The sequence below is a fragment of the Amycolatopsis sp. NPDC003865 genome (assembly GCF_053605345.1).
The window spans coordinates 166588-222844 of the sequence record NZ_JBSGJA010000005.1 but is presented as its reverse complement, the minus strand read 5'-3'; the positions used below and the strand labels follow the sequence as shown (position 1 = coordinate 222844).

The window sequence follows — 56257 nt, the reverse complement described above, 5'->3', positions numbered from 1 at the left end:
CCGAACTCGTCCCGAAGGCACTGGACGCGAGCGGGCGGCTGACCGTCGAACCGGGCGAGGTCGTGCTCGCGCCGACGCTGGAGAAGATCGGCCTGTCCGAACACCTGGCCGGTCTCGTCGACGGCACCAGCGACTACGCGCGCCTCGGCATCGGCGTGGTGCTGTGCGGCCAGGTCAGCCCCGGGTTCGGCCGCGACACCGGTGCCGTGCTGACCCTGGAGATCGTCAACCACCTGCGGCACCCGGTGCTGTTGTATCCCGGCACCCGGATCTGCAACTTGATGCTGTTCGCTTCGACCGGGAGCGAGCGGCCGTACGGCGCCATGCCGCACAACTACTCGAACGACCACACGGTCGTCGCGTCCCGATTGGCGGATCATGTCCGGCAGCACTGAAACCCTCGGCGACCTGGGGGAACAGCTGATCCAAGAACGCGTCCTGCGACCGCGCTACGGCGGGGTCGAAGGCTTCGGCGACGACAGCGCCCTGCTCGGCACGGTGACGACGCCGAGCGAGCTGGTCGCCACCACCGACAGCTGCCCGGCGCCGGTGGTGAACCTCCTGCGCGAGCCGGACCTCTACCACGCGGGCTGGCTGCTGGCGACGATCAACCTGTCCGACCTCGCGGCGGCCGGCGCCGAACCGCTGGGACTCCTCGTCAGCTACACGCTGCCCAAGACGACCACCGTGCGCGAGTTCGAGCGGCTGCTCGACGGCGTGGACGACTGCTGTGCGGCGCACGGCACCAGGGTCGCGGGCGGGGACATCCGGGACGGCGCCGTCCAGCTGACCGCGACGGCGATCGGGCGGTGCGCTCCGGGCAGCAGGCTCCGGCGGTCCGGGGCGAAAGCCGGGGACCGCCTGCTGCTCGTCGGTTCCGCCGGGTACCTGTGGGCCGCGGCGTTGCTGGAGACCGGGCGGGCGACGCTCCCGGCGCCGGCCCGCGACGAGATCTGGGACCGCGCCTGCCGTCCGATGGCCCAGCTCGAGGCGGGGAAACTGCTGGCCGCCGCGGGGCACGCGCGGGCGGCGATGGACGTTTCCGACGGCCTGTTCGCCACGGTCCGCACGCTGTGCGAGGCCAACGGCCTCGGCGCGACCGTCGCCGACGAGTTCGTGCTCGACAAACCCGTGGCCGAGGTCGCCGCCCAGTGCGGCGTGCGGCCGTTCGACCTCGCCCAGACCTGGGGCGACTGGGGGTTGGTCGTCGCGGTGCCGGCGCAGGACGTCGGGCTGGTCGGGAAGAAGCTGGACGAAGAAGGCATCGCGGCCCAGGAGATCGGGACCCTCACCGCGGACACCCGGATCACGAAGGGAACCGCTCCGTGGGACGGGATCGCCCAGGAGCGGTTCTCGGCCAGTTCGTGGCACGGCGGCGAGCTGGCGGCGTTGCTCACCGAGGTGCTCGGCCGCTAGCTGTGCGCCCGCAGCGGAACGACGTTGCTCGGCAGGACCGACCGCTCGCGCGGGGCCTCGGTCGGGCTGATGGTCAGCGTCACCAGGCTCGCGTACTTCGGGTGGCGGTCGACGTACACCTGCGGGACCGCGCACGCCGCCGCCAGGACCGCCCGGTGGCGGTGCAGGTGCTCGAACGCCTCGCGGCCGAACAGCGACACCACGATGTCGCCGCCGCGGGGGCGCGACCACAGGATCGCCGGACGGCGGCCGCCGGGCAGGCGCAGCAACGGGAACGCCGCCCGCAGGCGGTGCTGCACCCGGATCGCGCTGATCCGGTCCCGCACCCGCCGGCGGCGCAGCAGGGCCAGGCCGAGCACGACGGCGAAGACCGCCGTCGTCCAGAGCGCGCCCGCCCACAGCGCGAACGTCACCAGGGCGTAGGGCAGCAGCGTCACCGCCAGGATCTCCCACCGCCAGTGGTAGAGCCGGGTGGGGAACGACGCTTGCCTGCTGGTCATTTCCGTGCTCCTTCCGGTGAACCGGCGGCGAAGGAGGCCGCCGAGGTGGCGCGAGAGACGTCCGGCGGCGATGCCGAGCACGAGGGCCGCGACGATCGCGAGCCCGGACGTCATGTCGGGATCCGGGTCTTCGGGGCGGGCTCGGGCCTGCGGTCGCGGTCGCGGCCGAGCTGCCAGGTCCAGCGCCACGCCGCCCAGATCGCGACGACGGAACCCAGCAGGATCAGCGCGAACGCCTGGCCGACGAGCCCGTCGAGCGGCGCGAGTCGCAGCAGCACCAGCAGCGCCCACAGCTGGGACGCGGTGAACGGGATGACGAGCCCGGCCGCGTAGACGCCCCGGCGCCAGCGGCTGCGGCGCGGTGGGGTGGTGTAGGGGTCCATGAGAGTGCCCTCCTCTGCCCGTGGATCCAGGAAACCTCCGGGTCGCCGCGGTCTCTGTGTCAGCTGACACAGAAGGCGGGATTCAGCTCGCCAGCCGCCGAAGTTCGCCCATGCGGTGGATCGTCACCTGTCTTCTGCCGGTGCTGATGACGCCTTGACGCCGCAGGTCGCGCGTCACCCGCGCCCAGGACTCGCGGGAGATCGCCGCGGTCATCGCCAGTTCCGCCTGCGTGGCCGGGACCGCGATCTCGATGTCCCCGCCGCGCGGCACGCCGTGCTGGACGGCCAGCTGCATCAGCTGCGCGGCCACCCGCCGGATCGCGGCGCCGCCGCCGAGTTCGAGCCACTGCCTGCCGACCGACCGCAGCCGCGTCGACAGCACCACCAGCAGCGCCCAGGAGATCCGCGACCGCGTCCGGCACAGCGAGGCGAACCGCTCGCCGGGGACTTCCAGCACCTCGACGTCGTCGAGCGCTTCGACGGTCGCCGAGCGCGGCTGCGCGTCGATCGCGGCCAGCTCGCCGATGACGTCCCCCGCGCCGCGCACCCCGGCGACGACCTCGCGCCCGTCCGGCGTCCCGTGCACGATCCGCACGTGCCCGCTCAGCAGCACCAGCACGACGCTGGACCGGTCGCCTTCCCGGCAGAGCGTGCCACCGCGCGGATAGGCGCGCCGCGTGGCGGACTCCGCCAGCACCCGGCGATCGGCGGGGCCGAGGTCGGCCCAGAATCCCGTCGGTTCCACATCCCCACCTCGTTTCCGGTCCCTACGCGGTCAGCCCTTCCTCCGGCACACCGGCTTCGGGCGTGTACAGCCAGCCGCGAAGCCGTTCTTCACCGAGCTTGATGTGGACGGACTGGGTGAACGCCGTGTGGTCGATGCCGGGGTAGCCGTGCCGCACGACCGAGCGGTGGATCTCCTGCGAGATGGCGAGCGCGAGCGGCGCGGTGGTTTCCCTCAGCCGCCGCTTCAGCTCGGGGGCGTCGACCAGCCGGCAGGCGATGTCGACGTCCTCCCCGTAGGGCCCGCGGTTGTCGCGGTGCACTTCACCGGCGTGCACGGCCACGCGGAGCCGGAAGGCGAGGTCCGGGAGGTTGCGGGCGTGCTTGTCGAGCAGATCGGCGAGCGCCGGGACGAAGGTGGCGAGCAGCAGCGTCTTGGGCACCTGGTCGAAGGGCCGGACGAGGCAGAGCGCACCGTCGCCCCGGTCGACGAAGGCGTCCCGGTGCTTGCGGCCGATCCCGGCGATCGTGAAGGACTCTTCGAGCAGCTGGTAGAGGACGTTCCGGAGCAGGGCTCGCACCGAGTTCGGGTGTTTGGTCGACCCCTCGATGTCGACCGCCACGATGGCCCGGTGCCGGGGTATGTCCGCTGGAGTACTCATTGGCCCGCTCCTGCCTTCAGGTATGAACTGAAGTTCAGTCAAGTTCACTGTAACGGGTGGAGTACCCTGGAACAACCTGGATGAACCGGTGTTACCCGTTTGCTGTGCGGAGGTTTGGCCCGACGTAACGTTTCAGTCCTCGTATCCGCGGGTTGCCGATCGCGGCTTTAGGTGCGAGGAGTACTATCAGGCCACTTTCCGCACTACTGAAATTTACTGAAGGGTGGCGGAGGTCGTGTCCTCAGTCGCGCCGCGTGCGCTCGCTCGCCGTCTGAAGGCGTTGCGCGAGGAGCAGTGGCCGGACGCCGGGCTCACCCAGGGGCAGCTGGCCCAGGCGCTTGGCAAGCTCAGTATCTCGCTGATCTCGTCGTGGGAGAACGCCGACAAGCCCGTCCGCCCGCCGGTCCGGCGGCTGGAGGCGTACGCGACGCTGTTCGCCACCCGCCGCTCGTTGCGCGGGGACAACCTGGAAGTCCTCCCGCTCGAAGAACTGACGGACGACGAGCAGGACCTGCGCAGCAAGCTGCTGCACGAGCTGCTGTGGCTGCGGGAAGGCAATGATCCCCTCGAGGAGGACGGGCCGGCCGACCTCTGGACCTTCGAGGAGGACCAGCGGATCACGATCGTTTGCGCCCAGCTCCCGGAGAAGTACCGCCGGAACCTCGACTACGCGGACCCGGAGAGCCCCGACTTCGTTTCGCTGTACACCTACGCCGACCCCGACGCGCTGATCGAGCTGTTCGGCCACATCCGGGCGCGCAACCCCGAGAACCCGGTCACCTTCCGCACCAGCGACGCGCTCGAGCCGGACGACTACACCAGCCACCTGGTCCTGCTCGGCGGGGTCGACTTCAACAGCGTGACGAAGGACGTGATCGAGCGGGTGGACCTGCCGGTGGAGCAGGTCGGCCGGGCCGACAACGCCGAGCACGGCGGCTTCCGGGTCCGGGAGAACGGCCGGTCGAAGCTGATCGAGCCGCGCCTCGACGCCGCTGAGCATCTGCTCGAAGACGTCGCGCACTTCTACCGGGGCGTATCTCCGTTCAACCGGAAGCGCACTGTGACCGTGTGCAATGGTATGTACGGTCGAGGAACGCTGGGTGCGGTGCGAGCGCTGACGGACGGCCGGTTCCGGGACCGGAACACCGCCTACGTGCGGGAGCGGTTCGGCGACGCGAGGTCCTTCAGCATCATCAGCCGGGTCCTGGTGCTCGACGGCAACGGCCTGACTCCCGACTGGACGATCGAAGAGAACCGGCTCCACGAGTGGCCCGAGGCGGCCGGGTGAACGCGCAACAGCACCGATCGCACCAGGACCTGCTGGCCCACTTCGCCTCGGCCGACGCCCCGAGAGGGTCGCTGGACGCGATCGTCGTCCCCAACGGCCGTCCGGCGGCCTACCTCAAAGAGGCCATCCAAGCGGCCCGTCTCCTGGACGCCCACCTGCTGCTCCTGTGCAGCATGCGAGCCGACGCCTCGAACGCGGCGCTGGCCGCCAAGCGGCAGGGGGTGCAGGCGACGGCCGTCGACGTCGACCTCCTGCCCGACGGGGTCGTGCCCCGGTTCGCCACCGACCAGCTCCTCCGGTTCGGGAAGTTCAACCGGCCCGTCGACACGAGCCTGAAGCGGAACCTCGGCCTGCTCGTGGCCAGCCTCGTCGGCTGGGAGCGGATCGCGTTCCTCGACGACGACATCGTGCTGCCGCGGCCGCGCGATCTCGAGGCGGCCGCGGGCCTGCTCGCGAACCACCCGGTCGTCGGGCTCGCGAACGTGGGGATGCCGGACAACTCGGTGGTCTGCCACGCGGTGCGGGACACCGGTGGCGTCCAGGACACGTTCATCGGAGGCGGCGCGCTCGTGGTCGGCAAGGCCGCGTTCTCCTCGTTCTTCCCGAACATCTACAACGAAGACTGGTTCTTCCTGCTGGACGGGTTGCGGCTGCGGCCGTCCGCGGTCGTCGGTACCGCGTGGCAGTACGACTACGACCCCTACAACGACCCCCGGCGGGCCCGGGGCGAGGAGCTGGGCGACACCCTCGCCGAAGGCGTGTTCGGCCTCCTCGACAACGGCCTGGGGCTGGCGCACGCCGAGGAAAAGTACTGGGCCGAGTTCCTGCCCGAGCGGCGCCGGATCATCAGCACGACCATCGAGCGAGTGCTCGCCTCCGACATCGAACCCGCGCAGCAAGCGCGGATGGTCGCGGCGCTCAAGGCCTCGATCGGGCGCAGCCACCTGATCACCCCGGAGCTGTGCGTCCGCTACCTGCGGGCGTGGCAGAACGACTGCGTGCGCTGGCGCAAGCACATCCGTGAACTCCGCCGCGAACACCGCGGCGGCCTGGGGATCGACGGCGCGATGGCCGCCCTCGGCATGGCGCCCTCGCGCCGGTCAGTACCGGCTTGAGACGCCGATCCTGGGCTCACCGCGCGGTTCCGGCGTGACCACCGTGAGGTCCTTGACCAGCACGTGGCAGCGCTCGGGCACCTGCAGGACAGTGCCGTCCGGCAGGGTCAGCTGCGCGTAGCAGATGACGGTGCCGTGGCCCCAGTCCCGGTAGCCGAGACGGTCGTACAGCCGGGCCGCGGCCGGGTTGTCCGTGCGGACCGCCAGCGCGACCCTCTCGTGGCCCAGGCCGGTCAGGTGCTGCTCCACCGCGCCGACGAGCGCCGCGCCGACGCCGCGGTTGCGCAGTTCGGGGTGCACCTGCAGGTGGGTGAGCAGCGCGACGCCCGGCAGGTGCCGGCGGATCGGTGGCTCTTCGGCCTCTTCCAGCCACAGGTAGACCGCGCCGGCCGGGCGGGCGCCCAGCCAGGCGAAGAACAGCACGCCCTGGCCGTTCCGCTGGCGGATCAGGCGATCGATGAGGAATCCGCCGTCGCCGAGGGCCGCGGCGAACGGAAACAGGTCTGCGGAGCGGGCCCGCCCTACGTTGGGCTCGGTCATCTGCAGAAGCCTCCGTCCTCCGGGTACTTCCCATAGTGCAGGAGGCGGCCCGGAGTTGACCAGGTCGCGCGGCACTCACCCTGCTTTCGTCGGTTTCCCCGTCAGGAGGCCGCCGTGAGGTCGTAGACCGTTACGCCGTCCACCGTGGACGACTGGTACGTCGAGGCCACCCATTCGGCGATCTCCTGCGCCGCGTCCGATCCGGTGGAGCCCCGCATCGTCATGCCCTCGCCGAGGAAGTAGTGGATCCGTCCGCTCGCGACGTACTGCTGGAACTGTGCCAGCGTCGGGTACGGGTCCGTTCCGTTGAAACCGCCGACCGCCATGACCGGGGCGCCACCGGCCAGCTGGTAGCCGGCCGCCGCGTTCGAGAGGACCGTCGCCGCCGTCCACGTGTACTTCGACGCGTCCTGCCGCAGCAACGCCGTCAGTGACGCGCCCGGCATCGTCGTGGACAGCAGCGAACCCGGGCCGCCGCCGAAGCCGCCGCCCGGCCCACCGCGAGAGCCGAAGCCCGACGAAGGACCGGCCGACGGGATCGCTCCTTCGTGCGTCGTCGCCGCTGTGGCCAGCGTGTACGCGCCGCTGCCGGCGAGCAGGACGACCAGTGCGAAGCCGGCCACCAGGGTGGCCGCCCAGCGCGTCAGGTGGGCCGCGAAGAACAGCGTCACCGCCGCCAGCAGCCCGCCGACCAGCGCCGCCGGGGCCGGCCACGGCTGCCACGACGAGCCGGACAGCAGCAGGTACGTCGTCACCGCGGTCAGCGCCACGCCACCGCTGAGCAGGCCGGACGCCACCGGACGGGAGCGCAGCAGCCACAGCTGGACCGCCGCCGTGCCGACCAGCGCCGCGATCGCCGGGGCCAGCGCGACCGTGTAGTACGGGTGGATGATCCCGCCCATGTAGCTGAACACCAGCGCCGTCACCAGCAGCCAGCCGCCCCACAGCAGCAGGGCCGCCCGCGAGCGGTCGGTGCGCGGGGCGCGGCGGGTGAACCACAGGCCCGCGCCGAAGGCGAGCACGGCCGCCGGGATCAGCCACGCGATCCCGCCCGCCATCTCGCTGCCGAACAGGCGCGTCAGGCCGGTCGAGCCCCAGCCTCTCCCGGCCCCGCCGCCGACGCTGCCGACCTCGTCGCCGGTGAGGCGGCCGAAGCCGTTGTAGCCGAAAACCAGTTCCCACAACGAGTTCGTCTGCGATCCGCCGATGTACGGCCGGTCCGCGGCCGGCCACAGCGCGACGACGACGAGGTACCAGCCCGCCGCGGCCACGGTCGCCGCGAACGCGCCGAGCAGGTGCAGCAGCCGCTTGCCGAGCGGCACCGGCGCCGCGACGAGGTACGCCGCCGCGAACGCGGGCAGCACGAGGAACGCCTGCAGCATCTTCGCCAGGAAGCCGAACCCGACCGCGACACCGGCCAGCGCGAGCCACATCGGGCTCGCCTTCTCCAGCGCGCGGACGACGCAGTACGCGCCGGCGACCAGGAGGAGCACGAGCAGCGCGTCGGGGTTGTTGAACCGGAACATCAGCGCGGCCGCGGGAGTCAGCGCGAGCACCAGGCCCGCGACGAGCCCGGCGGCGGGGCCGGAGGTCCGCTTCACCGTCGCGTGCAGCAGCCACACCGAGCCGACGCCCATCAGCGCCTGCGGAACGAGGATGCTCCACGCGTTGACGCCGAACAGCCGCGTCGACAGGCCCATCACCCAGAGCGCGGCCGGGGTCTTGTCCACGGTGATCGCGTTCGCCGCGTCGCTCGACCCGAAGAACAGCGCCTTCCAGCTCTGCGAACCGGCTTGCGCGGCGGCGGAGTAGAAGGCGTTGGCCCAGCCGGAGGCGCCGAGACCCCACAGGTACAGCGCGGCGGTGCCGAGCAGGAGCACGGCGAGCGCCGGCCGGTGCCAGGTACGGCGGGCTGGAACTGGAGGAGTCATAACAGGTTCGCGTGACGCGAGAGCGGTCATGAGATCAGCTTCCGGTCTCCAGCTGGGGGCGGCTTGTGCCGATGCTGTGCACCCGCTGTGCGGGCACGGCCACGGGCAGGCGCACCGCGAACTCCGTCCGGCCGGGGCGGCTGTGCACCTCGATCGTGCCGTGGTGGGCGAGGACGACGGCGCACGCGATCGCCAGCCCGAGCCCGGTGCTGCCCGCCGTGCGGGAGCGTGACGAGTCGCCGCGGGCGAAGCGTTCGAAGACGTCCGGGAGCAGGTCCGGCGCGATGCCGGGACCGTTGTCGGTCACGGTGATCACCGCGCTGCCGTCGGCCGAGCGGGCGAGCGACGTCGCGACCGTGGTGCCGGGCGGGGTGTGCGTGCGGGCGTTGGCCAGCAGGTTCGCCAGTACCTGGTGCAGCCGCTGGACGTCGCCGAGCGCGAGCACCGGGCCCGCGGGGAGCTCCAGCAGCCACCGGTGGTCGCGCCCGGCGACCTGGGCGTCGCCGACGGCGTCGGCGACCAGCCGGGTGAGGTCGACTTCGCGCACGTCGAGCGGGCGCCCCGCGTCGAGCCGGGCGAGCAGCAGGAGGTCTTCGACGAGCGCGCTCATCCGGACGGCTTCGGACTGGATCCGCCCCATCGAGTGCGCGACGTCGGGCGGCACCAGCGAGCTGCCGCGGGCGGCCAGTTCGGCGTACCCGCGGATCGCGGCCAGCGGCGTCCGCAGCTCGTGGCTGGCGTCGGCGACGAACTGGCGGACGCGCAGTTCGCTGTCGTGCCGCGCTTCGAGGGCCTGCGCGACGTGGCCGAGCATCAGGTTCAGCGCCGAGCCGACCTGGCCGACCTCGGTCCGCGGGTCGGTGTCGGCTTCGGGCACGCGGATCGACAGCGCCACCTGGCCGCGGTCGAGCGGCAGTTCGGTGACGCGGCCGGCGGTGGCGGCGACGCGGTCGAGCGGCCGCAGCGTGCGGCGGACCGCGAACGCGCCGAGGAAGGCGGCGCCGAGCACGCCGGCCGCGGCGACGCCGAAGAGGATGAGTGCGACGGTGAGCAGCGTTTCGTTGACCGGCTTCATCGGCAGGCCGGTGACGACGACCTCGGACGTGCCGGTGACCGGCAGGGCCATCAGCCGGTACTCGCCGAGGTCGTCGAAGGACACGGTGTGCGGCTTGCCGTCGGTGGGCACGGAGAGCAGCACGGCCTGCTGGGCGGCGGTGAGGTTCAGCCGGGAGCCGTGTTCGGAGATGCTGTCGTCGTGGACGAGCCGCCGGCCGTCGAAGGTGCCGCTCACCGTGCCGACGTTCTGCCCGAGCGGGTGCTGGCCCTGGTCGCTGGGCTGCGGGCCGCCGTTCTGAGGGCCGGCGTTGCTCGCGAAGACCAGGGAACGCGTCGCCGCGGCGGAGAGCTGCTGGTCGATCTGGCGGGTGAGGAAGAGGTCGAGCGCGAGCTCGCTGACGACGCCGACGATCAGGCACACCACGGTGAGCAGCACGACCATCGAGCCGGTCAGCTTCGCGCGCAGCGAAAGGCGCCCCCGGCGGGGGTGCGGTGCAACGGTTCGCGCGGCCATGGGTAAAGCGTCCGTCCGCGCCGTGTGTGCGGGTTGTGTGCTGCCTGTGAGGCGGCTGTGCGGTGACCGGCCTGTCGCGGAAGTCCGGTTCCTCCGGTCACAGGAACGGCTGACGGCGGGCACAGTCCGCACACAGCCGGCGGCCGCAGGGTGGAGCGCACACCTCGTTAAGGAGCAGCACCATGACCACACCGCAGGCACCGTCCACTCCGGACCAGACGTGGGGCGCGGCGCCCGCACCGGGCACCCCGCCACGGCCGGCTTGGTCGCCGGGCAAGAAGATCGCGGCGGGAGCCGTCGCGGTCGCCATCGTGGCCGGCGGGGGAGCGGCGATCTGGGCGGCATCGTCGTCGACGGCTTCCACCACGGGCCCGGGCGGAATGCCGGCCGGCCCGGCCGGCATGCAGGGCGGCTTGGGTTCGGCCCTGCACGGCGAGTACGTGTCATCGGACGGAAACGGCGGCTACGTCACGAAGATCACCCAGACCGGCGAAGTGACGGCGCTGAGCACGACGTCGCTGACGGCGAAGAGCGAGGACGGGTTCTCGAAGACGTACACGATCACGTCGGACCAGGCAACGGGCTTGGCAACGGGCGACACGGTGACGGTGCTGGCCACGGAATCGGGCGACACGGCGACGGCGACCTCGGTGACGGATGGCGCTCCCGGGGGCGGGCTGCCCGGTGGTGGGCAGGGAACCCCGCCGTCGGGCGCCCCCACCCGGACCGGCTGACCGGCGCGGCGGCCCCGGGGTCAGCGGCGGTCGTAGTCGACCGCCACCTCCGGGGTCGTCGCCCGGGCCCGGCACGTCAGGATCCGGTTCGCCGCGGCGTCGTCCTCCGTCAGCGCGTAGCGGACGTCCATCTCCACCTGGCCGTGCCGCAACGTCGCCCGGCACGTTCCGCACGCCCCGCCCGTGCACGAGTACGGCACCTCGAACCCCGCGCGCATCGCCGCGTCCAGCACCGTTTCGCCGGCTTCCGCGTCCACGCACGTCGTCGTGCCGCCCAGTGTCACCGCCACCTTCGCCGCGATGCCCGCCGGGTCGCGCAGGGGGGCCGCGCCGCGGAACAGTTCGAAGTGGACGTTCTCCTCCGGGACGTCCGCGTCGGCCAGGGTCCGGCGGACGAGGTCCATCAGGCCGCGCGGGCCGCACAGGAACCACTCGTCGACCTTCGCCGGGTGCAGGCGGTTCTGCAGCAGCGCTCGCAGCCGCGTCCCGTCGAGGCGGCCGCGCTGGTAGCGCTCGTGGGAAATCGCCAGCGCTTCGCCGAGCATGTCGAACTGGCGGGGCCGGTGCGCGTGCAGGTCCGGGTCGCGCTCGTCGGTCCGGTAGTGCACGACGTGCAGCCGCCCGCCGAACCCCTCGGCGAGCCCGCTCAGCTCCTTCGCGAACAGCGTCGTCGCGCCGGAAGTGTTCACGTACAACAACGTCGCGCGGCTGTGCGGCTCCGCGGACAGCGCGCTGACCACGATGGACAGCACCGGCGTGATGCCGCTGCCCGCGGCCAGTGCGACGTAGTGGGCGGTCCGGGACGGGTCCGGTGTGAGCGTGAACCCTCCCGAGGGCGGCAGCACGTCCAGGAAGTCGCCCACGGCCAGCGTCGTGGTCGCGAACCCGGAGAACGCGCCGCCCGGACGGCGTTTCACCGCGATCCGCAGCTCGCCCGCGCCCGCCGGGGCGCAGATCGAATACGTCCGGCGCACCGGCTGCCCGTCGAGGACCGCGCGGACCGCGACGTGCTGGCCCGGCGTGAACCGGAACTCCTCCGCCAGCTGCGGCGGGACGTAGAAGGTGATCGCGACGGCGTCCGCGGTCAGCGGGCGGATCTCGCGGACGCGCAGCCGGTGGAACCGGCTCGGCCCGAGCGGGGGCGGGGCCGGTGCGGGCACGGACACCTCCGGGACGCCGTCGAGACCGGCCGCCGCCCGGTACTCCGCCGCGGTCAGGTCCCGGCCGCCGGCGGTGCGGATCGGGACGTCGCGGGCCAGGTACGCCTCGCGGTTCTCCAGCCAGACCCGGCGGTACCGGTGGAACGGGACGGCCGGGTGCAGGTGGTGCACCAGGTGCAGGTTCTGGGCCAGCAGCACCGGGGTGAGCAGCCAGTCGGAGCCGACGCGCACGCGCGTGGTGCCGAACCGGCCCGCCTGTGTCACGGCCGGGAGGCCGTGGTGCGGCAGCCACCCGAACGACCACGCGAGCAGCCCCAGCCCGACCCGCTGCGGCACCAGGTAGACCAGCAGCAGCTCGACGCCGTGCCCGGCCGCGACCAGCGCCACCGCCGCCGACAGCGCCGCGGCGAGCACCACCAGCGTCTCGGCCAGCTCGTGGGTGGGCCGGGAGCGCAGCCGGGAGACGTAGCAGCGCGCGTACGCGAAGTCGAGGGTCAGCCAGCGCAGCGGCAGCTGCCAGCGCGGGCCGCGTGAGGTCCAGGCGTCCGGGTCGGCGGGCACCGACGAGTTCGTGTGGCGGTGGTGCTCGCCGTGGGCGAACCGCAGCGAGGGGAACGACGCGTACGCCGCGACGAACGGGACGGCCAGCCGGCCGAGCACCTCGTTGACCCAGGTCAGCTTGCCCGCCGAGTGGTGGGCCGACTCGTGCACCACCGTGTACATGGCGAACGTGACGACGGTGTTCAGCACCACGGTGACCACCGCGGGCACGAGCCCCGCGAGCAGCAGCCAGGTCGAGGTGATCCCCAGCGCCAGGCCGCCGGCGAAGAGCAGGAGCACCGGCACCGAGACGGCGGGCAGGCTGATCCGCGGCGCGGGCACGCCCCGGGCGGTCGTCTCACCGGTCGCCACGACAGCAGGGCCGTGCTGCTGGGTGAGGGCGACGGGCATCGAGCGGTCTCCTCGGTCGAGAAGCTCCTGGCCAGGCGGGAGTCACCGTAGACAACTCAGCGGGGTTTGTAAACGTTACAGCAGAGCTCGAAAAAAGGTGTCGGCCAGCGGGAGGCAACCCGCGGGTAAGCTCGCGCTGTGAACGCGGTCACCCACCCGGCGCCGGCGCGTACCCGGGAGAAGCTGCTGGCCGCGGTGGCCGATGTCATCGAGGCCGACGGCTGGGCCGCCGTCACGATGGGCAAGCTGGCCGCGCGGGTCGGCGTGAGCAGGCAGACGGTCTACAACGAACTGGGCTCCAAGGCCGAGCTCGCCAAGGCGCTGATGCTGCGCGAGACCGACCGCTTCGTCGAGCGCGTGGCCGACGACGTCGCCGCCCACCCGGACGACCCGGTCGACGGCGTGACGGCGGCGTTCCGGCACACGCTCGAAGCGGCGCGCGCGAACCCCCTGCTGGAGATCGCGCTCGGCGCCCAGCAGGGCGGCCGCGACGACTTCCTCCCGCTGCTCACCTCCCAGCCCGAGGCGGTGCTGGGCCGGGCGGTCGACGCCGTCGCCGCGGTCTTCGCGCGCAGCTACCCGGCCGTCCGGCTGACGGCGTCGGAGTGGGCGGTGGCGGTCGAGGCGTGGATGCGGCTGCTGCTGTCCCACCTGGTGCAGCCCAGCGGCTCGGCCGAGCACGCGGTCGGCCAGATGCGCTGGGTGATCGGCCGGATGCTCGCGCCGTGACGCCGCAGGTGGCCCCCGCCCCGGCGGCCACGGCGGCTGGCCTAGACTCGGACGTCCCGGTCTGCAGGTGACCAGGGGCCATTTCCGCAGGATTGTCCTACACAATCGTTACCGCTCGAGGAGAAGACCTTGAAGAGCACCGTCGAGCAGCTGAGCCCGACGCGAGTCAAGATCAATGTCGAGGTGCCGTTCGACGAGCTCAAGCCGAACTTCGACCGCGCCTACCGCAAGATCGCCCAGCAGGTGCGCATCCCGGGCTTCCGGCCCGGCAAGGCGCCCGCTCGCGTCCTGGAAAGCCGGATCGGGCGCGGCCCGGTGCTCGACGAGGTCGTCAACGAGGCCATCCCGGCCAAGTACATCGAGGCCGTTCGCGAGAACGAGGTCCGCACGCTCGGCAACCCCGAGTTCGACGTGACCAAGCTCGAGGACCGCGACGTCCTGGAGTTCACCGCCGAGGTCGACGTGCGCCCGGAGATCGAGCTGCCCGACCTGGACGGCTTCGCGGTCACCGTCGACGACGTCGAGCTGACCGACGCCGAGGTCGACGAGCAGCTCGACGAGCTGCGCGCCCGCTTCGGCACGCTGACCGGCGTCGAGCGCCCGGCCGAGACCGGCGACTTCGTCTCGATCGACCTGTCCGCCACCGTCGACGGCGAGGCCGTCGAGGAGGCGAGCACCACCGGGCTGTCCTACGAGATCGGCTCCGGCCAGCTCGTCGACGGCATCGACGAGGCCATCGTCGGCGCGAACGCCGGCGAGACGAAGACCTTCACCACGCAGCTCGTCGCCGGGGAGCACTCCGGCAAGGACGCCGAGGTGACGGTGACCGTCCAGTCGGTCAAGAAGCGCGAGCTGCCCGAGGCCGACGACGAGTTCGCCCAGATGGCCAGCGAGTTCGACACGATCGAAGAGCTGAAGAACGACCTGCGCGAGCGGCTCGGCCGCGTCAAGAAGATGCAGCAGGGCGTCCAGGCCCGCGACAAGGTGCTCGACGAGCTCCTCGAGCGCACCGAGGTGCCGATCCCGGAGAAGGTCCTCGACGCCGAGATCGAGAACCGCAAGCACGACGCGATCCACCCGTTCGACCACGACGAGGCCCAGTTCGCGCAGGCCCTCGAGGCCGAAGGCCGCACGCTCGAGGAGTTCGACGCCGAGACCCGCACCGAGTCGGAGAAGGCCGTCCGCACGCAGCTGCTGCTGGACACCATCGCCGACAAGGAAGAGGTCTCGGTCAACGACGGCGAGCTGACCGAGCGGATCATCTACCAGGCCCAGCGCTTCGGGATCAGCCCGGACGAGTACGTCCAGCGCGCCCAGCAGTCCGGCCAGCTGACCGCGATCTACGCCGACGTCCGGCGCGGCAAGGCGCTGGCCTCCGTGGTCCGGAAGGCGACCGTCACCGACGGCTCCGGCACCGAGGTGGACCTCACGGAGCTGTTCGGCTCCGACGAGCCGGCCGCCGACGAGGCAACCCAGGAGACGCAGGTCACCGACGAGACGGCGAAGACTCCGGCGGAGTGAAGCTGTGAGCGAACTTGGGCGGTGTCGGGCATTCCGCACCGCCCGAGTTCGTTAGGGTCGGATACAAGATCTCAAGCATCTGAAACGACAGCGGCGGCCGTCAGCACCGGGCCGCCGCCGGCGAAAAGGCAGGCAGACGTGACGCAGCACACGCCCGAGGCGCGGACCGGCACCGCAGGGCTCAACCTCACCGACTCGGTGTTCGAGCGGTTGCTCCAGGAGCGCATCGTCGTCCTCGGTTCCGAGGTCAACGACGAGGTCGCCAACCGGATCACCGCGCAGCTGTTGCTGCTCGACGCCGACGACGCCGAGTCCGACATCCGCTTCTACATCAACTCGCCGGGTGGTTCGGTCACCGCCGGGTTCGCGATCTACGACACCATGCAGCTCATCCGCCCGGACGTCGCGACCTACGCGATGGGCATGGCGGCCTCGATGGGGCAGTTCCTGCTCTCCTCGGGCACGCCGGGCAAGCGCTACGCGCTGCCGCACGCGCGCATCCTGATGCACCAGCCGTCGGCGGGTGTCGGCGGCACGGCGTCGGACATCGCGATCCAGGCCGACCTGTTCAACAAGTGGAAGCAGGAGCTGGCCCGGATCACCGCGGACCAGACCGGCCAGACGGTCGAGCAGATCATCAAGGACGGGGACCGCGACCGCTGGTTCACCGCGCAGGAGGCGAAGGACTACGGGTTCGTGGACCACGTCCTCACCGCCGACATCGCCCGTCCGGGCTCGAACTGAGCGCGAAGCACACAGGAGACTCGATCATGAGCAACTTCCGGCTCCCGGGTGACTTCCAGGCCCCGAGCACGCCCCAGTCGCGGTACATCCTGCCGTCGTACGTGGAGCGCACCAGCTACGGCGTCAAGGAGTCGAACCCGTACAACAAGCTGTACGAAGAGCGGGTCATCTTCCTCGGCGTGCAGGTGGACGACGCGTCGGCCAACGACGTGATGGCCCAGCTGCTGCACCTCGAGCACGAGGACCCGGACCGCGACATCCTGGTCTACATCAACTCGCCGGGTGGCTCCTTCACCTCGCTGATGGCGATCTACGACACCATGCAGTTCGTCCGCCCGGACATCCAGACGTACTGCCTCGGCCAGGCCGCCTCGGCCGCCGCGGTGCTGCTGTCGGCCGGCACGCCGGGCAAGCGCTACGCGCTGCCGAACTCGCGCGTGCTGATCCACCAGCCCGCCACCGAGGGCACCTACGGCCAGGTCTCCGACCTGGAGATCCAGGCGAACGAGATCCAGCGGGTGCGGCGCCAGATGGAGGTCATCCTGGCCAAACACACGAATAAGGACCCGGACCAGATCCGGGCCGACATCGAGCGCGACAAGATCCTGACGGCCGAGGAGGCCAAGGCGTACGGCATCATCGACGAGGTGCTGCCGTACCGGAAGGCGTCGGCTCTGTAGATCCGCCAGGCCGGTGTGTGTCGAGGAGACGACATACACCGGCACTCTGGTTTAGGGTCGTCCTCTGACGTGCTCCCGGCGCCTGTGGGTGTTCCCGCCCACGGCATCGGACGGGTACCGTCAGTGGCAATGCGTGAGGCTCCGCTCGGTCGTCCGTGACCGCCGGGTCGCACCGTCGCAACACACGTCAGGCGCGCTCAACCCGCGCCGGAGGGGACGAGGTCAACGGCCATGGCACGGATCGGTGACGGCGGAGACCTGCTGAAGTGTTCTTTCTGCGGGAAGAGCCAGAAGCAGGTGAAGAAGCTCATTGCCGGCCCCGGGGTCTACATCTGCGATGAGTGCATCGACCTCTGCAATGAGATCATCGAGGAGGAGCTGGCCGAGGCCGGCGACGTCAAGCTCGACGAGCTGCCCAAGCCCGCCGACATCCACGAGTTCCTCGAGCAGTACATCATCGGCCAGGACGACGCCAAGCGGACGCTCGCGGTAGCGGTCTACAACCACTACAAGCGGATCCAGGCGGACGACAAGGCCGGGCCGAAGGACTCCAAGGAGGAGTCGGTCGAGCTCGCCAAGTCGAACATCCTGATGCTCGGCCCCACCGGGTGCGGCAAGACCTACCTCGCGCAGACGCTGGCGAAGCTGCTGAACGTGCCGTTCGCGATCGCGGACGCCACGGCGCTGACCGAAGCCGGGTACGTCGGCGAGGACGTCGAGAACATCCTGCTCAAGCTCATCCAGGCGGCGGACTACGACGTCAAGCGGGCCGAGACCGGGATCATCTACATCGACGAGGTCGACAAGATCGCCCGCAAGAGCGAGAACCCGTCGATCACGCGGGACGTCTCCGGCGAGGGCGTGCAGCAGGCCCTGCTGAAGATCCTCGAGGGCACCACCGCCTCGGTGCCGCCGCAGGGCGGCCGCAAGCACCCGCACCAGGAGTTCATCCAGATCGACACGACGAACGTGCTGTTCATCGTGGCCGGCGCGTTCGCCGGGCTGGAGAAGATCATCAACGAGCGGGTCGGCAAGCGCGGCCTCGGCTTCGGCGCGGAGATCCGCACGAAGTCCGAGATCGAGGAGAGCGACGTCTTCTCCGACACCATGCCCGAGGACCTGATCAAGTTCGGGCTGATCCCGGAGTTCATCGGCCGCCTCCCGGTCGTGGCGACGGTGAACCACCTGGACAAGGACTCGCTGGTCAACATCCTGACCCAGCCGCGCAACGCCCTGGTGAAGCAGTACAAGAAGCTCTTCGAGATGGACAACGTCGAGCTCGAGTTCACCAAGACCGCGCTCGAGGCCATCGCCGACCAGGCGGTCCTGCGCGGGACCGGTGCCCGCGGGCTGCGTGCGATCATGGAAGAAGTGCTCCAGCCGGTGATGTACGACATCCCGAGCCGCGACGACGTGGCGAAGGTCGTGATCACCGAGCAGACCGTGCGGGAGAACGTGAACCCGACGATCGTCGCCCGGCAGCCGACGCGGCGCACGCGCAGCGAGCGCGGCGAGAAGTCGGCCTGAGGCCGGGCGTCTCCGGGCCGGCCGGCCCGGAGACCCGACAGGAAAGCTGAATGACTGCAGACTCTGTGCCGGTCACCGGCGGGGGCGGCGCCCCCGCCGGTGGCGTGCAGGCACCGCCGCCCCCGGAACCGGCGCCGGTGGCCGCCGGGCCGGTCCTCGGGTTCCGCGAGCTGAGCGAGCGCGTCGTCGCGTCCGTGGTCGAGCGGTACCCGTGGCTGAACCGGGTGCTGATGGGCGTGCTGGCCGTGTGCACGGGCTCGTGCGTCGTGGCCGTGGTGTCCCGGCTGTCGCCGTTGCCGCTGATCCCGGTGCCGCTGTTCCTGGTGGCCGGCTACGGCCTCTGGCGGGCCCGTGGCGTGACCGACCGGCGTGCGCTGGGCCACTGGGTGCTGCTGTTCGCCATCGCGGCCGTGGTCGGCTTCTGGCTGATGTCGGTCGTCGGCCGCTGGGTCGAATAACACCCGTTTGAACTCTCCGGGCGCTGGGTAAGCCAGTCCCGTGCTAGATGCCCTCCGATCGGTTCGGCATCCCGCGTTTTTCTACCTCGGTGACGCTGCGTACGTCGAAGGTGTCGTTCCGTTCCTGCTCGAAGGTCTCGACCGGGGTGAACCCGTGGCCGTCGCCGTGCCCGGGCGGAACCTGCTGCTGCTCGAGAAGGCGCTGGAAGACCGCGTCCACGAGGTCCGGCTGACCGACATGTGCCGGGTGGGCCGCAACCCCGGCGCGATCCTGCCTTCGGTGCTGCTGGCCTTCGCCGGCGAGCACGCGGGGCCGGTGCGGATCGTTGCGGAGCCGCTGTGGGGCGACCGGACCGGCGCCGAGTACCCGGCGTGCGTGCTGCACGAGGCGTTGCTCAACACCGCGCTGGTGGGCCGCGACCTGGCGGTGCTCTGCCCGTACGACATCGCGGCGCTGGCCCCGGAGGCCCTGGCCGACGCCGAGCGCACCCACCCGGAGGTGTGGGGCCCGGCGGGCCCGTTCACCAGCTCGCGCTTCGACCCCGACGGCGTCCGCGCGGACTACACGCGGCCGCTGGTCCCGCCGCCGGCCGCGGTCGAGCGGCGGTTCGACATCGGGCAGATGGCGTCGCTGCGCGGCTTCGCGGAGATCTGGGCCGCCCGCCACGGCCTGCGCCGCCCCCGGCGCGACGACTTCGCGCTGGCGATCGCGGAGCTGACGACGAACAGCGTCCTCTACGGCGGCGGCACGGGGGTGCTCCGGCTGTGGTCCGAGGAGCACCAGGTCGTCGGCGAGGTGACGGACGCGGGCACGATCACCGAGCCGCTGGCCGGCCGCATCCCCCCGGCGGCGACCACGCCGGGCGGCCGCGGCCTCCTGCTGGTGAACCGGCTGGCGGACCTGGTCCGCACGTACTGGGTCCCGGGCCGCACGACGACCCGGGTCCACTTCGGCTGCTGACTCAGTCCTTGCGGGGCACGTGCTTGCCCAGGAAGCTGATCACGCTCGGCACCACCGTCCGGTTGAACGGGTCGCCGTGCTTGCCGTGGGCCGTGTGGGCGACCGCCGGGCGGGCCGCCTCGATGTAGCGGCGGACGCCCGTGATGAACGGGTCCTCCGTGCCGCAGTAGATCGCGTTGGCGACGCTCTTCGTCTCGTCGATGTGGCGCAGCGGGTCCAGCGCCGTCCAGTCGTTCAGGCCGGTGAAGATGTGCCGCTTGGCCATCTCCTGCCAGGACAGGATCAGCGCCGGGGCCAGCGTCGCGACCGCGGCCGGCGGCTGGCGCCGCTCCACGCGGCGGCGCGTGTACACCAGCGCGCCGAACCCGCCCATCGAGACGCCCGTGCACGCGAACGGCTGGCCGGTGTCACCGCCGAACCCGCGGGCCTTCAGCCACTGCGGGACCTCCTCCAGCAGCATTGCCATCGGGTCGTCGCCCGGGTGCACCTCGTGCCAGTAGTTGTCGCCGCCGTCGACGGCCACCAGGCCGAACGCCGGGACCGCCTTGCGGGCGACGTCGCTGGCGAGCTGCTTGAGCGTGCCGGTCGGGGCCGCGTTGCGGGCGTTGCCGTGCAGGCCGTGCAGCATCAGCGACATCGGCAGCCCCTTCGGCGGGGTCTTCGACGGCAGGATGAACACCAGGTCGACCATCCGGCCGCGGGCCTGGGAGTACACGCGCTCGACGCGGGTGCTGCCCAGCTGGGTCGTCGGGTTCGACGACGTCACGCCCAGCGTGCGCTGCAGGGCCTGGCTGAACGGCAGCTTGCCGGTGGCGGTGCCGACGGCCAGGCCGGTCACGGCCAGCCCGGACGCGCCCGCGATCAGCATGGACCGGCGGGACAGCCACCGCCGGGCGTCCCGGACCGCGGCCGCCCCGACCGTCTCCGGGATCAAGGGCTCGCCGGGCGGCTTGGCCTCGGCGCGCTCCCCGTTTTCGTCGTTCACCTGTCTCCGTCCCCCGCTGCTGTTCTTGGGACGCCGCGCACCCGCTCCGCGTTCCCCTCACGTCCCTGTTCGCCGGGTTAGTCGTTCCCACCCTGCCCGGCGTTTCGGTTTCTCGCGCGCCAAGCCGCCTTCGCGGCCTCGGTCGAGCGTTCCGCCTGCTCCACAGTGTCCCCGAGACCCACCGCGAGGGTGATCCCCAGGGGTATCAAAATGTGGTCGATGCCCTGTTCAGCGGCTCCGAAGTGGCCCGAAGCCTCGAGGGTGACGAAGCCGTGCAGTGCGCTCCACAGCTGCGCGGCGGCCTGGTACTTGTCCGCGGGCCGGAACCGGCCGGCCTCGATGGCCCGCTCGGTCGCCCGGACGATGTGGTCGAACGCCTCCAGGCCCTCCTGGGCGGCTTCGCGGCCCTCCTCGGTGGTGAGGTCGGACAGGGTCGCCCGCTTGCCGCCCGGTGCGGCCTGGCCGAACGTCACCGCGAAGAGCTGCGGCTGCTCGGCGACCGCCTGCCGGTAGGTGCGGGCGAGGCTGAAGATGTCGGCCACCGGGTCGTCGGTCTCGCCGACCTCGGCCAGCCACGCGGACAGCCGGACGAACCCCGTGCGCGCGACCTCGTCGACCAGCGCGGCCATGCCCCCGAAGTGCGTGTACACGGCCATCGTCGAGACGCCGACCTCCGCCGCCAGCTTGCGGGCCTGCAGGGCTTCGGGGCCGCCGTCGTCGAGCAGCCGGATGGCGGCCGCGACGAGCCGCTCCTTGACGTCGTTCGCGCGCGGTTTCGGGCTCATGCTTGCCAGTGTCTCATAACCCTGTTATAAATTGAGCTATAACCGAGTTATAGCAACTCTGGAGGGGTCGGCATGGGCAACAAGTTCCTCGAAGGCAACTTCGCCCCGGTGAGCCGGGAGCACACGATCACCGAGCTGGCCGTCACCGGGCGCATCCCGGACTTCCTCGACGGCCGCTACCTGCGCAACGGGCCCAACCCGCTGTCCGAAGTCGACCCGGCGGCCTACCACTGGTTCATGGGCGACGGCATGGTCCACGGCGTGCGCCTGCGCGACGGCAAGGCCGAGTGGTACCGCAACCGGTGGGTGCGCAACCCGGCCGTCGCGGCGACGCTGGACGGCGAGGACCCGAGCCGCTTCTGCGGGCTGGACGCCCTCGGCGCCAACACCAACGTCATCGGCCACGCGGGCAAGACCCTCGCCCTGGTCGAGGCGGGCGCGCCGATCTACGAGCTGACCGACGAGCTCGACACCGTCGGCCGCTGCGACTTCGACGGCACGCTCCCGGGCGGCTACACCGCCCACCCCAAGCGCGACCCGCGCACCGGCGAGCTGCACGCCGTCTCGTACTTCTTCGGCATGGGCAACAAGGTCCAGTACTCCGTGATCGACGTGGATGGCCGCGCACGGCGCACGGTCGACGTCGAGGTCACCGGGTCGCCGATGATGCACGACTTCTCCCTGACCGAGAAGCACGTCGTGTTCTACGACCTGCCGGTGACGTTCAACGCCGAAATGGCCGTGGCCGCCAGCGTGCCGAGCGCGCTGCGGACGCCGGCGAAGCTGGTCGTCTCGGCCATGGTCGGCAAGGTCCGCGTGCCGGACCCGGTGACGGCCATGATGACCCGCAAGATCGGCGCGAACGGCGGCCTGCCCTACCGCTGGGACCCGAAGTACCCGGCGCGGATCGGCGTGATGCCCCGCGAGGGCGGCAACGGTGACGTCCGCTGGTTCGAGGTCGAGCCGTGCTACGTCTTCCACCCGCTCAACGCCTACGACGACGGCGACGCCATCGTGCTCGACGTCGTCCGCCACCCGAGGATGTTCGACCGCGAGCTGCACGGCCCGGACGAGGGCGGCCCGACGCTCGACCGCTGGACGGTCGACCTGACCGCGGGCAAGGTCATCGAGGAGCGCCTCGACGACCGCGGCCAGGAGTTCCCGCGCGTGGACGAACGGCTCGTCGGCCGCCGCCACCGCTACGGCTACGCGATGTCGGCCGACGGCGGCGCGGAGCCGGGCGGATCACTGTTCAAGCACGACTTCGTGACCGGCTCGCGCCAGGAACGCGCGTTCGGTGCGGGACGGCAGCCGGGCGAGTTCGTCTTCGTACCGTCCCATGAAGACGCGGCCGAGGACGACGGCGTCCTGATGGGCTTCGTGTTCGACCCGGCGACGCAGCGCAGCGACCTGACACTGCTGGACGCGGAGACCCTGGAGACGGTCGCGGCGGTCCACCTGCCGGACCGCGTGCCCAACGGCTTCCACGGCAACTGGGTCGAAGCCTAGGTCAGGACCCGGTGGTCGCCGGTGTAGAGGTTCATCGAGTCGCCGCGGAGGAAGCCGATCAGGGTCATCCCGTTCTCCTCCGCCAGCTCGACCGCCAGCGACGACGGCGCGGACACCGCGGCCAGCAGCCCGATCCCCGCCATCGCGGCCTTCTGCACCAGTTCGAACGACGCGCGCCCGGACACGAGCAGACCGTGCCCGGGCGCCGGCACGCGACCCTCGAGCACTGCCCAGCCGAGCACCTTGTCCACCGCGTTGTGCCGGCCGACGTCTTCGCGAACCACCGCGAGCTCGCCGTCCGGGGTGAACAGCGCCGCCGCGTGCAGGCCGCCGGTGCTGGCGAACACCTTCTGGCGGGCGCGCAGCGCGTCGGGCAGCGCCGACAGCGTCTCGCTCTTCACGGCGAATCCGGCCGCGGCGGGGGAGAAGCGGGTGCGCAGCTTCACGGCGTCCAGTGCGGCTTTGCCGCAGACCCCGCACGACGAGGTCGTGTAGAAGTTGCGCTCGACCCCGGTGTCCGGCGGCGGCACGCCGTCGGCCAGCGCGATGTCCAGGACGTTGTAGGTGTTGCGGCCCTGGTCGTCGACGCCGTCGCAGTAGCGGGCGACCGCGATGTCCTCCCGGCCGCCGATCACGCCTTCGGACAACAGGAAGCCGTGGGCCAGCTCGACGTCGTGCCCCGGCGTGCGCATCGTGACGGCCAGCGCCTTGCCGCCGACGCGCAGCTCCAGGGGTTCTTCGGCGGCCAGCGCGTCGGGGCGGCGCCGGTCCCCGGTCGCGGAGATCCGCCGCACCGGCCTGCGCACGGTCACCCTGCCCATGACCCACACCCTTCTCCGCCGGAAAGTTTGACACCCGCATGGTGCAACGCCGGGTATTTAGTAATACATTCCCTCCATCATCCCCACTCTAGGAGAGGGATCCGATGGCTCTCGGTTTCCTGGACCGTTCCCGGATCGTGGCACCCCCGGGCTGGACGCGCTGGCTGGTGCCGCCGGCGGCCCTGTCGGTACACCTGTCGATCGGGCAGGCCTACGCGTGGAGCGTCTTCAAGACCCCGCTCGAGAAGACGCTGCACCTCAACGGGACGCAGAGCTCGCTGCCGTTCCAGCTCGGCATCGTCATGCTCGGCCTGTCCGCCGCGTTCGGCGGCACCCTCGTCGAGAAGAACGGCCCGCGCTGGGCGATGTTCGTGTCGATGTGCTGCTTCGCCAGCGGATTCCTCATCTCCGCCCTCGGCGTGGCGACCGGCCAGTTCTGGCTCGTGGTCGTCGGCTACGGCGGGGTCGGCGGCATCGGCCTCGGCATCGGCTACATCTCGCCGGTGTCCACGCTCATCAAGTGGTTCCCGGACCGGCCGGGCATGGCCACCGGCATCGCGATCATGGGCTTCGGCGGCGGCGCGCTGATCGCCTCGCCGTGGTCGTCGTCGATGCTCGGCACCGCGCCCACCACCGGCACCATCGCCACGGCGTTCCTGGTCCACGGCATCGTCTACGCGGTGTTCATGTCGATGGGCTGGCTGCTCGTGCGGGTGCCGGCCGACGACTGGAAGCCGGCCGGCTGGGAACCGAAGACCGACCACGGCAAGGCGATGATCAGCACGGCGAACGTCTCGGCGGCCAACGCCATCAAGACGCCGCAGTTCTGGTGCCTGTGGGTGGTGCTCTGCTTCAACGTCACCGCGGGGATCGGCATCCTGGAGAAGGCGTCGCCGATGATCGTGGACTTCTTCAAGAACACGTCCACGCCGGTCGGCACGGCCGCGGCCGCCGGGTTCGTCGCGCTGCTGTCGCTGTGCAACATGCTCGGCCGGTTCGTCTGGTCGTCCACATCGGACCTGGTGGGGCGCAAGAACATCTACCGCACCTACCTCGGCGTCGGCGCGGTGCTGTACCTGGTGATCGCGCTGACGCAGAACTCGTCGAAGCTCGTGTTCATCCTGTGCGCCATGGTGATCCTGTCGTTCTACGGCGGCGGGTTCGCGACGGTCCCGGCGTACCTGAAGGACCTCTTCGGCACCTTCCAGGTCGGCGCGATCCACGGCAGGCTGCTCACGGCGTGGTCGGTCGCCGGCGTGCTCGGCCCGCTGATCGTCAACCGGATCGCCGACAGCGAGAAGGCGGCGGGCAAGTCCGGACCGGACCTGTACACGACGTCGTTCTACATCATGATCGGCCTGCTCGTGGTCGGCTTCGTGGCCAACGAGCTGGTCCGCCCGGTCAAGGAGAAGTACCACGAGCCCGTCGCCGCGGGCGCGGCCGCGAGGAGTGAGGCGTGATGACCGAGCCGGCGACGAAGCCCAGCCGGGTGCCGCTGATCGTGCTGGCGTGGGCGTGGGTGGTCCTGCCCTTCGCCTACGGCGTGTACCAGCTGTTCCTGAAACTGGTGCAGCTCTTCGGCTGAGCCCGTGTGACCTGCCTCACCCGTGCAGCGGGAGGCGGCCCGGCGGCGTCGGTAGGGCGTGCACCTACTGGGGAAGATCGCCGTCGCCGGGCTGGCCTTCGCGGTCCTGTGCGGGACCGGGTACGGCTACTCGAACCTCCACGCCCTCGACGACGTCACGCGCGACAGCGTGATCGGCGACGACGGCACGGCGCCCGGTGAGCAGCCCGCCGACGGGTCGCTCGACGTCCTGCTCGTCGGCCGGGACTCCCGGACCGACCAGCAGGAGAACCCGCTTCCCGCGGACGTCCTGCGCGAGCTGCGGGCCGGGGCCAACGGCGACGACCTCACCGACACCCTGATCGTGCTGCGGATCCCGAACGGGACGCACGAGGTGAAAGCGTTTTCCATCCCGCGCGACAGCTACGTGTCGATGCCCGGCGGGAAGGGCAAGATCAACGCCGCGTTCGGCCGCGCGAAGGCCGCCGAAGCCAAGCGGCAGCGCGACGCGGGGGAGACCGACAAGGCCAAGGTCACCAGGGCCGCCCTCACCGCCGGCCGGCGCGGGACGCGGCAGGCGGTCGAGGACCTCACCGGCGTCAAGATCGACCACTACGCCGAGGTCAACCTGCTCAGCTTCTACGAGATCAGCAAGGCGGTCGGCGGCGTCGACGTCTGCCTCAAGGAAGCCACGAAGGACAAGAACTCCGGCGCGGACTTCCCCGCCGGGCCGCAGAAGGTCCAGGGCGCCGAGGCGCTGGCCTTCGTCCGCCAGCGCGACGGGCTCCTCGGCACCGACTTCGCCCGCGTCCGGCGCCAGCAGGTGTTCCTCGCCGGGCTGGCCCGGCAGGTGCTGTCGGCGGGCACGCTGACCAACCCGGGGAAGCTGTCCGACCTCATCGACGCCGTCAAGCGGTCGGTCGTGCTCGACGATTCGTGGAACCTGCTCGACTTCGTCGCGCAGATGCGCGGGGTCAGCGGCGGCGGCATCCAGTTCGAAACGATCCCGGTCGTCAACCGCGACTACCGGTACGACACCGACAACCCGCGTGCCACGGCCGTGCAGGTCGACCCGGCCGCCGTGAAGGCCTTCGCGGCGAACCTGATCGGGACCGCCGCGCCGAAGACGCAGGCCGCGCCCGTCACCGTCGACGTCACCAACGCGAGCCCCAAGAGCGGGCTCGCGGCCCGCGTGTCCGGGTTCCTCGGCGAGCACGGCTTCGCGAAGGGCACGACCGGGAACACCGGCGCGCGCCGGACGTCCCTGGTCCGCTTCGGCACGGACCTCGCGAAGCAGGGCGCGGAGGTCGCGCGGTTGCTGGGCGGGCTGGCGACGCAGGAGTCCGCGGCGGTGCCGGCGGGGCACATCGAGGTCGTGCTCGGGACGGTGTATTCGGGGCCGGGGACGACCGGTGGTGGCGGTGCCCCGGCCGCCGGCGACGAGCCGATCACCTCCGACGGTGTCGTCTGCGTGAATTGAGCGCAGCTTTTCACGCGAATCGGTGAAATCGCGGAAATAGTTTCCGCGGCACGGCGTGACCGCGTTTTCCGCCGACCGGACCACGGCGGACCACGAGGGTGACTGGTCTTGACGCTGTCTCCCTGGTGAGGCAGGGTGCGATGACCGTCGGCGGCCCGCCCGCCGGACGGACCGGAAAAGATCACCGGACCGGTGACGACCCGGAAAGTCAATTTCGAGAAATACGGAAAGTCCGGAACCTATGCGTATCAGCGTTGCCCGCGCAGGGTGGCTCCTTCCGGTGCTCGCTTCCGCCGTTCTGTGCACCGGGTGCCAGTCGGCGTCCGCCGCGGCGCACTACCCCGAAGCGATCGACGCCTGCAAGCTGCCCGGACCGAACGCGCACCAGCAGCTCGCCCCCGGCACCGTCGAAGTGCCGGCCGCGTCGGTGAAGACCGCCGACGCGAAGGTCATCCCCCAGGACCGCTCGGCCGAGGGCAACGACCTCACCAGCTGCAAGCGCGTGTTCGCCCGCGACCTCGGCGGCGGCAAGCCCAACCTGCAGGACTACCGGCTGGTGACGATCGCCGTGGTCCGGTTCACCGATTCCGACGCGGGCGACGCCGCGACCAAGGCGAGCCAGCTGCTGACCGACGCGCTCGGCGACCACTCGGGCGTCCGCCTGGCCACCGACATCGGCGACGAAGCCGGGTTCTCCGAGCAGTGGGCCGCGGTCCGCACGGGCAACGTCGTGCTGAGCATGGCGATAGCCGACGGCGGCACGGAGGCCGCGATGATCCCGCCGGCGACGCTCGACAACGTCCAGGCCGTGGTCACCGACATGACCAGCACCCTGCAGCGCGACTACAAGGGCTGAGACCCCACCGGCGTTGCGCCGACCGCGAAAATCGCTGACAGCCGCGCGTGCCCGAGGCATCCTCCCGGAAGATCGGGAGGGGGCCGGATGGCCGGACGGCGTGGTGGCCTGTGGTGGCACCGGGATTTCCGCCTGCTGTGGGCGGGCGAGACGACCAGCAAGCTGGGCAGCAACGTCACGACCGTCGCGCTGCCCCTGGTGGCGGTGCTGGTCACGCACGCCGGCCCGTTCACCGTGGGCGTGCTCGCGGCCGCGTCCTGGCTGCCGTGGCTGCTGATCGGCCTGCCGGCCGGGGCGTGGGTCGACCGGCTCCCGCGCCGGCCGGTGCTGCTGAGCTGCGACGTGCTTTCCGCCGCGGCGCTCGTCAGCGTCCCGGTCGCGGCCGGGCTGGGCGTGCTGACGGTGGCGCAGCTGGTCGTGGTCGCGCTGCTGACCGGGGCGAGCAGCGTCCTGTTCAGCACCGCCTACCGCGTGTACCTCCCGGTCCTCGTCGCCCCGGCGGACCTGCCGGAGGGGAACGCGAAGCTGCAGGGCAGCGAGTCGGTCGCGCAGCTCGCCGGCCGGAGCCTGGCGGGCGTGCTCGCCCAGTGGGCGGGCGCGGTGGCGGGCCTGGTCGTCGACGCGGTGACGTTCCTGGTCTCCGCGGGCTGCCTGGCGGCGATCTCCGCGCGGGAACCACCGCGGCCGCCCGCCCGCGGGCGGACCACGCTGCGCCGCGAGATCGCCGACGGGCTGCGGTGGGTGGCCCACGACCGGTACCTGCGCTCGCTGGCGGTGTACAGCGCGGTCGCCAACGTCGCGCTGACCGGTTACCAGGCGATCCAGGTCGTCTTCTTCGTGCAGGAGGTGGGCGTCCCGCCGGGTGCGGTGGGGATCCTGGTGGCGGCCCCGGGGGCCGGCGGGGTGCTCGGCGCGGCCCTCGCCGTCCGGCTCGCGCGGCGCTGGGGCAGCGCGCGCGGCCTGCTGGTCTGCCTGCTCACCCTGACCCCGCCCGGCTTGCTCATCCCGCTCACCGCGCCCGGTCCCGGCCTGGCCTTCGCCGCGGCCGGCGGGGTCGCCGTCGGCGCGGCCGTGGTGGCGGCGAACGTGCTCGCCGCGGGTTTCCGGCAGACCTACCCGCCGCCGGACGTGCGCGGCCGGGTCGTCGCCACCAGCAGCCTGCTGGCGAACGGCTCGAGCGCCGCCGGTGCCCTGCTCGCCGGTGCCGTGGGTGCGCTGGCCGGGTCGCGCGCGGCGGTGTGGGCCGTCATGGCCGTGCTCGTCGCGGCGACGGGGATCGTCGCCGCCGGCCCGGTCCGGACCGGCCGGGACCTCCCCGCCGCGGCGACGCGCCCGGCCCGTCAGGCCTGAGGCTCGAGGCGCACCACGATCGCCTTCGACACCGGCGTGTTCGACTTCTCCGCGACCGAGTCCAGCGGCACCAGCGCGTTGGCCTCCGGGAAGTACGCCGCCGCGCAGCCGGGGGCGGTCGGGTAGGAGACCACGCGGAACGCCGGCGCCCGGCGGTCGCCGTCGCGCCACTCCGAGACCAGGTCGACCAGCGCGCCGTCGGTCAGTCCGAGCGCCGTGATGTCGGCCGGGTTCACCAGCACCACCCGGCGGGCGTTCTCGATGCCGCGGTAACGGTCGGACAGCCCGTAGATCGTGGTGTTGTACTGGTCGTGGCTGCGCATCGTCTGCAGCAGCAGCCGCCCCTCGGGCACGGCCGGGTACTCCAGCGCCGACACCGTGAAGTTGCCCTTGCCGTTGGCCGTGCCGGTGAACTCCCGCGAATCGCGCGGCGCGTGCGGCAGCACGAACCCGTCCGGCTCGCGGACGCGGCGGTTGTAGTCCTGGCAGCCCGGCACCACCCGCGAGATGCGGTCGCGGATCAGGTCGTAGTCGGTCTCGAACGTCCGCCACGGCACCGCGTGTCCGGCCCCGAACAGCGTCTCGCCCAGCCGGCAGATAATGGCGACCTCCGACAGCAGGTGCTCGCTCGCCGGCTTGAGGCGCCCGCGGGAAGCGTGCACCTGCGACATCGAGTCCTCGACCGTGACGAACTGCTCGCCGCTCGCCTGGACGTCCCGCTCGGTGCGCCCGAGCGTCGGCAGGACCAGCGCGGTGCGGCCGTGCACGACGTGCGACCGGTTCAGCTTCGTCGAGACGTGCACGGTGAGCGAGCACGACTCGAGCGCCTTCCCGGTCGTCTCCGTGTCCGGCGTCGCGGAGGCGAAGTTGCCGCCCACGGCGAAGAACACCTTGCCACGGCCGTCGCGCATCGCCCGGATCGCGTCGACGGTGTCGAAGCCGTGCTCGCGCGGGACGTCGATGCCGAACTCGCCCGCGAGAGCGTCCATGAAGGACTGCGGCATCTTCTCCCAGATGCCCATCGTCCGGTCGCCCTGGACGTTCGAGTGCCCGCGCACCGGGCACAGCCCCGCGCCCGGCTTGCCGATCATCCCGCGCAGCAACGCGAGGTTCGCGATCTCGGAGATGGTCGGGACGGCGTGCTTGTGCTGCGTCAGGCCCATCGCCCAGCAGTAGATCGTGCGATCGGAAGAGGCGATCATCCGCGCGACGCGTTCGATCTGCTCGCGCGGCAGCCCGGTGGCCCGTTCGACCTCGGTCCAGTCGATTTCACGCAGGTGCTTGGCGTAGTCGTCGAAGCCCTCGGTGACCCGTTCGACGAAGTCGCGGTCGACGATCGCGCCGGGCGCTTCCTCGTCCCAGGCCAGCAGCAGGTGCCCGACGGCCTGGAACAGCGCGAGGTCGCCACCGAGGCGGATCTGCGCGAACTCGTCGGCCAGCGGGGTGCCCTTGCCGACGACCCCGCGGACGTTCTGCGGGTTCTTGAACCGCATCAACCCGGCCTCGGGCAACGGGTTCACGGCGATGATCTTCGCGCCGTTCCCCTTGGCCTCCTCCAGCGCCGAGAGCATCCGCGGGTGATTGGTGCCCGGGTTCTGCCCGACGACGACGATGAGGTCGGCCTGGTGGATGTCGGCGAGGCTGACCGAGCCCTTGCCGACGCCGGTGGTCGCCGACAGCGCGGCGCCCGAGGACTCGTGGCACATGTTCGAGCAGTCCGGCAGGTTGTTGGTGCCGAAGGAGCGCACGAGCAGCTGGTAGAGGAACGCGGCCTCGTTGCTGGTGCGGCCCGAGGTGTAGAAGATCGCCTCGTTCGGGTCGGTCAGCGCCTTCAGCTCGCCGGCGACCAGCTCGAACGCGTCGTCCCAGGAGATCGGTTCGTAGTGCGTCGCGCCTTCGCGGAGCACGAACGGCTCGGTGATCCGGCCCTGCTGGCCGAGCCAGTAGTCGGTCTTCGTGCGCAGTTCGCCGATCGGGTGCTTCGCGAAGAACTCGCGGTCCACGCGCCGTTTCGTGGCCTCCTCGGCGACCGCCTTGGCGCCGTTCTCGCAGAACTCGGCGAGCTTGCGCTTTTCACCGTCGACCTCACGGGGTTCCGGCCACGCGCACCCCGGGCAGTCGAAGCCCTCGCGCTGGTTCAGCAGCCGCAGCGCCTTGACCGTCCGGCCGGTGCCCATCTGCTCGACGCTGCGCGCGAGCGACACGGCCACGCCCGGTATCCCGGCCGCCCAGCCCTTCGGCTTGCCCACCTCGAGGCGGTTCTCGTCCACGTCCTGCACCGGCGCTTCACGGGTCATGCGTTCATCGTGCGCCTCGATGATCCGGAACGCGAACACGGGTCACGCTTCGGCGGCGCGCAATCCCCGGTCGGCGAGGGTGACGACGAGCAGCAGGACGCTGACGACGATCAGCGCGATCCCCAGCCGGTGCAGACCGGCCGAGTCCGCGTGCGGGCCGTAGCAAAGGGCGATCAGCGTCGAGGCGACGATCGCGCCGAAGTACTGCGCCGTGCGGAACAGGCCGCTCGCCGTGCCCATCTGCTCGGCCGGTGCCTCGCGGTAGAGCGTCGTCTGGTTCGCGACGCTCGTGAGGCCCTGGGCCAGACCGAACAACGCCGCCAGCGCCAGCAGGGCGCCGACCCACGTGCCGTCGTGGACGAGCAGCAGCAGCGCGGACCCGCCGACCAGGGCCACCGCGACCGTGATCAGCCGCGCGCGGATCCCCGACGCGCGGCCGGAAAACGCCGCCGCGCACACCGCCGTGCCCGACATCGGCAGCAGCATCAGCCCGGCGGCCTCCTCGGACAGCTGCCGCGTCGTCTCCAGCCACTGGACGTAGCCGAACATGATCGCGTAGATGGCCATGAAGCTCAGGGCCTGGCGCAGGTAGGTGCGCAGGATCGCCCGGTTGGCCGCGAGCATCCGCAGGTCCAGGAACGGGTCGCCGCGGCGCAGCTCGACCAGCGTGAACGCGGTGCCGAAGACCGCGACGAGGGCGAGCACCCAGCTGTCGGCGCCGGGGTCCATCAGGAAGACCAGCAGCGCGAGCAGCGTCGCCGAGAACAGCGCGATGCCCAGGACGTCGATCCGCTTCGCCGTGCGCTCGCCGCGGTCGCTCTTCGGGACCCACAGCAGCGCCAGCACCAGCGAAAGCCCGGCCAGCGGGATGTTCACCGCGAAGATCGCGGGCCAGCCGAACAGGGCGATCAGCACCCCGCCGAGCGTCGGGCCGATCACCATCACCGTCTGCGCGGACATCGACAGCAGCGCCAGCACGCGGGCGGGCACGCCCTGGCCGGTGGCTTCCGCGTGGTGGCGCAGCACGGCCATCGCGGCCGGGAACCCGGCGCACGTGCCCAGGCCCAGCACGACCCGCACGCCGGTCAGCCAGCCGACGGAGATCGGGATCAGGCCGGCGATCCCGGCGATGATCACCAGCGTCGCGCCGCCGAGCAGGACGCGGCGGGCGCCGTAGCGGTCGACGAGCAGGCCGACCACCGGCTGCCCGACCGCGGTGGCCAGGTAGAGCGCCGAGATCAGCCACGCGGTCTGGCCGGGGCCGGCGCCGAAGCTCTGCCCGATCGGGACGAGCGCGACGGCGATGAGCGTGGAGTTGATCGGGTTGAGCACCGCGCCGGCCACCAGCGGGGTGACCAGGCGGGCGCCGAACTTCGCGGGTGCGGTGAGGGTGGTCGTGAGGATGCCTTCTTTCAGTGTTCCGCGACGCGCTGCAGCAGGGGCAGCGCGCGGGTGACGGCGTCGAGCTCGGCGGGGGACAGGGCGTCCGCCAGCGCCTGGGCGAGCCATTCCTCGCGGTGCTGGAGGATGCCGCGCACGGTGTCGCGGCCGGACTCGGACAGGCTGATCACCACGCGGCGCCGGTCGGCCGGGTCGGGGGTGCGGGCGAGGTAGCCGAGCTCGTCGAGCACCCCGAGGGTGGCGGCCATCGACTGCTGCCGCACGTGCTCGGCGGCGGCCAGCTCACCCTGCGTGGCGGGACCTTCGCGGTGCAGCCGGTTGAGCACGGCGGACTGCGACGGCGTCAGGATCCCGGCGTTGTCGACGTGGCGCAGCCGCCGGTGCAGCTGCGCGACGACACCGCGGAGCCAGCCGGCGGTTTCGGCCACGTGTGCGGGTACTTCGCCCATGCACACAGTCTAACTGTACAGCCCAGACTGTGCATCGGGCTGTGATCGACCTCTATCCGTGGCAGTTGTCGAGGGTCGGCACCGGGTACTTCGGGTCGTAGTAGCCGGGCGCCTGCTGGTCGCCGCCCGACGGCCCGGCCGGCGGGTTCGCGTAGCCGGGCGCCAGGAAACCCTCCCTGGCGGCGGCACAGCCGACCGACGAAAACGCGCTGTGGACGTTCTCGAGCCAGAGCCCCGTGCTGCTCTTGGTGAAGGTCCGGCCGCTGCGGATGATGTACGTCTCGTCCACGCGCAGGAAGCTGACGATCTCGTTCGGGCTGGTAAGCCCCTCGGGGTGGACGTTGTCGAAGGCGTAGGCGATGACGTACTTGGCGTCGACGGCCAGCTCGCCGGGCTTGGCGCCGGGGTGCGCCGCGAGGGTGCCGAACGTGCGGGGCCCGGCGTCGAGCAGGTGGTAGCCGTCGGCGATTTCGGTCAGGTAGGAGTCGAAGCTCGCGACGTCCTTCGCCGGCTTGCGGGCGAACACCTCGGACAGGTGCGCGCGCATGTCCGGCGCGAACAGGGCGAGGAAGGCCTTCGGGTCGTGCCCGGTGAGCACCGCGGGATCGAACCGGGCCGCCGAGATGACCTGCTTGACCTTGGCGTACGCGTCGGCTTCGGTGGGTCCGGCCGGGGCCGCGGTGATGCCGTCGAGCCCCTTCGGCCAGTTCTGGGCGGGGGTGTCGTCGTACGGCCTGGCCAGGTCGACGTGGGCGTAGTCCGGCACGCTCGTCGGGTCCGGGACCTCCGGCACCGCCTCCCGGGCCGGGGCCGATCGGTGGCCGACGTACACGATCCCCGCCGTCGTCAGACCGAGGATCGCCACGAACACAGCGAAGATCCACCAGCGCCGCCGCGGTTTCCGCGCGCCGCGCTTCTGCTGCTTGCGGAACTGCTTGCGGTCCTTCTTGGCGCCCAGCCAGGCGTCGGTCTGCGCGTGCTTGCGCCACTCCGGGTCCATCAGGTCCGGGTGGGAATCGAGCAGGTCGTCGTCGTCCACGTTTCTTTCCCCCAAGGTCGATGCCTGAACATCGACGGCGGGGGCCGGGCGTTACTTCGTCACGAGCCGAAGAACAGGAACGGGTCCTCGTTGACGCCGACGCCCTGGATCTGGTGCACGACGATGGCCGCCACGACCAGCAGGACGACCAGCGACAGCGCGAGCACGCCCGGCCACCGGCTGTGCCCCGGCTGCTGGTGGCCGCCGGTGCGGCGCTCGCGTTTGCGGCGCTTCTTCAGGTCCTTCTTCGCGCCCAGCCAGGCGTCCCGCTCGGCGTACTTCTGCCAATCCGGGTTCATCAGGTCGGGGTGCGTCTCCAGGCGCCGGTCGTCCGGATCCTGGGGCTGCTGAGGCTGTGCCATCGTCAGAGTGCCTTCCCCCTGGGTGACCCGCCGTGACGGGTTCGTAGACTTGTCCATTGTGACCGAGAACGCTCCGCAGCAGACCACCGACCTTCCGGGTGCCTGGGACCCGGCCGCCGAGGAAGCACCGATGTACGACCGCTGGGTAGCGGCCGGGTACTTCACGGCCGACGCCTCGTCGGGGAAGCCGCCGTTCTCGATCGTACTGCCGCCGCCGAACGTCACCGGTTCGCTGCACATGGGTCACGCCCTCAACCACACCCTGATGGACGCGATGAGCCGCCGCCGTCGCATGCAGGGCTACGAGGTGCTGTGGCTGCCGGGCATGGACCACGCCGGCATCGCGACGCAGAACGTCGTCGAGCGCCAGCTCGCCGGCGAGGGCCTTTCGCGCCACGACCTGGGCCGCGAGAAGTTCGTCGAGCGCGTCTGGGAGTGGAAGGCCGAGTACGGCGGCAAGATCCTCGGCCAGATGAAGCGCCTCGGCGACGGCGTCGACTGGTCGCGCGAGCGGTTCACCATGGACGAGAACCTGTCGAAGGCCGTCCAGACGGTGTTCAAGAACTTCTTCGACGAGGGCCTCATCTACCGGGCCGAGCGGATCATCAACTGGTGCCCGCGCTGCCAGACGGCGCTGTCGGACATCGAGGTCGACCACAACGACGACGACGGCGAGCTCGTGTCGATCCGCTACGGCGACGGCGACAACGCGATCGTGGTGGCGACGACCCGCGCGGAGACGATGCTGGGCGACACCGCGGTCGCCGTCCACCCGGACGACGAGCGGTACGCGCACCTGGTCGGCACCGAGGTCGAGCTGCCGCTGACCGGCCGCCGCATCCCGATCGTGGCCGACAAGCACGTCGACCCCGAGTTCGGCACCGGTGCGGTGAAGGTCACCCCGGCGCACGACCCGAACGACTTCGAGATCGGCCGCCGCCACGACCTGCCGATGCTGACGATCATGAACGAGCGCGCCGAGATCACCGCGCCGGGCCCGTTCGAGGGGCTGGACCGGTTCGAGGCGCGCCCGGCGGTCGTCGCCGCGCTGCGCGAGGCCGGCCGGATCGTCGCGGAGAAGCGGCCGTACGTGCACGCGGTCGGGCACTGCTCGCGCTGCGACACGGTCGTCGAGCCGCGGCTGTCGCTGCAGTGGTGGGTCAAGGTCGAGGAGCTGGCGAAGCTGGCCGGCGACGCGGTCCGCGACGGCCGGACGAAGATCCACCCGCCGGAGCTGGGCAAGCGGTACTTCGACTGGGTCGACAACATGCACGACTGGACGATCTCGCGCCAGCTGTGGTGGGGGCACCGCATCCCGGTCTGGTACGGCCCGGACGGCGAGGTCGTGTGCGTGGGCCCGGACGAGCAGCCGCCGTCGGGCGAGGGCTGGACGCAGGACCCGGACGTGCTCGACACGTGGTTCTCGTCGGGCCTGTGGCCGATGTCGACGCTGGGCTGGCCGTCGCCGTCGGAAGACCTGGCCAAGTTCTACCCGACGAGCGTGCTCTCGACGGGCTACGACATCCTGTTCTTCTGGGTCGTCCGGATGATGATGTTCGGCGTCCACCAGATGAAGGGGTCGCAGCCCTTCGACCACGTGTACCTGCACGGCCTGATCCGGGACGCGAACGGCAAGAAGATGTCGAAGTCGCGCGGCAACGTGATCGACCCGCTGGAGTGGATGGACGCGTACGGCGCGGACGCCACGCGGTTCACCCTGGCCCGCGGCGCGAACCCGGGCGCGGACATGGCGCTCGCCGACGAGTGGGCGGCGGGCTCCCGCAACTTCTGCACGAAGCTGTGGAACGCGACCAAGTTCGCGATGATGAACGGGGCTTCGGTCGCTTCGCCGTTGCCCGACGCTTCTGCTTTGACGGAGGCGGACCGCTGGATCCTCGGGCGGCTGAGCGCCTTGGTGTCCGAAGTGGACGGCCTGTTCGAGGACTTCCAGTTCGCGAAGGTGGCGGGCGCGCTCTACCAGTTCACGTGGAACGAGCTGTGCGACTGGTACCTGGAGCTGGCGAAGGTCCAGCTGTACCAAGGAGATGACGCGCGCGTCGCGGCAACGCGATCGGTGCTGGGGCACGTGCTCGACACGGTGCTGCGGCTGCTGCACCCGTTCATCCCGTTCATCACCGAAAAGCTCTGGACGGCGTTGACCGGCGGCGAATCGCTGGTGGTCGCGTCGTGGCCGGTGCCGTTCGAGGGCTACGCGGACGCGGTGGCGGACGCGCGGATCGCGGACGTCCAGAAGCTGGTGACGGAGATCCGCCGCTTCCGCGCGGACCAGGGCCTGAAGCCGGGCCAGAAGGTGGCGGCCCGCTTGGCGGGCTACGCGGGCGGCCACGAGGAGGCGGTCCGCTCTCTGGTCCGCTTGACGGAGCCGTCGGACGAGTTCGCGGTCAGTGCGTCCCTGGAGGTGGCATTGGCGGACGGCGTGGTGACGGTGGAGCTGGACCTGTCGGGCACGGTCGACGTGGCGGCGGAGCGCAAGCGCCTGGAGAAGGACCTGGCGGCGGCGCGGAAGGAGCTGACCCAGACGGAGGCCAAGCTGGGCAACGAGGCGTTCATCGCGAAGGCCCCGGAGCACGTGGTCGACAAGATCAAGCTGCGCAGGGAAACGGCGGTGTCGGACATCGACCGCATCACGGCCCGCTTGGCCGCCCTGCCGGCTTCCTGAGGTCGACGGCCGAAGCCCGGCGCTCCCTCGCGGAGCGCCGGGCTTTGTCGTACCCCTCCGGTAATGTTTGAGACGGGGCTGCTCAGCCGGCCTCGACGGTTCGTGCCGCTTCGATCAACGCCACCACCTCCGGGGTCACCCTCCGCTCGGCCGGGGTCGCCAAGTACGTCTGCATCCGCGGCACAGGGTCGCGAAGCGGCCGGAACACCACCCCCGGCACCGGCAGCAAATTGGCGTGTGCCCGGTAGAACACAGTCCAGTGTGGACGCCCGAAGCCCAATGTCCCCAACGTGTCCTGAGCCGTCGTGAAATCCGGACCCAGCACCGGTTCGAACCCCGCCGAACGGCAACAGGACACCACCAGCTCGAACAGCGGCCGGTTCCGCGAAGGCGGGCTCAACCGCACGGGAAGCGAAGCCAGCGAAGCAAAAGAAACCGCATCGGAAGCGGCCAACGGATGAGAAGCAGGCAACGCGACCAGGACCTCGTCCATCCACAAAGGAGTGAAGTCGAGCCCGGACGAAGGCCACGAACCCCGCACGATGGTCGCGTCCAAAGAACCGTCCCGGACCCGCTCCAGCCGCTGAGAAGTGGGCGCGTGCACCAACTCCAGCGAAGCCGAAGGCGCCAGCCGCGAGAACGCCCCCAACACCACGTCCAGCCGATCACCCAGCCCCTCGCTGGTCCCCAGGCGGACCGATGACCCGGACGGCCGGAACTCCAGCACCGCATCCGCCGCCCGGTCGGCCGCCGACAGCACCGCCCGCGCGTGCGGCAGGAACCGGTGCCCGGCCTCCGACAGGACAACCGACCGCGTCGTGCGCCGGAGCAGTTCCACCCCCAGCGAGCGCTCCAGCCGGCGCACCTGCTGGCTCACCGCCGGCTGGACGATGTGCAGCCGCTCCGCCGCGCGGCCGAAGTGCAGCTCCTCCGCCACCGCCACGAAGTACCTCAGCTGCCGCAGCTCCACCGGCCCCACCTCATTCATCAGCTTTCGTGATGAGTGTACGAGCGGACCGCTCCTCGATCACGCCGGAACAGCGCAGCAAGCTCGGGACATGCCTTACACGACAGTGAACGACACCCGGCTCTACTACGAGGACGCCGGCACCGGCCCGGCCCTGCTGCTCCTGCACGGCTGGGGCGCCAACGGCCGCGTCTGGCAGGCCTGCCTGCCCGATCTCGTGCGCGACCACCGCGTCATCACCCTCGACTGGCGCGGTTGCGGCCGCTCGGACCGGCCGCTCGACGGCAACTCCGTCGCCGGTGTCGTCGAAGACCTCGCCGCGGTGATCGAAACGCTGGAAACACAACCCACCGTCGTCGGCTCCAGCATCGCCGGCGTCTTCGCCACCGAACTCGCCCTCGCCCGCCCGGAGCTCGTCGACCAGGTCGTCGCCGTCGACAGCCCCGGTTACTGGCCCAGCACCGGCATGCGCGAAACCGTGCGGGACCTGCTGACGAAGCTCGTCGACGACCGCTTCGGCACCGTCGCCGGCTGGGTGCCCGGCTGGTTCGGCCCGAAGGCCTCGCCCGCGCTCGTCGACTGGACCGTCCGCCAGCTGCTCGACTCCGGCGTCCACATCGACGCCCACCTCACCGGGATCACCACCTACGACCCGCGGCCCCGGCTGAAGGACCTGAAGGTGCCGATCACCTACCTGCACGGCGAACTCGACACCCAGATCCCCCTCGAAGTCGCGCGGGAGTGCGCGGCGCGGACGCCCGGCGCGAAAGTGCGGGTCCTCGACGGCTGTGGCCACATCCCGCACCAGGAAGACCCGCGCGCGTTCACCGCCGCCCTCCGCGAGGTCGCCTGACCCATGCCCGAAGTGACGCTCGAAGACACCGTCGTCCACTACGACCGGACCGGTGACGGCCCTGCCCTGCTCCTCCTGCACGGCACCGCCGCCTCCCGGGAGCAGTGGGCACACCTCACCGGACAAGCCGGACAGCGCCGAACCGTCCTGGCCCCCGACTTCCCCGGCTCCGGCCGGACCACCGACGGTGGCGGCCCGATCACCGTCGAAGCCCTGGCCGCCCAGGCCGAAGCCGTCTTGGACCACGCCGGCGCACGAGAAGCCGACGTCGTCGGGCACTCCCTCGGCGCGGTGGTCGCGGCCCACCTGGCCGGCACCCGTCCGGAGCGCGTCCGGAAAGCGGTGCTGCACGCCGCGTGGCCCGCGACCGACACGCGGCAGGACGCCGAGTTCCGCTACTGGCTGGACCTGCTCGGGACGGGGACCTTCGCCCGCATGCTGCCGCTGATGGCGTTCGGCCCGCGCTACTGGGACCAGGCGACCGCCGAGAGCAACGAACAGCTCGTCAAGACGCTCGAGGCGGCGATCCAGCCCGGGACGGCCCGCCAGATCGAAGCCGACCGCGCGGTCGACCTCCGCCCGGTCCTGGGGAAGATCACCGCGCGGGTGCTGGTCCTCGGCAGCGCGCACGACCGGCTGATCACGGCAGAACAGCAGCAGGAGCTGGTCGCCGCGATCCCGGACGCGCGCGCCGCCGAGATCGACGCGGGGCACGGTGCCCCGGCCGAGCTGCCGGACGAGTTCGCCCGGCTGGTGCTGGAGTTCCTCAGCGCAACGCCTTGAGCACGACCGCCGCCACGCCCGCCATCCCCGCCTTGAGCGGGTGGTACGCCGCTGCCTCGAAGATGTTCTGGTCCTTCCCGTTGATCCACGCCGAGCCGCCGCGCGCGCACGCGTCGTGGCCGCGGGACGGGCCGAACGTGTCGACGAACTCCGCCTTGCCGTCGGCGTCCGCGGCGTCGGACAGCGCGCCGTTCAGCTTCTCCTCGACGCTGTTCAGCCACGCGTAGTCGCCGTCGGCGAACGGCAGCACGTCCGGGCAGTAGCCCTTCTCCGGCGCGATCCGCGGGTAGCCGACCACGAGGACCCGCGCGTTCGGCGAACGCTCGTGGATGGCGGCGAGCACCGCCTCCACCCGTGGCTCGATGTTGTCGATCACCGAGGTGACCGAGCCGGTGAAGTGCTCCTCGCAGGGGTTGCCCGTCGGGTCGCTCGCCCGCAGGCCGGGGCACGTCGAGGTCAGGCTGCCGAACACGCCGTAGTCGTTGCCGCCGATGCCGAGGGTGACCAGGTCGGTGTCGATCCGCAGCGCGCCCAGCTGCGGCGGGTTGGTCCCGTTGAACGGCACGCCCTGCGGCCGGGTCATGTTCGTGGTGTCCGCGCCGGCGCAGCTGACGTCGGTGAACCGGCCGGCGTGCAGCGCCGCGGCCAGCACCGACGGGTAGTTCGCGGTGGACCGCCCGCAGCCCAGCGGGTCGAGCCGCTGGGTGGGGATGAACGGCCCGGAGGTGTAGGAGTCGCCGAGGGCGACGTAGCTGCCGACGGTCGCCGCGGACGCCGGAGACGCCACCGTGGCCGACGCCGGCAGCAGGATGGCTGCCGAGACGACGGCGGTGAGCAGCCGGGTGATGCGCATGAAGAAGACCCCGTTCTCGCTGGTGGAAACGCTGCCTCCACATCTAGCGAGCCTCGGGCGGCGACGGGGATGAACTTCACCCCGCGGTGGGGTCACCGTCGCCACGCTCACGGTAAGTGACCAGCGTGCGCCAGAACAGCAACGGCCGGACCGTGCTCCCAGGCAGCAGCCGGGCCGCTTCGCGCCGCACCTCGGCCATCGTCGGGAAGTCGTCGACGACCGGGGCCTTCGGGCCGTCCTCCGCGCCGCCGTTCAGCCGCTCACCGGCGTAGACGACCAGCTTCGCGAGCGCGTTGACCGGCACCGCCGCGATCGCCAGCGCCCAGTCCGCCGGCGTGCTGGGCCGGGCCAGGCCGAGCACCACGAGCACGCCGCCCGGCACCAGCGCGCGGCGCAGCTTGGCGAGCGTCTCGACCGGCATGTGGTGCAGCGACGCCAGGCACGAGATGAAGTCGTAGTGCGCCTCGGGCAGGGGATCGGTGGTGACGTCGGCCTGCCGGTAGACGATCTCGCCCGGTCCGGGCGACCCGAGGCCCGCGGCCGCCTGGACCATCGCCGCGGAGACGTCGACCGCCTCCACCGCCATGCCGGTCGCGGCCAGCCGCCGCGCGAACCGGCCGGTGCCGCACCCGACGTCCAGCGCGAGCCCCGGCCCCGGCGGCAGGTGGTCCAGCAGCAGCGGGTGGTAGTGGTCGTTGTGGTTGAACGGCATGCGTCGAGAGTGCCACCGCGCCCGCACGTAGACTCGCAAGGCAAGCCGAAAACCCCAGGCCGGAGGAGATGCAGTGCCGCAGGATGAGACAGGTCGCAAGCCGGACCTGTCGGATCTCGACAGCTTCGCGGGCGTCGACGAACTGGGGACGTCGGGGTACGAGGAGTCCGACGACCACGACCCGGAGCTGGACGTCCGCGACACCGCGTTCGAAGCGGGCGGCGGCGCGCGCGGCGGCATCGGCGGGGTCGGCCAGCTCGGCGACAACCTCGCCACCGGCCCGGTGCCGGACCTGACCGTCCCCGAGGACGCCGAGCTGCACGAACTCGACGACCAGGGCGAAACCGCGGTGTACGGCGACCCGAACGGGCCCGAAGCGCGGCGCGAGCTGCTGGCCGTCGAAGCCGAGCTGAACCAGCGCTGGCCGGAGACGAAGATCGAGCCGTCGCTGACCCGGATCTCCGCGCTGACGCAGCTGCTGGGCGAGCCGAACAAGGGCTACCCGGTGCTGCACGTCGCCGGCACGAACGGCAAGGGCTCCACGGCCCGGATGATCGACGCGCTGCTGACCCGGATGGGCCTGCGCGTCGGCCGCTACACGAGCCCGCACCTGCAGCTGGTCACCGAGCGGATCGCGCTCGACGGGCAGCCGATCTCCGCCGCGCGCTACGCCGAGCTGTGGCACGACATCGCGCCGTACGTGTCCATGGTGGACGGTGCCGCCGCGGACGGCGTCGAGATGAGCAAGTTCGAAATCCTCACCGGGATGGCGTTCGCGGCGTTCGCCGACGCGCCGGTGGAGGCCGCGGTGCTCGAAGCGGGCCTGGGCGGCGCCTGGGACGCCACGAACGTCGCGGACGCCGACGTCGCCGTCATCACGCCGATCGGCCTCGACCACGTCGAGTACCTGGGCCCCGACGCGGTCAGCGCGGCCAAGGAGAAGGCGGGCATCATCAAGCCCGGCTCGGTCGCGGTCATCGCCGAGCAGGACCCCGAGGTGCTGAAGGTGCTCTTGGCACGGGCCGTCGAGGTCGACGCCGCGGTCGCCCGCGCGGGCAGCGAGTTCGGCGTGCTGGAGCGCGAGATCGCCGTCGGCGGGCAGCTGCTCAAGCTGCAGGGCCTCGGCGGGGTCTACGACGAGGTCTTCCTGCCGTTGCACGGCGCCCACCAGGCCGCGAACGCCGCGCTGGCGCTCGCCGCGGTCGAGGCGTTCTTCGGCGCGGGCAAGGACAAGCAGCTGGTCGTCGAGGCCGTCCGCGAGGCGTTCGCGGAGGTCGAGACGCCGGGCCGGCTCGAGCGCGTCCGGGCCGCGCCGGCGGTCATGCTCGACGCGGCGCACAACCCGCACGGCGCCCGCGCGCTGGCCGCGACCGTGGCCGAGGAGTTCGCCTTCCGCCGTCTGGTCGCGGTGGTCGGCGTGATGGCCGAGAAGGACGCGCACGGCATCCTCGACGCGCTGGAGCCGGTGGTGTCCGACATCGTCGTGACGCGCAACTCGTCGCCGCGCGCGATGCCCCTGGAGGAGCTGAACCAGCTGGCGATCTCGATCTTCGGCGAGGAGCGCGTGGTCGCCGAAACCGACCTGGAGACGGCGATCGAGACCGCGATCGCGCTGGTGGAGACCAGCGACGACCCCGAAGAGCCGCTGTCCGGCGGCGGCGTCCTGGTCACCGGCTCGGTGGTCACCGCCGGCGAGGCGCGCACCCTGTTCGGGAAGGAGCCGGCGTGACGTCGAACGAGACGCCCAAGCCCAAGGACCCGATGAAGGGCTTCCGCGGCGTGATGTCCGGGACCCTGATCATGGAAGCGATCACGGTTGCCCTCGCGCTGCCGGTGGTCAACAAGCTGGGCGGCGGGATCAGCACGGGCACCGGCTGGACGGTCATCGCGGTGGCCGTCCTGCTCATCGTGACCTGCGGGTTCGTCAAGCGGCCGTGGGCGGTGCCGGTCATCCTCGGCCTGCAGGTCGTGCTGATCGCGCTGGTGTTCTGGCTGCCCGCGATCGCGGTGCTGGGCGTGCTCTTCCTGGCGGTCTGGCTGTGGCTGCTGTGGCTGCGCAAGGACGTCGCCCGCCGCATGGCCGCCGGCACCCTCGCGAGCCAGCAGCAACCCCAGCCCTGACCTCCTACGCGAGGTAATCGCCGTTCGCGATGTCCTCGAGCAGCGCCGGGTGGTGCGGTGACCAGCCGAGCAGCTCCCGCGTGGCCGCGCTGGAGACGGGTGCGTCGGTGCCGTAGGCCTTGGCGATGAACGGGCTGACGAAGTGCCCGGCGGCCTCCTCCGGCGTCAGCGAGACGACGGGCAGGCCGAGCCCGCGTCCGACCGTCTCGGCGATGCTCCGGAACGGCACGTTCTCGGCGGTCGCGTGCAGCACGCTGCCCGCCGGAGCTTCTTCCAGCGCGAGGCGGAACACGACCGCCGCGTCGAGCCGGTGCACCGCGGGCCAGCGGTTGGCACCGTCGCCCACGTAGGCCGACTGCCCGGTCTTGCGCGCGGTGTCCACGAACCAGGCGAGGAAACCGCGGTCGCCGGGGCCGTGGACGGTCGGCGCGAGCCGGACCACGCTCGCCCGCACGCCGCGCCCGGCGGAGTCCAGGCAGGCCCGTTCGCCCGCGATTCGGAAGGCGGCGAGCCCGGCCGTGTCGGGCTCGTCCCGCTCGGTGCTCTCGCGGCCGGCGGGCATGACCAGCGTGCCGGACGTGCTCACGAAGGGCCTGCCGGACCCGGTCAGGACCTCGCCGAGCGTCTCGATGGCCGTCCGGTCGCGGCGGGTCATGTCGGCCAGGTCGGTGAAGTCGCCGCCGAAGGCCATGTGCACGACCCCGTCGGCGGCTTCGGCGCCGGCGCGCAGGCTGCCGAGGTCGTCGAGCGAGCCGGAGTGCGGCGTGGCGCCGAGCGACTCGAGCCGGGCGGCGGCCGCGTCGGACCGGGCCAGGCCGGTGACGGTGTGCCCGGCCGCGATCAGCTCGGTGACGACGGCGGGGCCGGTCAAGCCGGACCCGCCGGTGATGAAGACGTGAATGGGACTCTCCCGCGTAGCGACAGTGACTGACGCTACGAACTGTACCGCGTAGTGTCAGTGACTGTCGCTACGGGTAAGCTGTCGGGGTGCCACGCAGTGGAGAAGAAGCGCGTCGCCGCCTTCAGCAGGCGGCGCTGGAGCTGTACGCCGAGCGGGGCTTCGACCGGACCACCACCGCCGAGATCGCGGCGCGGGCCGGCGTCACCGAACGCACGTTCTTCCGGCACTTCCCGGACAAGCGCGAAGTGCTGTTCGACGGCGAAGCCGCCCTCCGCGCGGACCTGACGGCTTCGGTGGCCGACGCTCCCGAAGGCCTGCCGCCGTTCGAAGTCCTGGTCCGCGCCTTCCGGAAGGCCGGGCGGATCGTGGAGGGCAACCGGCCGTTCGCCGAACCGCGGCTGGCGGTCATCGCCGCGACGCCGGCGCTGCGGGAACGCGACCTGGCCAAGGCCGCGGCGATGAGCGACGCGCTGGCGGCGGCGCTGCGCGCGCGTGGGGTGGCCGACCGGCTCGCCGCGCTGGCCGCCCACGTCGGCTGGGTGACGTTCCACCACGCGGCCGGCGCCTGGATCGAAGAACCGGACCGCGGCCTGGGCGAACACCTCGACGAGGCCTTCGCCGGCCTGCGCGCGTTGGCGGCGGAGACGGGCGGCTGAGCGCCCGCCTCCGCCGGGACGTCAGCGCAGGACGACCACCCGCAGCGCGGGGGAGCGCAGGATGTCGGCTTCGCAGAAGCGTTCCTTCACCCACTCACCCCGGCTGTAGAGCTTCGTCTGGTCGCTGAAGTACGGCGACCTCGGGTTCGCCGACTGCGAATACGTCAGCAACGTCGAGGAGTCCGGGCACGCGTTCCCGCGGAACCCGACCACCTGGACGTAACTCGTCCCGTGGGCCACCTCGACGTTCCCGCGCGCCGGATCCCACACCGGCGTCATCACGTTGAGCACGCCGAGGAAGCCCTGGGCGCCGTGGATCGGGATGCGTTCGCCGGTGCGCGTCACCGCTTGCCCGTCCCGCAGCCGCGCGTCGGGAGCCAGCCCGGCCGTGCGCAGCTCCACGAGCGCGTCCCCGAACGCCTTCTGGACGTCGGCATTGCCCACGTTGAGCGTGTTCGGCGTGGTCAGCGGCGCCTTCGGGTCGAACGGCACGGTGAACCGGTCCACGTTCCCCAGCCTGGCCGCGAACCGCTGGAACAGCAGCGAACCCCGGCTGTCGAGCGAGTACGTGTGGTCCCATCCGGCCAGCGCGTCGCAGGCCGGCCCGACCGGCACCGGACCGGCTGACGACGGTGCCTGCCCACCGGGGAAGGACGCGCACAGCTTCGCCAGGTCCGCCGCCGTGAGGTCGGCGAACAGGCTGTGGTCGGTGAACAGCATCTTCTTCATCGAGTCCGTCGTGAAGCCGCCCTTTTCGGCCGTCAGCAACGCTTCCCGCGTGCGCGGCGAGCGTTCGGTGCCGATGTCGCCGACGATGTGCGGGTACCCCGTGATCGGCGCCTTCGCGTTCGCCAGCCAGGCGCTGTCGTTGGCGTTCAGCTCGTAGTCACGGCTTTGCTGCTGCGGCAGCCGCGACGGGGCGAAGATGCCCGGCTCGATCGCGCCCGGGTCGGAGCCCCACCGGCACGCCGACTTCGAACCGTCCAAAATGGCCAGTCCAACCTGCTGGAACGTCCCCTGCCCCAGCGGGGTGCTGCACGTCTTCGCCAGCTCGTCGGTGACGTGCGGGACGACCTGGATGTCGGCGTAGAGCGCGTTGCCGGCCCGGTCGGTGGCGATCGTGTTGACCCACGGGACACCCTGCGTGCGGCTCAGCGTCCGGACGATGTCGCCCGTGCCGCGGGCCTGGTCCAGCTCGAACCACGTGTTGAGCCCGCGCAGGTTCGTCGCGTTGGCGTCTCGCACCGCATACGCCGACTTCGCCGACCACGGCAGCGGCACGCCCTGGAAGTCGTTCATCACCGGCCCGTACCGCGTCGACCAGAACGTCCGGCTCACCGGCTGCACCGAGCCGTCGGCCTGGCGCACCCGGACCGTGACGACCTGGGACGTCATCTTCTCGGCCTTGCCGTCGACGAGGTAGGTCGTCGGGTCGCCGGGCGTCAGCGGCACCTCGAAGAGGCCGAACGTGACCGGCGTGGACACCGTGTGCGTCCACGCCGCGTCGGCGGTGTGCCCGATCTGCACGAACGGCATGCCCAGCAGGCTCGCGCCGGCGACGTCGAACCGGCCGGGGATGGTCAGCTGGCTCTGCCAGAACCGGCGGCCCGCCTGCCAGGGGTAGTGCGGGTTGCCGAGCAGGACACTGCCCTTGCCCGCCGCGGTGGAGTCGGCGCCGATCGCGATGCCGTTGCTGCCCAGCCCGCTGCCGGTCAGCGCCTTCTTCACCTGGCCGGAAAGCTGACCGGCCGTGCCCGGCGCCGGTGTCGTGCCGGAAGGCGGTGCGGCGAACAGGCTTTCGGTCACCACGCCCTGGCCGCCGGTGATCGCGATGGCGTAGAAGTGCCGGTAGAAGTCCTGCTCGGTGATCGGGCGGACCCAGTCCGCGCCGCGGCAGGCCGGGTCGGAGATGCCGGACCGGCCGGTGCGGGCGAGGTAGGCGTTGAACCCCTCGACGTACCCGGAAACGATCTGCCGGACCTCCGGCCGCGGTCCCTGCGGCGCGGGCTGCGCGGCCAGCCGGTCGACGACGCCGGAGTCGTTGATCCGCTGGAAGAACAGGTCGCTGTGGAGGTTGTTCGCCGCTTCGGACAGCGACGGGTAGCCGTCGCCGTCCGGGCCGAGGTACTTCGATCGCTGCGCGCTCACCGTCAGGTAGATGTTCGCGAGCTCGCAGACGTTGTCGGTCGCCGCCGCGTAGCCGTACCCGTAGCCGAGGCCGGCGAAATCCTTCGCGACGATGTGCGGGATGCCGTGCTCGGTGTAGCGGAGAACGGCTTTCCCTTGACCGGCTTCCGCGACGGCTGTCCCCAGTGTGGTGATGGTGAGTGCCGCTGTCAGAACCGCCAGGGTTTTCCGGAATGGACTCATCTGACCCCCTTGTCGTGATCGCCACGCTACCGATGGCGACGACGCCCGGACATGGGGGAAAACCCGGGGATTCGTTCACCCGCGCGCAAACCGGCGTTGGCCGGGGCGGGATAGAAACCGCGCATGACCCACTCTCGCCGTTCCCTGCTCAAGGCCGGTCTCACCGGCGCCGCCGCCAGTCTGGTGCTGCCCTCGACGGCGTTCGCCGCGACGCCGCTCGTGCGCGCCGGCCGGCCCGTGCTCACCCACGGCGTCTCCTCCGGCGACGTCACGCCCGGCTCGGCGATCGTCTGGTCGCGGGCCGACCGGCCCTCGCGGCTGTGCGTCGAAATCGCGCGTGACCCCTCCTTCCGGCACGCGCGCCGCATCCCGGGCCCGCTCGCCGGCCCGGCGACCGGGGGAACCGGGCAGGTCCGCGTCGCCGGCCTCGCGCCCGGTACCGAGTACCACTACCGCGTCACGGCGGAGTCCCTCGACGGGCGCGCCACGAGCGAGCCGCTGACCGGCCGGTTCGCCACCGCACCGGTGGGCCGCCGCGACACCCGGATCGTGTGGTCGGGCGACGTCGTCGGGCAGAACTGGGGCATCAACCCGGCCCTGGGCGGCATGACGATCTTTTCGGCGATGGCGGCCCGCCGCCCGGACCTGTTCCTGCACAGCGGCGACACGGTGTACTCCGACGGCCCGCTGACGGAGACGGTCACCCTGCCCGGCGGCCGCACGTGGCGCAACGTCGTCACGCCGGAGAAGTCGAAGGTCGCCGAGACGCTCGACGAGTTCCGAGGCCAGCACGCGTACAACCGCCTGGACGAGAACTTCCGCCGGTTCGCGGCCCAGGTGCCTTCGTACGTCCAGTGGGACGACCACGAGGTCCTCAACAACTGGTACCCGGGCAAGATCCTCGACAACCCGGCGTACACGGAGAAGCGCGTCGACGTCCTCGCGCCGCGGGCGTACCAGGCGTTCCACGAGTGGCACCCGATCGACTCGCGTCAGGCGGTCGACGGCCGCGTCTACCGGAGTTTCCAGTACGGCTCCCGCGCCGAGATCTTCGTGCTGGACATGCGGACCTACCGCAACGCGAACACCGCGGACCAGACGAAGCCGGGCTACATCCTCGGCGACCGGCAGGCCCGCTGGCTGGCCGACGCGCTCGGCCGCAGCACGGCGACGTGGAAGATCGTCCAGGCGGACATGCCGCTGGGCCTGGTCGTCCCGGACGGCACGGCGATCGAAGCGGTGGCGAACAACCTCCCGGGCGCGCCGGGCGGCCGGGAGACGGAACTGGCGTGGGTGCTGCGCGAGATCCAGCGCCGCCGCGTCCGCAACGTGGTCTGGCTGACGGCGGACGTCCACTACACGGCGGCGCACCACTATTCGCCCGAGCGGGCGGCGTTCCAGGACTTCGACCCGTTCTGGGAGTTCGTGTCCGGGCCGCTGAACGCGGGCGCGTTCGGCCCGAACCAGCTGGACCCGACGTTCGGCCCGGAGGCGGTGTTCGTGCACGCCCCGCCGGCGGCGAACACGGCCCCGATCGACGGCTTCCAGCACTTCGGCGAGCTGAACATCGACGGCGCGAGCGGCGACCTGACGGTCGACCTGCGGGATGCCACCGGGGCTTCGCTGTGGTCGAAGAAGCTGCACCCGCAGGGCCGCTGACCGAGGTCGGCTACGCTCACGCGCACCGACCCACACCGCACCAAGGAGAAAACACCGTCGTGACTGAACGCACGCTGGTCCTCGTCAAGCCCGATGGCGTCGCGCGCGGCCTCGTCGGCGAGGTCGTCTCGCGCATCGAGCGCAAGGGCCTGAAGCTCGCCGCCCTCGAGCTGCGGACCGTTCCGCAGGCGCTCGCCGAGGAGCACTACGCCGAGCACAAGGAGCGTCCGTTCTTCGGCGACCTGCTCGAGTTCATCACGTCGGGCCCGCTGGTCGCGCTCGCCGTCGAAGGCCCGCGCGCCATCGCCGCGTTCCGCCAGCTGGCCGGCGGCACCGACCCGGTCGAGAAGGCCACCCCGGGCACCATCCGCGGTGACTTCGCGCTGGAGACCCAGTACAACCTGGTGCACGGCTCGGACTCCCCGGAGTCGGCCGAGCGCGAGCTGAAGCTCTGGTTCCCCGACCTGTGACCGGCACCGGGGCCGCGCCCGCCGCGCGGCCCCGGTTCTCCTGGGGAGACCCGATGACGACCATGCCGTTCCCCGCCCGCGAGTACCTGCCGGTGCTGCGGGAACTGACCGACGCGTTCGCCGCCCGCCTGCGCGCGGGCGACCAGGCCGCGAAGGTGCCCGACTGCGCCGGCTGGACGCTGGCCGACCTCGGCACCCACCTGGGGAACGTGCACCGCTGGGCCGCCACCGTCGTCACCACCGGCGAACCCCAGAGCCAGGACTTCGAGCAGCCCCCGGGCGCCGACCTGGCCTCCTGGTACGCCGAAAGCGCTCAGCTGCTCCTCGACGCCCTCGAGGAGGCCGTTCCCGAAGACCGGTGCTGGCACTTCGGCGGCACCGAGAAGACCAAGGCGTTCTGGTTCCGCCGCCAGGTCCACGAAACCGCCGTCCACCTCGCCGACTCGGGCAGCGACCACGTGCTCGACCCGGCCGTGGCCGCGGACGGCGTCGACGAGCTCCTGACCGCCTGGCTCCCGCGCGTCACCCGCTGGCACCCCGCGCCGTCGCTGACCGCGCCCCTCGCGCTGCGCGCCACCGACACCGGCGACGTCTGGACGCTGCACCCGGGCGAACCGCCCGCGCTCGGCCCGGCCGCCGAACCCGCCGCGACCGCCGAAGCGACGGCCCGGGATCTCCTGCTGCACCTGTGGAAGCGAACGGCGACGCCACCGGCCGTCAGCGGTGACACCGCGATCGCCGACCAGCTCCTCAAAGCCCCTTTCACCGCCTGACCCGGTAGCTGTTCTAGACCATTCAGGCGGCGTTCACCGGGAAGTCTTCCCCCGGCCGTGCCGCTGCGCTGTGCTGGTCCGGCTCACTCTCACTCGCTACTGGGGTACCTGGTGAAGAAGTCACACGCGGTGCTGCCGCTCGCCGCCCTGTTCGCGACGGCGTTCGTCGTCCCCGCCCACGCCGACCCGCTGAAAGCGCCGCTCGGCACGCCGCCGGTCGAGGCCGCGCCCGCCGCGTCTTCGGCGCGCGAAGGCGCGACCACCTTCGCCGCCGCGGATCCCGACGACGGGCTCGTCACCGGCAGCGCGACCACCGAGGTCGCGCCCGGGCTGAACCTCACCCAGTTCGACCGGTTCGACCCGGCCGGCTGGATCCGCGGCGACACCCTTGCCGTCGACCTGGGCAGCAAGGTCCTCAAGCCGACGTACCTCAGCCCCGGCACGGTCTCCGCGCGGACGCCGCTTTCGCAGCAGCTCGCGCGCACCGGCGCGGTGGCCGGCGTCAACGGCGACTTCTTCGACATCATCGCCACCGGCGCGCCGATCGGCGTCGGCATCGACCGCGGCGAACTGCAGACCGCGCCCGCCGCCGGCCACAACCTCACCGCGTCGATCACCGAAGCAGGCAAGGCGCAGCTGGCTTCGGTCTTCCTCGAAGCGACCGTGACGCTGCCCGGCGGCACGGTGAAGGCGACGAACTTCAACAGCCCGGTCCTCGGTACCGACGCGATCGGCGTCTACACGCCGTTGTGGGGTGCGTCCGGCCGCGCGACCTCGGTGGCCGGAGCGTCCCGGGTGCGCGAGGTCGAGCTGCGCGGCGGCGTCGTGACCGCCACGCGCGAGCAGCCCGCGGCCGGCCCGATCGCGGCGGGCACGACGCTGCTCCTGGCCCGCGAAGCGGGAGCGGACGCCCTCGCGTCGCTCAAACCGGGTGACCCGGTGGGCGTCACGTACGCGCCGCGCTCGGACGCCGGGAAGATCGCGGTCGCCGTGGGCGGCAACGAGGTCCTGCTCCGCGACGGCGTCGTGCAGCCGGTCGACAACGTGGCCATGCACCCGCGGACCGCGGTCGGCTTCTCGGCCGACGGCCGGAAGATGTGGCTGGCCACTGTGGACGGCCGGCAGGCCGACAGCCGCGGGATGACCGAGCTGGAACTGGCGCGGCACCTGAAGAGCCTCGGCGCCGACGACGCGATCAACCTCGACGGCGGCGGCTCGTCGACACTCCTGGCGCGCAACGAGGGCGAAGCCGCGCCGAGCGTCCGCAACGCGCCGTCCGACGGCGGGGAACGCCTGGTGCCCAACGGGATCGGCTTCGGGACCGTCCCCGGCAGCGGCAGGCTCACGGCGTTCTCCCCGGCGCCCGCCGTGGCGACCGGCGACGCGAGCCGCGTGCTGACCGGCCTGACCCGGCACCTGGTCGCCGACGGTCACGACGAAACGGGCGCCGCCGTCGCCGCCGACCCGCGCTGGAGCACCTCCGACCCGCGGCGGGCCACCGTGACCCACGGCGTCGTCACGGGCCACGGAGCGGGCAGCGTCGACGTCTTGGCGCGCTCCGGGCGCGCGTCCGGGAAGACGACGCTTTCCGTGCTGGGCAAGGCGGTCCGGCTCGGCACGAGCACCGAGCAGGTCGCGCTGTCGGCGGCGGGCGCGAAGAGCACGTTCAAGGTCTACGGCTACGACGCGGACGGCTACGGCACCTGGCTGGAGCCCGACGACGTCAAGCTCGACTACGACCACTCCGTCGTGCGGGTCGAGCCGTCGGGCGACGGCTACGAAGTGACCGCGCTGACCGCGTCCGGTGCTTCGGCGATCACCGCGTCGGCCGCCGGCCTGACCACGCACCTGGCCGCTTCGGTCGGCACGGTGCCGCAGGTCGCGGCGCCGCTGGACGGGCCGGCCGGCTGGAGCGCGACGGTGTTCCCGGCGGTCGTCGGCGCGGCGCTGTCCGCGGCGCCCGGGCGGGACGGCGGCGCCGGGCTCGCGCTGGACTACCGGCTCACCGGCACGACCGCGACGCGCGCCGCCTACGTGACGCCTTCGTCGCCGCTGCCGGTTCCCTCGGGTACCCAGAAGATCGGGCTGTGGGTGAACGGCGACGGCCAGGGCGCCTGGCTGCGCGCCGAACTGCGCGACGCCGCGAACGTGGCGTCCATTGTGGACCTCTCGCTGAGCGTCGACTGGACGGGCTGGCGGTACGTCACGGCCACGGTCCCGGCCGGCCTGCCCGACGGCCAGCGCCTGGCGCGCTTCTACGCCGTCGAGAACGTGCCGGACCAGCAGTACGAGGGGCACCTCGTGTTCGACGACCTGACCTTCGAGGTGGCGCCGACGACGGCGGTGCCCGCCGACCCGGCCCCGCGCGACCCGGCGCTGGTCACCGACGGCGTCCTGGCGGGCGGGCTGCGCGTCGCGGTCGTCAGCGACGCGCAGTTCACCGCGGACGACCCGGCGGGCCCGCTGGTCGCCCAGGCGCGGCGGGCGCTGCGGGAAGCCGTCGCGGCGAAACCGGACCTCGTGCTGATCAACGGCGACTTCGTCGACCGCGGCACCGCGCCCGACTTCGTGCTGGCCCGCCAGGTCATCACCGAGGAACTCGACGGCAAGGTGCCCTGGTACTACGTGCCGGGCAACCACGAGGCCGAGGGCGGCAACGGCCTGGCCAACTTCCAGGCCGCGTTCGGCGTCACGCACCAGGTGGTCGACGTGCACGGCATCCGGCTGGTGCTGATGGACTCCTCGCGCGGCTCGCTGCGCGCGGGCGGGTTCGACCAGGTCCGGATGCTGCGCACCGCGCTGGACTCCGCGGCCGCCGACCGGTCGGTCCGCGGGGTGGTCGTCGCCATGCACCACCCGGTGAAGGACCCGAGCCCGACCGGGAACTCCCAGCTCGGCGACCGGAAGGAAGCCACGCTGCTGACCCAGTGGCTGACCGGGTTCGAGCAGGCGTCCGGCAAACCCGCCGCGTCGGTGGCTTCGCACGCGGGCGTGTTTTCGCTGGCGCGCGTGGACGGCGTGCCGTACCTGGTCAACGGCAACTCGGGCAAGGCACCCGCCGCCGCGCCCGGCGACGGCGGGTTCGTCGGCTGGACGCTGCTGCGCGTCGACCCGGCCGACCGGGCCCAGCCGGTGCGGTTCGAGACGCGGCCGAACGTCGACTCGCTTTCGGTTTCGGGGCCGTCGTCGATGGCCCCCGGCGACCGCGTGGTCGTGCGCGCTTCCCTGCGGCAGGGCACCCGGGACGTGCCGGTGGCGTACCCGGTGAGCGCGGACTGGGCGGTCGGCTGGGGCGTCGTCGCGTTCGATCCCGCTTCCGGCGTCCTGACGGCGCTGCGGCCGGGGGTCGCACGGCTTTCGGTCACGGTCAACGGGGTGACGCAGACGCTGGTCGTGACCGTGCGCGGCTAAACCGTTCGGTTTTTGTCGGTGCCCGCTCGTATGGTCGGGGGGTGGACGAATCGGAGGACCGGGAACCGGCGCTGGTGCAGGCCAAGGCACTGGTGAAGCGCTTCGGCGAGTTCGAGGCCGTGCGCGGGATCGACGTCGAGGTGCGGCGCGGGGAGGCGTTCGGCTTCCTCGGCCCGAACGGCGCGGGCAAGTCGTCGACGATGCGGATGATCGCGTGCGTGTCACCCCGCACCGACGGTGACCTCCGTGTGCTGGGGCTGGATCCGGAGGTCGCCGGGCCGCGGATCCGCGCGCGCCTGGGGGTCGTGCCGCAGCAGGACAACCTGGACGTCGAGCTGACCGTCCGGGAGAACCTGATGATCTACGGCCGCTACTTCGGGCTGTCGCGGGCGGCGGCCCGGCGCAAGGCGGACGAGCTGCTGGAGTTCGCGCAGCTCGGTGACCGCGCGGGCGACAAGGTCGACCCCCTCTCGGGCGGCATGAAACGCCGGCTGACGATCGCCCGCTCGCTGGTCAACGACCCGGAGCTGCTGCTGCTCGACGAGCCGACCACCGGGCTCGACCCGCAGGCCAGGCACCTGCTGTGGGACCGCCTGTTCCGGCTGAAGGCCCAGGGCACGACGCTGATCGTGACGACGCACTACATGGACGAGGCGGAGCAGCTGTGCGACCGGCTCGTGGTGATGGACCACGGCCGCATCGCGGCGGAGGGCTCACCCGCGGAGCTGATCAAGCGCTACTCGACGCGCGAAGTGGTCGAGCTGCGGTTCGCGGCGGGGGAGCAGGTCGCGGCGGCCCGGCAGGTCGAAGGGCTGGCCGACCGCGTGGAGATCCTGCCGGACCGGGTCCTGCTCTACAGCGACGACGGCGAGGCGGCGTTGGAACACGTGCACGCCCGCGGGGTCCGGCCGCTGTCGAGCCTGGTGCGGCGCAGTTCGCTGGAAGACGTGTTCCTGCGGCTGACCGGCCGGACGCTGGTGGACTGACTCGGGATGCGGAAGATCGATGCTCGCGGAGAGCGCTCGCCGATGACCCTCGCCAGTGTGTTCTGTGGGGGCGCGGCCCCCACCCCCCGCCCGGGGGCGCGCCCCCGGACCCCCGGCGTGCCGCGCGTCGGCAGGTTCTTTCCCGGGAGGCGGCCATGACCACCGTCGAATCCACCGGCCGCGTGGTCGGCAAGTGGCACGGCGCCTGGCTGCGCGTCGAGGGGTACTGGACCTGGTACCGCCGCCACTGGGTGTCCACTTTGTACTCCACCGGCCTCCAGCCGGTCCTCTTCCTCGCCGCCATGGGGCTCGGCTTCGGCTCCCAGGTCCGGCCCGGCGCGGTCACCGGTGGCCTGTCCTACCTCCAGTACATCGCGCCCGCCCTGCTCGCCGCCGGTGCCGCGCAGCAGGCCGTCGGCGATTCGAGCTACCCCGTGCTGTCCGGGTTCAAGTGGCAGAAGGACTACCTGGCCGTCACGGCCACCCCCGTGTCGCCGGGCCAGGTCCTCGGCGGCCACCTGATCTGGACGGCGCTGCGGTTGACGCTGGCCGGCGCGATCTACGCGTTCGTCGCGCTGTTCTTCGGCGCCTGGACCGGGCCCGGTGTGCTGCCGGTGATCCTCGTCGGCACGGTCACCGGCCTCGCCTGCGCCACGCCGATCACCGCGCTGGCGGCCCGGACCTACGACGAAGGCCAGCGGTTCGGGATCATCTTCCGGTTCGTCGTGATGCCCATGACGTTGTTCTCCGGCACGTTCTTCCCGATCGCCCAGCTGCCGGGCGCCATCCGCTGGCTGGCCTGGCTGTCCCCGCTCTGGCACGGCACCCAGCTGGCGCGGGGCGTGAGCCTCGGCGGGGTCGGCGGCTGGGCGATGCTCGGCCACTTCGCGGTGCTCGCGGGATTGTTCGCGGCCGGGTGGGCGCTCGCGCACCGGGCCTTCTACCGGAGGCTGGTGGTCTGATGGTGAGCGTCCAAGCCCCGCCGGCGCGGGCCGGGCTGCTGCTGCGGATCCTGCCGCCCGGGCTGTACGCGGGCCGGGCCCGCATGCTCGTCGAGCGGTCCGTGCGGGTGAGCTGGAACAGCTGGCTGATGTTCCTCTCCGGCGCGGCCGAGCCGTTCCTCTATCTGCTGGCGTTCCAGCTCGGGTTCGGCAAGCTCGTCACCGAGGTGGCGGGCCCGGACGGCCGCCCGATGGGCTACGTCGCGTTCGTGGCGCCGGCGCTGCTGGCGACGTCGGCGATGAACGGCGCCGTCTTCGAGTCGACGTACAACCTGTTCTTCAAGCTGCGCTACGCGAAGCTGTACGACGCGATGCTGGCGACCCCGATCGGCCCGCTGGACATCGCGCTGGGCGAGATCGGCTGGGCGATGACCCGCGGCGGCGTGTACGCGGTGGCGTTCCTCGCGATCGCGGCGGGCATGGGGCTGCTGGCGTCGTGGTGGGCGCTGCTGATGGTCCCGGCGGCCCTGCTGGTGGGACTGGCCTTCTCGGCGATCGGCATGGCACTGGTGACGTACCTGAAGTCGACGGCCCAGTTCGACTACATCGCGCTGGGCCTGATGCCGATGT

The 56257-nt window shown here is 71.7% G+C and carries 52 protein-coding genes (2 of these 52 running past the window's edge); 31 read left to right on the top strand and 21 right to left on the bottom strand.

Annotated features, from left to right (window positions below; genetic code table 11):
- A protein-coding gene (dcd, locus tag ACWEVP_RS15170) for a dCTP deaminase (protein WP_452063140.1) crosses the window boundary here: on the top strand, window positions 1-395 show its 3' portion. Its footprint begins 190 nt before the window's first position; only the last 395 of its 585 coding nucleotides appear in the window; its start codon lies off the left edge, out of view; the stop codon is at window positions 393-395.
- Window positions 379-1416, top strand: a complete 1038-nt coding sequence (locus tag ACWEVP_RS15165; protein WP_452063139.1) for a thiamine-phosphate kinase — start codon at window positions 379-381, stop codon at window positions 1414-1416. Before dcd ends, ACWEVP_RS15165 begins: the two co-directional genes overlap by 17 nt.
- Here ACWEVP_RS15165 and ACWEVP_RS15160 read toward each other — a convergent pair.
- The 4 genes from ACWEVP_RS15160 to ACWEVP_RS15145 all read right to left on the bottom strand — a co-directional run bounded on the left by ACWEVP_RS15160 (window position 1413) and on the right by ACWEVP_RS15145 (window position 3684).
- Window positions 1413-2030, bottom strand: a complete 618-nt coding sequence (locus tag ACWEVP_RS15160; RefSeq protein WP_452063138.1) for a hypothetical protein — start codon at window positions 2028-2030, stop codon at window positions 1413-1415. The two genes, ACWEVP_RS15165 and ACWEVP_RS15160, sit on opposite strands and share 4 nt — an antisense overlap.
- Window positions 2027-2299 carry a hypothetical protein gene (locus tag ACWEVP_RS15155; RefSeq protein ID WP_452063137.1) on the bottom strand — a complete coding sequence of 91 codons (273 nt, stop codon included), beginning with the start codon at window positions 2297-2299 and terminating at the stop codon, window positions 2027-2029. The genes ACWEVP_RS15160 and ACWEVP_RS15155 overlap by 4 nt, the downstream gene beginning before the upstream one ends.
- Window positions 2300-2381: 82 nt before the next feature.
- Window positions 2382-3044, bottom strand: coding sequence for a Crp/Fnr family transcriptional regulator (locus ACWEVP_RS15150; protein ID WP_452063136.1), 663 nt, complete (start codon window positions 3042-3044; stop codon window positions 2382-2384).
- A gap of 22 nt (window positions 3045-3066) precedes the next feature.
- Window positions 3067-3684, bottom strand: a complete 618-nt coding sequence (locus tag ACWEVP_RS15145; RefSeq protein WP_452063135.1) for a hypothetical protein — start codon at window positions 3682-3684, stop codon at window positions 3067-3069.
- Window positions 3685-3919: 235 nt separating this feature from the next.
- On the opposite strand from ACWEVP_RS15145, the gene ACWEVP_RS15140 reads away from it, so the two are divergent.
- Both ACWEVP_RS15140 and ACWEVP_RS15135 read left to right on the top strand, forming a co-directional pair.
- On the top strand, window positions 3920-4972 hold the full coding sequence (locus ACWEVP_RS15140; RefSeq protein ID WP_452063134.1) for a helix-turn-helix domain-containing protein: 1053 nt from the start codon (window positions 3920-3922) through the stop codon (window positions 4970-4972).
- The gene (locus ACWEVP_RS15135) at window positions 4969-6087 is read left to right on the top strand and encodes a hypothetical protein (protein ID WP_452063133.1); all 1119 of its coding nucleotides are present in this window, start codon (window positions 4969-4971) and stop codon (window positions 6085-6087) included. Before ACWEVP_RS15140 ends, ACWEVP_RS15135 begins: the two co-directional genes overlap by 4 nt.
- Here ACWEVP_RS15135 and ACWEVP_RS15130 read toward each other — a convergent pair.
- The 3 genes from ACWEVP_RS15130 to ACWEVP_RS15120 all read right to left on the bottom strand — a co-directional run bounded on the left by ACWEVP_RS15130 (window position 6073) and on the right by ACWEVP_RS15120 (window position 10128).
- Window positions 6073-6627, bottom strand: coding sequence for a GNAT family N-acetyltransferase (locus ACWEVP_RS15130; RefSeq protein ID WP_452063132.1), 555 nt, complete (start codon window positions 6625-6627; stop codon window positions 6073-6075). The genes ACWEVP_RS15135 and ACWEVP_RS15130 overlap by 15 nt on opposite strands.
- Before the next feature lie 101 nt (window positions 6628-6728).
- A complete protein-coding gene (locus ACWEVP_RS15125) occupies window positions 6729-8558 on the bottom strand; it encodes a glycosyltransferase family 39 protein (protein WP_452063131.1) in 1830 nt (609 codons plus the stop codon).
- A gap of 34 nt (window positions 8559-8592) precedes the next feature.
- The gene (locus ACWEVP_RS15120) at window positions 8593-10128 is read right to left on the bottom strand and encodes a sensor histidine kinase (protein WP_452063130.1); all 1536 of its coding nucleotides are present in this window, start codon (window positions 10126-10128) and stop codon (window positions 8593-8595) included.
- A gap of 182 nt (window positions 10129-10310) precedes the next feature.
- Here ACWEVP_RS15120 and ACWEVP_RS15115 point away from each other — a divergent pair, with 182 nt between their 5' ends.
- Window positions 10311-10862: a hypothetical protein gene (locus tag ACWEVP_RS15115; RefSeq protein WP_452063129.1), complete on the top strand. Its 552-nt coding sequence runs from the start codon at window positions 10311-10313 to the stop codon at window positions 10860-10862.
- 20 nt (window positions 10863-10882) lie between these two features.
- Here ACWEVP_RS15115 and ACWEVP_RS15110 read toward each other — a convergent pair whose 3' ends face one another.
- Window positions 10883-12973 (bottom strand): fatty acid desaturase, encoded by a 2091-nt coding sequence (locus ACWEVP_RS15110; protein ID WP_452063128.1) that lies wholly within the window; start codon window positions 12971-12973, stop codon window positions 10883-10885.
- Between the two features lie 138 nt (window positions 12974-13111).
- On the opposite strand from ACWEVP_RS15110, the gene ACWEVP_RS15105 reads away from it, so the two are divergent.
- The 7 genes from ACWEVP_RS15105 (at window position 13112) to ACWEVP_RS15075 (ending at window position 19593) form a co-directional block, all read left to right on the top strand.
- Window positions 13112-13702 (top strand): TetR/AcrR family transcriptional regulator, encoded by a 591-nt coding sequence (locus ACWEVP_RS15105; protein WP_452063127.1) that lies wholly within the window; start codon window positions 13112-13114, stop codon window positions 13700-13702.
- A 129-nt stretch (window positions 13703-13831) separates the two neighbouring features.
- A complete protein-coding gene (gene tig, locus ACWEVP_RS15100; RefSeq protein ID WP_452063126.1) occupies window positions 13832-15223 on the top strand; it encodes a trigger factor in 1392 nt (463 codons plus the stop codon).
- 138 nt (window positions 15224-15361) lie between these two features.
- Window positions 15362-15967, top strand: coding sequence for a ClpP family protease (locus ACWEVP_RS15095; RefSeq protein ID WP_364455898.1), 606 nt, complete (start codon window positions 15362-15364; stop codon window positions 15965-15967).
- A gap of 26 nt (window positions 15968-15993) precedes the next feature.
- Window positions 15994-16647, top strand: coding sequence for an ATP-dependent Clp protease proteolytic subunit (locus tag ACWEVP_RS15090; protein WP_364455899.1), 654 nt, complete (start codon window positions 15994-15996; stop codon window positions 16645-16647).
- A gap of 231 nt (window positions 16648-16878) precedes the next feature.
- A complete protein-coding gene (clpX, locus tag ACWEVP_RS15085; protein WP_364455901.1) occupies window positions 16879-18174 on the top strand; it encodes an ATP-dependent Clp protease ATP-binding subunit ClpX in 1296 nt (431 codons plus the stop codon).
- Window positions 18175-18224: 50 nt separating this feature from the next.
- Window positions 18225-18632, top strand: coding sequence for a hypothetical protein (locus tag ACWEVP_RS15080; protein WP_452063125.1), 408 nt, complete (start codon window positions 18225-18227; stop codon window positions 18630-18632).
- Window positions 18633-18672: 40 nt separating this feature from the next.
- Entirely contained in the window at window positions 18673-19593 is a 921-nt protein-coding gene (locus tag ACWEVP_RS15075; RefSeq protein ID WP_452063124.1) for an anti-sigma factor RsbA family regulatory protein, read from the top strand.
- Window position 19594: 1 nt separating this feature from the next.
- Here the strand turns inward: ACWEVP_RS15075 and ACWEVP_RS15070 are convergent, their stop codons facing one another.
- The gene (locus tag ACWEVP_RS15070; protein WP_452063308.1) at window positions 19595-20461 is read right to left on the bottom strand and encodes an alpha/beta hydrolase; all 867 of its coding nucleotides are present in this window, start codon (window positions 20459-20461) and stop codon (window positions 19595-19597) included.
- A 194-nt stretch (window positions 20462-20655) separates the two neighbouring features.
- Window positions 20656-21363, bottom strand: coding sequence for a TetR/AcrR family transcriptional regulator (locus ACWEVP_RS15065; RefSeq protein ID WP_452063123.1), 708 nt, complete (start codon window positions 21361-21363; stop codon window positions 20656-20658).
- Between the two features lie 72 nt (window positions 21364-21435).
- Here ACWEVP_RS15065 and ACWEVP_RS15060 point away from each other — a divergent pair, with 72 nt between their 5' ends.
- Window positions 21436-22872 (top strand): carotenoid oxygenase family protein, encoded by a 1437-nt coding sequence (locus tag ACWEVP_RS15060; protein ID WP_452063122.1) that lies wholly within the window; start codon window positions 21436-21438, stop codon window positions 22870-22872.
- Here ACWEVP_RS15060 and fdhD read toward each other — a convergent pair.
- Window positions 22869-23693 (bottom strand): formate dehydrogenase accessory sulfurtransferase FdhD, encoded by an 825-nt coding sequence (gene fdhD / locus ACWEVP_RS15055; protein ID WP_452063121.1) that lies wholly within the window; start codon window positions 23691-23693, stop codon window positions 22869-22871. The two genes, ACWEVP_RS15060 and fdhD, sit on opposite strands and share 4 nt — an antisense overlap.
- A gap of 104 nt (window positions 23694-23797) precedes the next feature.
- Between fdhD and ACWEVP_RS15050 the strand changes: the two genes are divergently transcribed.
- The 5 genes from ACWEVP_RS15050 (at window position 23798) to ACWEVP_RS15030 (ending at window position 28943) form a co-directional block, all read left to right on the top strand.
- Window positions 23798-25153 carry an L-lactate MFS transporter gene (locus ACWEVP_RS15050; protein ID WP_452063120.1) on the top strand — a complete coding sequence of 452 codons (1356 nt, stop codon included), beginning with the start codon at window positions 23798-23800 and terminating at the stop codon, window positions 25151-25153.
- Window positions 25153-25278 (top strand): MFS transporter small subunit, encoded by a 126-nt coding sequence (locus ACWEVP_RS15045; protein WP_452063307.1) that lies wholly within the window; start codon window positions 25153-25155, stop codon window positions 25276-25278. Before ACWEVP_RS15050 ends, ACWEVP_RS15045 begins: the two co-directional genes overlap by 1 nt.
- A gap of 58 nt (window positions 25279-25336) precedes the next feature.
- Window positions 25337-26737, top strand: coding sequence for an LCP family protein (locus ACWEVP_RS15040; RefSeq protein ID WP_452063119.1), 1401 nt, complete (start codon window positions 25337-25339; stop codon window positions 26735-26737).
- A 280-nt stretch (window positions 26738-27017) separates the two neighbouring features.
- Entirely contained in the window at window positions 27018-27593 is a 576-nt protein-coding gene (locus ACWEVP_RS15035; RefSeq protein ID WP_452063118.1) for a hypothetical protein, read from the top strand.
- Between the two features lie 87 nt (window positions 27594-27680).
- Window positions 27681-28943 carry an MFS transporter gene (locus ACWEVP_RS15030; RefSeq protein ID WP_452063117.1) on the top strand — a complete coding sequence of 421 codons (1263 nt, stop codon included), beginning with the start codon at window positions 27681-27683 and terminating at the stop codon, window positions 28941-28943.
- On the opposite strand, the gene ACWEVP_RS15025 is transcribed toward ACWEVP_RS15030, so the two are convergent.
- From ACWEVP_RS15025 to ACWEVP_RS15005, 5 genes are all read right to left on the bottom strand, one after another.
- Window positions 28934-31240 (bottom strand): FdhF/YdeP family oxidoreductase, encoded by a 2307-nt coding sequence (locus ACWEVP_RS15025; RefSeq protein WP_452063116.1) that lies wholly within the window; start codon window positions 31238-31240, stop codon window positions 28934-28936. The genes ACWEVP_RS15030 and ACWEVP_RS15025 overlap by 10 nt on opposite strands.
- Before the next feature lie 42 nt (window positions 31241-31282).
- Window positions 31283-32584 carry an MFS transporter gene (locus ACWEVP_RS15020; protein ID WP_452063115.1) on the bottom strand — a complete coding sequence of 434 codons (1302 nt, stop codon included), beginning with the start codon at window positions 32582-32584 and terminating at the stop codon, window positions 31283-31285.
- Window positions 32585-32652: 68 nt separating this feature from the next.
- The gene (locus ACWEVP_RS15015; RefSeq protein ID WP_452063114.1) at window positions 32653-33090 is read right to left on the bottom strand and encodes a MarR family winged helix-turn-helix transcriptional regulator; all 438 of its coding nucleotides are present in this window, start codon (window positions 33088-33090) and stop codon (window positions 32653-32655) included.
- Between the two features lie 52 nt (window positions 33091-33142).
- A complete protein-coding gene (locus ACWEVP_RS15010; RefSeq protein ID WP_452063113.1) occupies window positions 33143-34129 on the bottom strand; it encodes a hypothetical protein in 987 nt (328 codons plus the stop codon).
- Window positions 34130-34188: 59 nt separating this feature from the next.
- On the bottom strand, window positions 34189-34491 hold the full coding sequence (locus ACWEVP_RS15005) for a hypothetical protein (protein WP_452063112.1): 303 nt from the start codon (window positions 34489-34491) through the stop codon (window positions 34189-34191).
- Between the two features lie 58 nt (window positions 34492-34549).
- Between ACWEVP_RS15005 and ACWEVP_RS15000 the strand changes: the two genes are divergently transcribed.
- On the top strand, window positions 34550-37171 hold the full coding sequence (locus tag ACWEVP_RS15000) for a valine--tRNA ligase (RefSeq protein WP_452063111.1): 2622 nt from the start codon (window positions 34550-34552) through the stop codon (window positions 37169-37171).
- 82 nt (window positions 37172-37253) lie between these two features.
- On the opposite strand, the gene ACWEVP_RS14995 is transcribed toward ACWEVP_RS15000, so the two are convergent.
- Complete coding sequence (locus ACWEVP_RS14995) at window positions 37254-38159, bottom strand: LysR family transcriptional regulator (RefSeq protein ID WP_452063110.1); 906 nt, start codon at window positions 38157-38159, stop codon at window positions 37254-37256.
- 70 nt (window positions 38160-38229) lie between these two features.
- Here ACWEVP_RS14995 and ACWEVP_RS14990 point away from each other — a divergent pair, with 70 nt between their 5' ends.
- Together ACWEVP_RS14990 and ACWEVP_RS14985 are read left to right on the top strand one after the other, a co-directional pair.
- A complete protein-coding gene (locus ACWEVP_RS14990; protein ID WP_452063109.1) occupies window positions 38230-38991 on the top strand; it encodes an alpha/beta fold hydrolase in 762 nt (253 codons plus the stop codon).
- Between the two features lie 3 nt (window positions 38992-38994).
- Window positions 38995-39774, top strand: a complete 780-nt coding sequence (locus ACWEVP_RS14985) for an alpha/beta fold hydrolase (protein ID WP_452063108.1) — start codon at window positions 38995-38997, stop codon at window positions 39772-39774.
- Here the strand turns inward: ACWEVP_RS14985 and ACWEVP_RS14980 are convergent.
- Window positions 39758-40627, bottom strand: a complete 870-nt coding sequence (locus ACWEVP_RS14980) for an SGNH/GDSL hydrolase family protein (RefSeq protein WP_452063107.1) — start codon at window positions 40625-40627, stop codon at window positions 39758-39760. The two genes, ACWEVP_RS14985 and ACWEVP_RS14980, sit on opposite strands and share 17 nt — an antisense overlap.
- A gap of 76 nt (window positions 40628-40703) precedes the next feature.
- Window positions 40704-41339: a class I SAM-dependent methyltransferase gene (locus ACWEVP_RS14975; protein WP_452063106.1), complete on the bottom strand. Its 636-nt coding sequence runs from the start codon at window positions 41337-41339 to the stop codon at window positions 40704-40706.
- A 73-nt stretch (window positions 41340-41412) separates the two neighbouring features.
- Here ACWEVP_RS14975 and folC point away from each other — a divergent pair, with 73 nt between their 5' ends.
- Window positions 41413-43068 carry a bifunctional tetrahydrofolate synthase/dihydrofolate synthase gene (gene folC, locus ACWEVP_RS14970; protein WP_452063105.1) on the top strand — a complete coding sequence of 552 codons (1656 nt, stop codon included), beginning with the start codon at window positions 41413-41415 and terminating at the stop codon, window positions 43066-43068.
- Between the two features lie 32 nt (window positions 43069-43100).
- The gene (locus ACWEVP_RS14965; RefSeq protein WP_400905867.1) at window positions 43101-43460 is read left to right on the top strand and encodes a DUF4233 domain-containing protein; all 360 of its coding nucleotides are present in this window, start codon (window positions 43101-43103) and stop codon (window positions 43458-43460) included.
- A gap of 4 nt (window positions 43461-43464) precedes the next feature.
- Here ACWEVP_RS14965 and ACWEVP_RS14960 read toward each other — a convergent pair whose 3' ends face one another.
- A complete protein-coding gene (locus ACWEVP_RS14960) occupies window positions 43465-44349 on the bottom strand; it encodes an SDR family oxidoreductase (protein ID WP_452063306.1) in 885 nt (294 codons plus the stop codon).
- A 98-nt stretch (window positions 44350-44447) separates the two neighbouring features.
- On the opposite strand from ACWEVP_RS14960, the gene ACWEVP_RS14955 reads away from it, so the two are divergent.
- Window positions 44448-45017: a TetR family transcriptional regulator gene (locus ACWEVP_RS14955; protein WP_452063104.1), complete on the top strand. Its 570-nt coding sequence runs from the start codon at window positions 44448-44450 to the stop codon at window positions 45015-45017.
- 21 nt (window positions 45018-45038) lie between these two features.
- Here the strand turns inward: ACWEVP_RS14955 and ACWEVP_RS14950 are convergent, their stop codons facing one another.
- Window positions 45039-47387 (bottom strand): penicillin acylase family protein, encoded by a 2349-nt coding sequence (locus tag ACWEVP_RS14950; RefSeq protein ID WP_452063103.1) that lies wholly within the window; start codon window positions 47385-47387, stop codon window positions 45039-45041.
- 123 nt (window positions 47388-47510) lie between these two features.
- On the opposite strand from ACWEVP_RS14950, the gene ACWEVP_RS14945 reads away from it, so the two are divergent.
- From ACWEVP_RS14945 to ACWEVP_RS14915, 7 genes are all read left to right on the top strand, one after another.
- Window positions 47511-49046: an alkaline phosphatase D family protein gene (locus tag ACWEVP_RS14945; protein ID WP_452063102.1), complete on the top strand. Its 1536-nt coding sequence runs from the start codon at window positions 47511-47513 to the stop codon at window positions 49044-49046.
- A 59-nt stretch (window positions 49047-49105) separates the two neighbouring features.
- Window positions 49106-49516: a nucleoside-diphosphate kinase gene (gene ndk / locus ACWEVP_RS14940; RefSeq protein WP_043777641.1), complete on the top strand. Its 411-nt coding sequence runs from the start codon at window positions 49106-49108 to the stop codon at window positions 49514-49516.
- 53 nt (window positions 49517-49569) lie between these two features.
- Complete coding sequence (locus ACWEVP_RS14935) at window positions 49570-50289, top strand: maleylpyruvate isomerase family mycothiol-dependent enzyme (protein WP_452063101.1); 720 nt, start codon at window positions 49570-49572, stop codon at window positions 50287-50289.
- 129 nt (window positions 50290-50418) lie between these two features.
- Complete coding sequence (locus ACWEVP_RS14930) at window positions 50419-53700, top strand: phosphodiester glycosidase family protein (RefSeq protein ID WP_452063305.1); 3282 nt, start codon at window positions 50419-50421, stop codon at window positions 53698-53700.
- 41 nt (window positions 53701-53741) lie between these two features.
- On the top strand, window positions 53742-54686 hold the full coding sequence (locus tag ACWEVP_RS14925; protein ID WP_452063100.1) for an ABC transporter ATP-binding protein: 945 nt from the start codon (window positions 53742-53744) through the stop codon (window positions 54684-54686).
- A gap of 155 nt (window positions 54687-54841) precedes the next feature.
- On the top strand, window positions 54842-55648 hold the full coding sequence (locus ACWEVP_RS14920) for an ABC transporter permease (protein ID WP_452063099.1): 807 nt from the start codon (window positions 54842-54844) through the stop codon (window positions 55646-55648).
- Window positions 55648-56257, top strand: the 5' portion of a protein-coding gene (locus tag ACWEVP_RS14915) for an ABC transporter permease (RefSeq protein ID WP_452063098.1). 221 nt of this gene lie beyond the right edge of the window; the window shows 610 of its 831 coding nt (coding positions 1-610); the start codon lies at window positions 55648-55650; its stop codon lies beyond the right edge, outside the window. The genes ACWEVP_RS14920 and ACWEVP_RS14915 overlap by 1 nt, the downstream gene beginning before the upstream one ends.

What these genes read in the sequence shown, in the direction of transcription:
- ACWEVP_RS15165 (WP_452063139.1), top strand. Translation starts at nt 379, where the DNA reads ATGTCCGGCAGCACTGAAACCCTCGGCGACCTGGGGGAACAGCTGATC.
- ACWEVP_RS15160 (WP_452063138.1), bottom strand. Translation starts at nt 2,030, where the DNA reads ATGACGTCCGGGCTCGCGATCGTCGCGGCCCTCGTGCTCGGCATCGCC.
- ACWEVP_RS15155 (WP_452063137.1), bottom strand. Translation starts at nt 2,299, where the DNA reads ATGGACCCCTACACCACCCCACCGCGCCGCAGCCGCTGGCGCCGGGGC.
- ACWEVP_RS15145 (WP_452063135.1), bottom strand. Translation starts at nt 3,684, where the DNA reads ATGAGTACTCCAGCGGACATACCCCGGCACCGGGCCATCGTGGCGGTC.
- ACWEVP_RS15130 (WP_452063132.1), bottom strand. Translation starts at nt 6,627, where the DNA reads ATGACCGAGCCCAACGTAGGGCGGGCCCGCTCCGCAGACCTGTTTCCG.
- ACWEVP_RS15125 (WP_452063131.1), bottom strand. Translation starts at nt 8,558, where the DNA reads ATGACTCCTCCAGTTCCAGCCCGCCGTACCTGGCACCGGCCGGCGCTC.
- ACWEVP_RS15120 (WP_452063130.1), bottom strand. Translation starts at nt 10,128, where the DNA reads ATGGCCGCGCGAACCGTTGCACCGCACCCCCGCCGGGGGCGCCTTTCG.
- ACWEVP_RS15115 (WP_452063129.1), top strand. Translation starts at nt 10,311, where the DNA reads ATGACCACACCGCAGGCACCGTCCACTCCGGACCAGACGTGGGGCGCG.
- ACWEVP_RS15110 (WP_452063128.1), bottom strand. Translation starts at nt 12,973, where the DNA reads ATGCCCGTCGCCCTCACCCAGCAGCACGGCCCTGCTGTCGTGGCGACC.
- ACWEVP_RS15090 (WP_364455899.1), top strand. Translation starts at nt 15,994, where the DNA reads ATGAGCAACTTCCGGCTCCCGGGTGACTTCCAGGCCCCGAGCACGCCC.
- clpX (WP_364455901.1), top strand. Translation starts at nt 16,879, where the DNA reads ATGGCACGGATCGGTGACGGCGGAGACCTGCTGAAGTGTTCTTTCTGC.
- ACWEVP_RS15080 (WP_452063125.1), top strand. Translation starts at nt 18,225, where the DNA reads ATGACTGCAGACTCTGTGCCGGTCACCGGCGGGGGCGGCGCCCCCGCC.
- ACWEVP_RS15070 (WP_452063308.1), bottom strand. Translation starts at nt 20,461, where the DNA reads ATGCTGATCGCGGGCGCGTCCGGGCTGGCCGTGACCGGCCTGGCCGTC.
- ACWEVP_RS15065 (WP_452063123.1), bottom strand. Translation starts at nt 21,363, where the DNA reads ATGAGCCCGAAACCGCGCGCGAACGACGTCAAGGAGCGGCTCGTCGCG.
- ACWEVP_RS15060 (WP_452063122.1), top strand. Translation starts at nt 21,436, where the DNA reads ATGGGCAACAAGTTCCTCGAAGGCAACTTCGCCCCGGTGAGCCGGGAG.
- fdhD (WP_452063121.1), bottom strand. Translation starts at nt 23,693, where the DNA reads ATGGGCAGGGTGACCGTGCGCAGGCCGGTGCGGCGGATCTCCGCGACC.
- ACWEVP_RS15050 (WP_452063120.1), top strand. Translation starts at nt 23,798, where the DNA reads ATGGCTCTCGGTTTCCTGGACCGTTCCCGGATCGTGGCACCCCCGGGC.
- ACWEVP_RS15045 (WP_452063307.1), top strand. Translation starts at nt 25,153, where the DNA reads ATGACCGAGCCGGCGACGAAGCCCAGCCGGGTGCCGCTGATCGTGCTG.
- ACWEVP_RS15030 (WP_452063117.1), top strand. Translation starts at nt 27,681, where the DNA reads ATGGCCGGACGGCGTGGTGGCCTGTGGTGGCACCGGGATTTCCGCCTG.
- ACWEVP_RS15025 (WP_452063116.1), bottom strand. Translation starts at nt 31,240, where the DNA reads ATGACCCGTGAAGCGCCGGTGCAGGACGTGGACGAGAACCGCCTCGAG.
- ACWEVP_RS15015 (WP_452063114.1), bottom strand. Translation starts at nt 33,090, where the DNA reads ATGGGCGAAGTACCCGCACACGTGGCCGAAACCGCCGGCTGGCTCCGC.
- ACWEVP_RS15005 (WP_452063112.1), bottom strand. Translation starts at nt 34,491, where the DNA reads ATGGCACAGCCTCAGCAGCCCCAGGATCCGGACGACCGGCGCCTGGAG.
- ACWEVP_RS14995 (WP_452063110.1), bottom strand. Translation starts at nt 38,159, where the DNA reads ATGAATGAGGTGGGGCCGGTGGAGCTGCGGCAGCTGAGGTACTTCGTG.
- ACWEVP_RS14990 (WP_452063109.1), top strand. Translation starts at nt 38,230, where the DNA reads ATGCCTTACACGACAGTGAACGACACCCGGCTCTACTACGAGGACGCC.
- ACWEVP_RS14985 (WP_452063108.1), top strand. Translation starts at nt 38,995, where the DNA reads ATGCCCGAAGTGACGCTCGAAGACACCGTCGTCCACTACGACCGGACC.
- ACWEVP_RS14980 (WP_452063107.1), bottom strand. Translation starts at nt 40,627, where the DNA reads ATGCGCATCACCCGGCTGCTCACCGCCGTCGTCTCGGCAGCCATCCTG.
- ACWEVP_RS14975 (WP_452063106.1), bottom strand. Translation starts at nt 41,339, where the DNA reads ATGCCGTTCAACCACAACGACCACTACCACCCGCTGCTGCTGGACCAC.
- ACWEVP_RS14965 (WP_400905867.1), top strand. Translation starts at nt 43,101, where the DNA reads ATGAAGGGCTTCCGCGGCGTGATGTCCGGGACCCTGATCATGGAAGCG.
- ACWEVP_RS14950 (WP_452063103.1), bottom strand. Translation starts at nt 47,387, where the DNA reads ATGAGTCCATTCCGGAAAACCCTGGCGGTTCTGACAGCGGCACTCACC.
- ACWEVP_RS14945 (WP_452063102.1), top strand. Translation starts at nt 47,511, where the DNA reads ATGACCCACTCTCGCCGTTCCCTGCTCAAGGCCGGTCTCACCGGCGCC.
- ACWEVP_RS14935 (WP_452063101.1), top strand. Translation starts at nt 49,570, where the DNA reads ATGACGACCATGCCGTTCCCCGCCCGCGAGTACCTGCCGGTGCTGCGG.
- ACWEVP_RS14920 (WP_452063099.1), top strand. Translation starts at nt 54,842, where the DNA reads ATGACCACCGTCGAATCCACCGGCCGCGTGGTCGGCAAGTGGCACGGC.